We start from the raw sequence: 57671 nt of genomic DNA, 5'->3' as shown, positions 1-57671 counted from the left end.
TAGCCCCATTCCAGTTGATTCTTTAAAATCTCTACCATTTTCTCCTGTAAAGAAAGGTTTAAACACTCTTGGCAAATCTTGCTTCGGTATGCCTACACCATTATCAGCAATTTCAAGTATAACATTATTACCTTCCTTACAAGCTTTCACTTTAATCTTCTCTCGACTACCAGATGAATATTTAATCGCATTTGATAGTATTTGTCCAATTAAAAATTGTAACCATTTCGCATCACTTTCTACTGTAATGTCCTTATCAATTTTAAGCTCTGGATATACAAAATTCCGGATAAAGAAGCGTTTATGTTCATGCACAGAATCATTCACTATTTTATGTAATTGTACTCTTTCCACATAAAAATCTTGTGTAAATGCTTCTAAACGTGCGACATACAGTGCCATCTCTAACCCCTTTTTCAGCCTATCTGTTTCCTCATTTATACTTTCAAAACGCGAATCGACTTCATCCTGTGTAATTAATTCTATTACAGATAAAGGTGTTTTCATTTGATGAATCCACTGATTCATAAAAGTTAAATGATCATTATTTTTTCTTTCTTGTATGTGGAGCTGATTTTGATAATGGCGATATTGTACCTCAAGTAAGTCTTGAAGCGCAGCAGATATAGCTGCAAAATCAGATTTTTGAACCGATTCATCTAAAGATTGCATCGGGTTTGCTAATCGTTCATAGAAAGTACGATGAGTAAAGTAACGAAATACTAAATAGCCTACCATAAAAAAGGCACCTAAAAACATTGCATACAATGCCGTCGCGATATGCTTATGCCCATCAAACCAATATACGAGAAATATGGATAATAGTTGGATGACTGTAAAACAAATAAGAGGTATATGATCACGAATAAACAATCTTATCATTTTTCCATACCAGTATCCCAAGTAATATGCAATCTATATCCAACACTACGAATCGTTTCAATCGCACCCTCAATCTGTAACGTTTTTAACTTTTTTCTCACACGTGTTGTATTTACACTTAATGTATTATCATCAACATAGGATTCGCTATCCCATAATTTATTTAATAGCACTTCTCTACTCACAACACGCGGATAATTTTTCATTAACATTTCTAATAAAATAGCTTCATTTCTCGTTACATCAATTTCTTGATTCTTAAGCTTCAATACAAGCCTTTCAGGATATAAACAAAGACCATGTTGTTCAACCATCCGTTCTTCTATTTTCGGTGCATAATCTCCGTAAGCACGCCTTAAATGACTTCGAATTTTAGCCATTACAACTTCGTAATGGAATGGCTTTGAAATGAAATCATCGCCACCGTTTTCTAGCGCCATAACTTGATCCATCGTACCTTCACGAGCTGAAATAAATAATATCGGACATGTAGAAACTCCGCGAATTTGACGACACCAATAGTAACCATCAAAACTCGGTAAATTAATATCTAATAAAACTAACTCTGGTTGTTCTTCTAAAAAAATATTTAATACATTATGAAAATCCGATACAATAATCCCTTCATACCCATATTTCGCAACATGTGTTGATAATAGTTCTGCAATTTTCATATCGTCTTCTACAATCATAATTTTAACCATGTGTTTACTCCTTTTTCGATCCACAATCTTATATTCAATTATATAAAATAAATACTACCTTTTTTTATATAATCCGTAAATCAAAAAAGATACTTTTATACAAAATCATCCTTCTTCTATCATTTCTTATTTAATATGGAATTCACTCATAGTAAACCCCAATTTCTCCACATAATTCATCCCTAATTCCATTCGAGCAGTCTTCAGCGGGTCCACAACTTGACAAACTTTTAAATCGCCGGCTGCTGATAATAAAAGCGTGGCATCAGCTTTAGACATTTCTAATTCTTCATGTAAAAATGTCACCATATTACGTACAGCTCGATTCGCTGCATCATCTAGCAATTTTTCTGAAGCTATCGTCATTACTTTTTCTTTTTGAATAGCCATTGGCAATGGCCATTTCTTTCCTTTTATAATCTGAACTGTTACCGTCACCTCACCAGCAACCTCTACTCCACTAACCCCAATTTCACCATCGCCCATCGCTGCGTGTAAATCACCTAATGCTAATAGAGCACCAGGAACATTTACAGGTAATAATAATGTTGTCCCTTCTTTTATCTCTTTACAGTCCATATTCCCGCCGTGATCATGTGGTGTGCCACATGAAATGCTCGCTTCTTTCGGCGCTGTTCCAATTACACCGATCATTGGATTAATCGGGATTTGTAGTTCATTTGAAAACAAAACATGTTCATTATGTACTGAGACAATTTTCACTGTATTTTCATGTAGCTCTTCACCCATTACACCAAGATTTGCACCTGTAGTTAAAACGCCTTTCTCTGCAATTTTTATCTTTTCAATGGTAACAACTAATATATCACCAAGTTCTGCACCATTAATATATACCGGACCAGTCGCTGGATTAATCCGGTTCCAATCTAACTCTTGAAACACAACATCTTCAGAATCAATTTGATTTTCAAAGCAATCATATGTTTCGAATATAAGGCGACTCCCAATTTCCACTTCCATACATGGTTTATTTTCTGGTGACATTGCGTAAATGATATGTTCTTTCTGAATTCGATACATATTATCTCTCCTCTTTATATTTGTCTACAATTACTAATTAGCTTTTTTCATAAAAGCTCCTTTTAATAATTAATAAATTTACATATAGAAAAGCACTTAGCTTATTTTCATACATACACTCTTTACTATAACAGGTAAAGAAAGGTGGTATCACTATGCCCCTTATTCCATATAACGAAAGCGATGTTGATTTACTAGCTCGTTTAATGCGTGCTGAAGCTGAAGGCGAAGGTCGACAAGGTGAACAACTTGTTGGCTGCGTAGTAGTAAATCGTGTATTTTGTGATTGCTTAGATTTTAAACAACTCCGTACCGTACGTGATGCTGTATATCAAAGCCCTGGTGGATTCGAAGCAGTGCAATACGGATATTTTTATCAACGCGCTCGTGAATCAGAAAAAGAAATCGCACGAAAAGTTTTACAAGGTGAGTGGCGCTGGCCTGCACGATGGGCTCTTTGGTATTTCCGTCCAGTTGGAGCTTGTCCGCCCGAATGGTATAACCAGCCATTTGTAGGACAGTTTAAAAGTCATTGTTTTTATGAACCTAGTGGTGATGAATGTCCGAAATTGTATTCACGGTAGTAAAATTTGGAACGCAAGTACTTAGAATTTTGGGTACTTGCGTTACTTTTAACTTTGTTTTAGAAATCTAATAATGCAATGGTTTTTTCTATACCTACCACATGTATTAATAATGGTATACGAGGACCATTTGATTGATTCATAATGAGTTTATATATAATATTGAATAATTGTTTTTGATTTTCTTTCATTATTTTTTTATTTTCATGATGACAAATCGAATAAAATTGCTCCATTATGTTCGAATAATCTTTATTTGAACGCAGTATTTTACAAACTTCTACCAGCCATTTTTTTTGCCTTTCCTCTAATGTGTTATAAAACTCTGTATTTTTCTCCTGATTTACCGCCATTAATTTTTCAGATTGAAAGTTTCTTATCCAATGCTCTGCACGATTACTTATCGCTCTCATTTCATCTAACGCATAGCTCCTATCTATTTTCTCTAATATCTCCTGTAAAATAAATGAGTCAAAATTTAATAACGGCAACGTTCCTGCTACTTGATTAAATTTCGGATATTCTTTAAATCCGCTATCAACTCTAGAAAGTTTAATTGCATCAAATAAATCTTCATTTTTGAGCGTTTTATTTTTATAACTATCTTTTAATCGTTCATACTCTGTATAATTGCGAATCACATCTTCATCAAGACCGATATGAAAAGATGCGCTTGGTCTATATTTTACAAACATAAATAGAATCACTTCTGGTAAATACACTTTTAACAACTCGCTAGGTGTAATACTATTCCCTGAGGAACTAGACATTTTTTCATGATGCCCTTTAATTCCAATAAAATCGTAAGCAATGTAATGAGGCGCTTCACGATTGAATATTTTTCTCGCAATTTCTTTTGATACATTATAACTACCCGTTTCTGATGAATGATCTCTTCCGCCCGGCTCAAAAACAATATCCTCTATCATCCATCTCATCGGCCAATCGATTTTCCAATTCAGTTTCATTTCATTTGTATTTAATACCGATAATTCAGTTTGATTTCCGCATTCACATTCATACCGAACTGTTTTTAATACTTCATCAAAATGTGTAATCGTTGTCGCATCTTTCCCGCATTTCTCACAATATAATGTAACCGGATAAAAGCCCTCTCGCTCTTCTTCACTACACTCTCCCGTTTTAAAACTCATTAAAATATCATATATTTCTTTTCTTTTATATAAAGCCTCCAATATGTTTTTGTTATATCTTCCACTTCTATATTCAGCATGTTGATATATGAATTCCACTTCAATCCCAAATACTTGAAGCGATTCCTCAAACTCTTTTTCAAAATGCTCGGCATATGAATTATGACATCCATACGGATCTGGTATATCACAGTATGGCATTCCGATATACTTTACAAAAGATGAATCAACATTTTTAGGGACTTTTCTAAATCTGTCGTAATCATCCCATGAAAATATAAAACGAGTCTTTTTCCCTAAATCTTGAAGCGCCCTTACAACAAAATAAGTCGTTACGATTTCACGAAAGTTCCCAATATGAACAGAACCAGATGGACTAATTCCAGATGCGCAAACAAAAGTTTCTTTGTTTGGATGTTTTCTAATTAATTCGTGTGCTACTTCATACGCCCAATGCATATGTTACTCACCTCAATTGTTTTTTGTTTTCAGATTTTCAGTTTTATACAATAAAAAAACTCCCACCCCCAAGATTATTCATCTTGAGGACGAGAGTTATTAGCTTCGCGGTACCACCTCAGTTTGTCAATATGTCGCCATATTAACCTCTTCAGGTACGGCAAAATATGCTTATACCCTATCTCTATAACGGGAGATCCCGTCGCACCATCCCTAAATAAATTAGTTCCTTGCGCAGCTCCAAGTCTTTTTTCATTAAGATGTATACTGCTCTTTCTCAGCTACCAGAGCTCTCTGTACGTATTCTTTCTTAACTACTCTTCTCTTCCATGCCATTTTACATATTAGTTTTTTCATATGATAATTTAAAATAGTTTCATTGTCAAACTTTTCCGAAATAAAACAGTATAATTATCTAAAAAAATTCTTTATCGCTTCTAATTGAATTTTGTGGCTACACTCATCACAACAATATACCCCTTTTGGTTTCTCTTTAAATCGCTTATATTTTTCACTGCCTTCATAAACACGAAATATATTTTTACAAGAAAAACAAACAATTTCATAAAACATCATATGCATTTTCCTCTCAATATTTATACATTGTTTTAATCACTCGAGAAAATCAGTTTTTCCATGGTACAAATCTTAATATTTTCTGATTAAAAGGTTTGTCCCTATTCTTATCGAATTATATAAATATCTTATAAAGCGAGGTGAACATCTTGGACAGTAATATAGAATTAGTTTTAGATGCGAAAGCAAGTTTAGCTGAAGGACCATCTCGGAATGAAAAAAAGCAACTTTTATACTGGGTTGATATTGTGGAGAAACAATTATGCATATTTAGTCCTACCGCTAATACAAACCGAGTAATTGCTCTCAATCAACAAATTGGCTGTGTTGTTCCATATTTAGATGACGTACTACTCCTAGCTATGGAAAATGGCTTTTATTCTATTAATCTAGGAACAAAAAAACTGACACATATTTTTGACCCTGAACCACATTTATTTAAAAATCGTTTTAATGATGGAAAATGCGATCCGGCAGGACGTTTTTGGGCAGGTACTACAGATACATACGGTATTAATGCTGCTGGCTCCTTGTATTGTTTAAATAATAATTTAAAGGTAGAGAAAAAAGTTTCAAATGTAAATACATCAAATGGAATTGCTTGGTCACCTGATTATACATACCTTTACTTTATTGATACACCTACTAAAAAAGTAGTTCGTTTTCATTATGATATAAGTACTGGAGAAATTTGCAATCCAAGCGATGTAATCCTTTTCTCTGAGAATGAAGGTCTACCTGATGGTATGACAATTGACAAGGAAGGTTGCTTATGGATTGCTCATTGGGGAGGTTCAAAGATTACTAGATGGAACCCTTCAACTGGTGAACAAATATTAAGTATCCCGATTCCAGCGCTATATGTAACATCTTGTACATTTGGAGGGCCTAATTTAACCGACCTATATGTTACAACAGCCAGTACAAGAATGACGGATGACGAATTAAAGCAATATCCACATGCTGGTGGTATTTTTCGAATTCAAACAAATGTAAAAGGTTGTCCTACCCATTCATTTTGCAATAATAATATTGGAGCTGAAACACTATGAATCGCATTAATTATATAAGACAAGAAGAAAAGAAATATCACGACCTTTGCTATGAACAATATAAACTATTTGAAACTGGTTCTTGGCTGTACAAACCGGTTAAAACAGTTATGGATTTGATGGATTATTTTGAAGGAAAAAACAACTTGCAAGTACTTGATCTCGGCTCTGGCGTTGGAAGAAATAGTATTCCCATTGCCCAAAAGATTCAAAATGCGAGTGGTACTGTTACATGTGTGGATTTACTTGATTCTGCTTTAACAAAATTACAAACTTATAGTAAAGAATATGGTGTAATTAATAATATTAAAATAGAACAAGTAGCAATTGAAAACTACTACATTCAACGTAATACTTATGATTATATCGTTGCAGTATCCAGTTTAGAGCATGTTCAATCAGAAGAAGATTTAAAAAACGTGCTCCATTCTATGAAAGAAGGTACAAAAAGCAGCGGTATGAATTGTTTAATTATTAATTCGAACATACAAGAAATTGACTTACATACAAATGAAGAGTTAGATGCTTTAATTGAAATTAACCTTCCTACTGAAGATATGATATATCTATTAAAAAGCATTTATAAGGAATGGAAAGAAATTAAAGTTGAAATAAAAGAATTAGTCTATGATATTGTTCGCGATGAAAGGCATATTCAATTAAAAACAAATGCTATTACGTTTGTAGTTCAGAAATAATCGTATAATAAAGATATGATTATTTCTCTCAGATTTATTTTTATTGCACGAAATTTGCAACTTTAAATATTTATGAAACAAAAAATAAAAGAGCACTTGTTTCCGCAAGTGCTCTTTTGGGGATTTTGAGATACCCTATTAACGAAAGTTAAGGTTACTTAAAGTTAAAAGGTATTTCTATTATATGCTTGTCCTCTTTATTTGTGCATAATTAATATATAAACATATTCAATCATTCTTAATAACTTTTAGTTATAGTTCTTTCTTACATTTTATCGTTAAAAAGTTGATTGAAGGTTTATTTGCCATGTTCTTATTTGGTTCATCAATTTCCGAAACTTGTACTAGTCCATATTTTTTAAAATCCTGTTTTATAGATTCAGAATCATAGAAGAACATTTTTACACCTTCCATTATCTCATAATAATCTTTATCCAACTGTTTTCCTTTGCCATACATTGGAGCCTTTTTAGAAACAGTTGTAAAAACCATATATCCACCAGGTTTTAACTGATTATAACAATCTTTAATAAATTTCTCTCTTTCCTGTTCATTCAACAAATGAAGAAGTGCATGACTAAATATACCATCATACAGTTTATTATCAAAAGGCATTTCATTTACTGAACCGTGATAGATACTAACATCTTCTAGTCCGTTTTCTCTTGCTAAATCGATCGCTGTTTTCGAAATTTCAATACCTGTTACATTTATACTATTTTCGATAAATACCTTTGCGTTTCTTCCATAGCCAATACCCGGAACTAATATGTCTTTAACATTGTTTTCCACAAAAAAATCTTTTGTCAAAATTGCAGATTCTGTAGGTTCAAACCCCCACATCGTTTGTTTCTCAATAAAACTTGATTCCCAAAATTCCATTATGATTCTATCTCCTTGTTCTAATCCTATTTTTAATATCACATTAAAAACTTATAAATTTTAGTGCTGCGGTTACCTATGCCAAATTAATTTTTTACCACATTCACTATAGGTTCATTGAATATAGCATAATAATAAGCCTATATCTAATTTTAAGATTGGGTTATTATTTCCCCTATATTATTGTGTAAAAAAATAGAAAAACCAATACTTCCGTTGTAGTATTGATTTTTCTTAAGATAAATTATCTTTTTATATTGTACTGATCTATTACTTTTTCTAACATTTCTAAAGTTATCGGTTGAGCTTTCTCTATTAATTGGTAACCAATCCGCCCATTCGGTTCAGCTGTAACTTGCTGTAAACTCTTTAAATCATGAATCCCTTTTTCTCTTAATTGCATATATAGTTGTTGTTCCGACATTTTCGCCTTCATCAAATTCTCTTTTACAATCTCTCCATTTTCTACTACTATAATGCTACTGCCATTTAGGAATTGTTCCATCTTCTTTGATTTCAATTCAAAGAAATGAATGATAAGAAGGACGCCTGCAAATATTACAGCTGCAAATATAGATGGGCCTACTTTCCTACTTAATACAGGCTCCACAATAATACGTGCAATTGATACTACTATAATAATTTCAGCTCTTGTCATTTGGCTAACAGATTTACTACCTGTCATTTTTAATGCAATAATCCCAGTCAGAATTAAAATAATGCTTTCAAAAATCATATTCATAATAGCCCAATCCTTTAATGGTGAATGTTACTAGCATTCCCATTTCATATAGCATTCTAAATGTATTTTAATTAAACTTTTTTGTAAAAATCAAACTTACATATACTGAAAAAGAATCTATTTTGACCAACCTTTTTTCAATAAAGATTTGATAATCCATCTTCCATTATCAAAAAAATAAAAAGCACCCGAATGGATGCATATAGATTAAACTTATTCATTATTACTTTCTTCACTTTCATCATCAACTGATTTGGAGTCTAACATGCTGCCTATATCAGGCGGTAAAGCTAACTCTATTCCAGCTATTGGTTGATTATCTTCATTAAACCATTGTTTCTTAAATCTAATTAATTCTTCATTTTTCTTTTTTTCATCCATATTACCCCGCCTTTTATGTACATGATATGAAACATTTTACTTAATATGTACATTAAGAAAGATAATATACTATATATACTATTTGTACATATTGGAAAAGCAAAACCTCTTCTTTGTTTACACAACTCGTTATACCTGGTCATTTATCGATCTGTTTTGTGTTTGACATAATTATGAACGTATTCCCCACTCTTTTTGTAAAGACGTTATAAGTGATATTGTAATCGATTTAGATAACGGCTATATTTATTTACCTAATTGATAAGCCTATCCTTGTCCTTTGCCTTTATTTATTGTACATTTCTGCCCAGCATTTAATAAAACAATTAGCCCTACATTAACTATTCTGACAACATTTTAAGAAAAGTTGTTGCCGCCCAAATGAAATACGCAAGTTGCGTCATGATATACATCGTAATTTCAAAACCTGTAAGCTTTCTTTCCCTTTTGATTTTCTTTAAATATCTATAAAAACAAAATGAACATAGAAGTAATAAAACAATAGACATTTGAAATAGATTTTCCACTAAAAGAACTGCCATTTATTTCATCACCTTTCCAATAAAAAAGTATATAGTTCAAGCATATCATGTTAATGGAAGTAATTACCTTAATTTTCAAATTAAATAATCTTCCTAAGTAAAAGAAGTCACTTTTTTTTAATGTTTCAATACAATATTATGTAATTCACTACGCTCTATATAATATTAGATTACTTTTTCTTTTAATGTACATGCTTAGGAGGAAGTTTTACATGCAATTGATTCATAACATAAAAAAAGCGTTTCATAACTTATGTGACTACGATACGGCAAATCTAATATCCGCTATTCAATCATTAAATATTACACTTCATAAAATATCTCCTTTTATTACTTCACCACTTAACCTTGAATACGGAAGAAATGTTATCTATAAGTCTGAATTTGTGGAGATTTTAGTATTAAATTTCCCTAGCAAAGCAAAGACTCTTATTCATGATCACGGAATATCTATAGGATGTATATTAATAGTCAATGGTACGCTACAAAATATTACGTACGAAAAAAATAGAGAATGGATTGAAGAGTTTACAGAGGGAAATATTTTCACCGTAAAAAAAGATACTGTGCATAAAATGTATAATGCTACAGATTCAACAGCAATAACATTCCATGTATATTCACCACCATTAAAAGATGTACAAATATATGAGTAGTCTTTAAAAGGAGGAAATATGCAAAATTTAAAGGATCACTATATAAAGAGCTTACAAGATGGTCGAAATGTTTGGCTCTATGGAAAAAAAGTAGATGTAACTACAGACAACAATTTTTCGGGGACACTATGTACCATTTCTAATTTATTTTCGTTATTTGATGATCCCAAACAGAGAGATTCTATTGGATATGTGAGCCCAAAAACGAAAGACTTTGTTCATAAATCATTTTTAGTTCCGAATTCCTATAATGAATTATTAATGAGAAGAACTGCATTTGAAACATGGGGTTATGCTACAGACGGTGTAATGAGTAGACTATCTGATTACGCAAGATCGAGACTTACTGGCTGGTACGTATCAAGAGATTTTTATAAAAAGTTCGATGCACAGTTTCCAGATAAAATCGCATCTTATTACGAAAAAGCTAGGGATAATCACTTGTTTTTAAGTGTAGTCCAACGTGATCCACAAATAAATCGCTCAACAGAATCAATGTTAAATGCAAATGACTTAGGGTTGCTAAGAGTTACAAAGGAAACTTCTGATGGAATTTATTTAAGTGGTGCGAAAATGATAGGAACTGCTTCTCCTTATTCAAATGATTTATTAATCTACCCATTAACAAAACTGACTGACGCTCAAAAAGATTTAGCTCACTTTCTTATCGTGGCAGCCAATTCTCCAGGGTTACATATGGTTTGTAGAGAACCATATGCAAATACAACTTCAAGCACAGTTGATTCCCCTATTAGCTCACAGTATGATGAAATGGATGCACTATTAATCTTCGATAATGTATTTGTCCCTTGGGAACGTGTTTTACTTTATAACAATCCAGAAGCAATTTGGGCTATAAAATCAGATACAGCTTCTAGTAGTTTAGCTTATCATCAAGCTATAGTACGATTACTAATAAAGCTAGAATTTATAACTGCGATTGCTTTTGAAATTGCTGAAGCAATTGGAGCTCACACTTATTTGCATGTTCAAGAAAAACTTGGAGAATTAATTATGCAAATCGAAACAATTCGCGCACTTTTAATTGCTGCGGAAGTTGAAGGTACTACAAATGAAACAAAAACTTATTTACCAAACTTTAAATATATCGAAACTGCAAGGAATCTTGGTTCTAAATATTATCCCCGCGCAATAGAAATTTTACAATTAATTGGAGCAGGTGGCTTCATTCAACTTCCTTCAAGCTCGATTGATTTCCAGAGTCCAATAGCTGATTTATTAAAAAAGCACTTTAAAGGAACAAATATAGATGCCGAACAACGCACAAAATTATTTAAGTTAGCCTGGGATATTATTGGAAGCCCATTAGGATCAAGACACGAATTATACGAAAGATTTTACGCGGGAGATCCAATACGAAATACAGCTACACAATATGTAAATTATGATAAAAATCACTTTAAAAAGATGCTAAGTAAATATTTATGATGAAAAAGAGCACCCTTTGCTAAGAGTGCTCTTAAAAAATATATAATTATCCAGTTACATATATAGTTGCTCCGACCACAACTGCTACTTTTTCCGTAATGGTTTCATCTTATTCACCTTTATGTTTCTAATTAAGCTTTATAACTTTTGGTATATGCTTCCTATCATATTTCCTCATATAGATTTCTCCATCTGGAGTAACGAATTGTAAAACAATCTCACCACATACCCCATCTAGTATTTCAAATTCACCTTCTGCATTTGAAATACTGCGTTCCTTACCTTTAATAGAATCTTCATAAATTTTCACATTAAAATATAGGTTCGTTATTTTGACCTATGATAATACCTCTTGAATACTTACCAACGACAATGCATTTCTTTTTTATAATAATTAGTCACAACTATAGCTTAAATTATTACAACGGTACACACAAACAAGAGAATTATTTTACGCCTCACAACAAACCTCCTTATTCATTTTATTCTTTTTTTAAATTGAAAATTTAGACGTTCCACTTGTTTGATTTCTTCCACTACTTTACGAATTCCTTCCTCAATCCTATCTTCCTTTACATTCGATACGTTTAACTTTAATAGTCTTTGTTTCGAAAAACTTTTCACATAATTTTTATCAATCGCATCGATACTGATTTGCATTTCACTTAGTCTTTGTATCAACATGTCCGAAATACTTGTTTTATGTACTTCTAAACAAGTATGGATTCCAATTGTATTTTGCTTTTTATATGTGAATAGAAGCGGGTTTTCACTATGCATCCTTTCTAATGCTTCTGCTAGTTTTTTAGATCTATTATTATAGGAAGATTTAATTTTATTTTTATGGCGTTCGAACATGCCACTCTTTATATAAATTTCTAAAGCAGCTTGGGATATCATTGGGCTATCGATATCTAAAATCTTTTTATATGTATGGAAAGCACTCGAAATAATCGGTGGAATAACTGCTACACCAACTCGTAAACCTGGAAAAATAATTTTTGAATAACTCTTTAAATATATGACATGATTACCATGATCCAGGCTATATAATGGATCGGCTTTTGAATCTGTTTCTAAATCTGCTAAATAATCATCTTCCACTATAAATACATTATATTTCTTAGCCAATAACACGATCTTTTCTTTCTCGTCTTTAGAATAAGAAGTTCCAAGCGGATGATGATATCTTGGTATTGTATAAAAGAATTTTATTTTACCTGTTTGAAAAATACGTTCCAATTCATTTAAGTCAATACCTTCATTCGTACGTTTAATACCAATTACTGGAACTTTATTTATTTCTAGATATTCTATATATAAATGATACGTTGGCTGTTCAACTAATATTGTTTCATTTTCATTTGGAAATGAGATAGAAGTTAATATTGCAAGTGCCTGTTGCACGCCTGACGTTATAAAAATATTGTCTTCTTTCGTGAACACTTGATAATTTGCCAACTGTTTTTGAATGACTGGAATTAAAGATGGTAAGCCTTTCGGTGTTCCGTATACGAACAAATCATTTTTATAAGTATCAATAGCCTTATTAATGCAATGCTGAAAATCTAAATATGGGAAAACATCTGGATCTGGTGCTGAAGAAGCGAAATCAATTATCTCTTTATTTTCTATAGTACTCCCCGATTTTTTAACAACGTAGTATCCACTTTGAGGGACAGAATATATAATATGACGCTTTTCCAATTCATAAAGCGCACGTATAACTGTTGCCTTATTACATTCATATTGCGCAACGAGTGACCGTATTGATGGTAATTTCTGTCCTTCTTTTATCTCTCCATGTTGAATCATTTTTTCTATATCATTTAAAATATGTAAATACTTATACATTCTTTCACTCCCTTATAGAAGTATTTAAAAGGTCCCTCATTCTCACAGTCATTATAAAGTAAAAAGAAATACATCCTTTCTATCATTTTTAATTTTAACATTATTTCACATTTCCTCCTCTTAACAAGGAAATTACAATTAATAAATAGAATATCTCTATGAATAAATAAAAAGTGAGGGATATGTAATGCAACGTGTAAATACAATTGATATTAGTAATGTACTACAATTAGAAAAAACTCTTTCGTCTTTATTAAATAAAATGATTTCTTCAAAACTAGAACTAGAAAACTGGTTAAAAGAGCAGTCAAAAGTGATTTGGGAAATCGAAGAACAATTAAGATCACATTATATTGCCTTTCAATGTAATACGGATGATGAAGAAATAAAAGATACGTTTGAACATGATCAACAATTTGTAAAGCCACTTTTAAAGCGGTACCAAAATTTATTGGATAATAAATATTTAAAGTCACCTTTTCGAATGGAATTAGATTCTAACGTATATGGTTTGTTGGATGCAAAAATAAAAAATGCTCAAAAGTTATTTTGTGAGGAAAATATTGAATTAGAAGTAAAGGAAGACAAATTAGTCACAGAGTACTTTGAAATCACTGGAGGATTAATTGGAATTTGGGACGGAGAAGAAAAAACGATAACAGAATTACAATCCTATTTACAAGATTCGAATCGTGACATCCGTAAAAAGGCCAAAACCATTATTTCTGAACAATTTTTATCTGTTGAAAAAGAACTCCAAAACATATTAAATCAATTAATTGAAATTCGCCATCAAAAAGCCAAAAATATTCAACTAGAGAATTATCGCGATTATATGTTCAAAAAATACGAGCGTTTTGATTATTCAGCGAAAGATTGCTATGAACTAGCTGAATCCATACGTAAGTATGTTGTACCTCTTAAAGATAAAATATTACTAGAGAAAAAAGAGAAACTGCAAGTGGATACGCTTCGCCCGTGGGATGTATCAGCTGTAACTCCAGATCAAAAAGTACTTAAACCAATTGCAAATGAAAATGATTTAATTGAAAAGAGCACTCATATCTTTAATAAACTAGATCTTGAATTTTCAACACTATTAAACCGAATGTATAAACACGATTGTCTTGATTTAACAAGCCGCAAAGGAAAAGCATCTGGAGGCTTTTGTGAGTACTTACCAGCTTCACAATTATCATTTATTTTTATGAACTTAAATTATACACAAGATGATATTATCACTTTTATACATGAAATGGGTCATAGTATTCATAACGAACTTATAAAACCATTAAAATTACGACAGTATATAGAAATTCCAGCTGAAACAGCTGAACTAGCTAGTATGACAATGGAGTTATTCTCGCTTAATTATTGGGATACCTTCTATACAGACAAAAAAGATTTAAAACAAGCAAAAATTAACTTCTTTAAAGATGTTATTTCATATTTACCTATTATGCTTATTGTCGATCAATTTCAACACTGGCTGTATGAAAATCCAAGTCATACTTCTGAAGAAAGAAATGAAAAATACTTACAACTTCAAAAACATTATCAGTCTAGCGTCATACATATTGATGGCTACGAAAACTGGATAGCAACGAGTTGGTTACCTGTACTCCATATCTTTGAAGTACCATTTTATTATATTGAATATGCGATCGCCCAACTTGGTGCATTACAAATGTATAAACAATATAAAGAGGATCCCAAGCAAGCACTAGAAAATTATAAAAAGGCATTATCACTAGGAAGCTCGCAATCTATAAAAGAAGTGTATGAAGCAGCTGGAATTCGTTTTGATTTTTCTAGCGAAACAATTAAGGAACTAATGGCATTTGTAGAAAAAGAATTAGAATTACTTGAGCAATTATAAGAAGAAAGCTGCACCTATATTTTTGGTGTAGCTTTCTTCTTTATTTTATTAATCAGCTCTATATACTGAGAATCACCATATCCGATTGTTGGAAATAGTTGAAACAACTTTGTTAATAATTGTTGAGTTGATAAATCTTTATTTTTAGAGATAAATTTCATTACAGCATTATCTTCTTTTAGCATTTTTAAATATAGATCTATAGCCTGATACATTACAGGTGGTACCTTATAGAAAGTCTTTTTATGATTTACTAATACTTCATTGTATACCGAAGAATAATTTCCTAATTCAAGTTCAATTTGATTTACTTTAAATTCATCTTCTCTGAAGCTATTTAAGTATACCTTCCCCTCATAACGAGACTGTTCAAGGTATGAAAGTATTGTAAGTAAGTTCATTTGACAAAACATATCTTCACCAAACCATAAAACAATACATTTATACTCTTTCGTAAAAAGTTTCTTTAATGGATCTATAACCTTTTTTGTGTAACTTTCTACTGAACTGTTATGTCCTGCTGCCCTTGTCTTAATAAATTCTTTATCAAAAACTAGTGTAGTAACTTGGTTTACACACATCGCTTCATTAAATGGTGCGTAATCAGAATCACCCATTAGCTTTTCATTTTTAAATTCTTCATACATCATTTGACCATTCAATATGTTTAATACATCTTTATCAAACAGCTCGCTCTTCGCATTTCGTAATTGCTCAACCTCTATTTTTCTAGAAATATTCATATTAAACTCTCCTTCCTTATTTATATTGAGTTTAACAAATGATTGAATAGGCAATTGGTTAAGTTGAAATTCTCTTGGATTCATTCCAAAAACATTCTTGAAAGCTCTACTATAGGCCTCTTGCGAAGAATAATTATAATCCAATGCGATATCTATTATCTTCCTACCATTCTTTAAATCTTCTATAGATAAGTATAACCTTCTAAGAAGAATATAGCGTCTAATACTGAAACCCGTTACTTGGTGAAATTTAAAAGAACAATAATAAGGAGAATACCCCATATAACGGGACAATTCATCTAATGAAAATCCCTTTTTCAAATTGCGCTCAAACCAATCAATCATCTGCTGTATATGTTCATTCATTTCCTTCACTCCTTATATAAAAGTATAAGAGAAGTGCGTTTCATTCTTTTGATATTTCTTGTGTTTTAAAACATGAGCCATTCTATAAAATCTATATATGAGTATTAGTTTTATATTTTTTACCTATCTTATTTTGACATACCTTCTATTCATTTTTCAATTTAATGTTAATTCGTATGCTTGCAAGACCTAACTAATTATTAAAGGTCAATTTACATCATATTTCATTTTAAAGGATTTCAAAAATGAAACTAGAATTTTGTAAAATAAGATTCTTTTAATTCTCTAATTAAAAAATAAAAATTTAGAAAGGACGTTACAATGAACAAACTAGAAAAAGAAATACTTCAATTCATAAATGAACTATATCCGTTGAATTTTATTAACATTACACCAATAACAAATGAGATGTATGAATGTCTCACAGATCAAGGAACATACTTCATTAGAATTACAAACTACAAAACATATGAAGAACAATTAGAAGAAGTTACATATACGAATTTTCTATACGAAAACGGTTTAGATGTTCCACCAATACTCCCTTCTTTACAAGGGAATCTTGTAGAAAAATTAACATTAGACAAGGAGCTTTTTACAGTATTATATAAAGCTGCTCCTGGTATACATTTACCAAGATGCAAATGGAATTCTACTATATTTAAAAAGCTTGGTCAACAAATCGGAAAATTGCATCGTATATCTAAAACCTTTGAAAAAGCTAAACCGGTTAAATATATTAACGACTGGTATGAGAATGAGGAATATAATTTCCTTAAGTATATTCCTAAAGAAGAAACTACTATTAGGGAAATTGCATCTGAAGTTTTAAATTCTATAAAAGAGCTACAAAAATCCACTTCAAATTACGGCTTAATTCACGGAGATTTATGGTTAGAAAATATTTTAGTTGAAAATAATTCAAACTTAACAATGATTGATTTTCAAGACTGTGAAAAACATTTTTATATATTCGATTTAGCAGTTCCTATTTATAGTGCTTTAGAATATTCATTTGCTGGAAATGCAAATATCGTTGAGTATGAGCATTCCATTACAAAAGCACTATTTGAAGGGTACCAAGAAGAAAATGAACTACCTAAAGAAATGATAGACAAGTTTCCATTATTTATTAAATTAAAGGAGATTTTTGAATATAGCTTAATGCATATGTATTGGGATAAAGAAGAATTAACTGAGGAACAAGTACGGATAATGAACCTTTATAGGATGAAAATTGAAAATAAGTATACCTATATCAATGTTTAAAAATGCTGTTGTTTAACTACAAGGAAACTTTAGTTAAACAACAGCGTTTATTAATTAGCTGACAACCTTTTTTATGACTTATAAATACTGATTCAATAATCTTTTCAAATACACTTCATTTTGCGGTGATACTTTTTCAGAAAATCTAGCTGCAATAACAATAGGAGCCCATTGAAAAATCTCATCTCTTAACAAACTAGTATTTTTGCAATATAAGTGTAAATACATTTCAGCTAATTCTAAAGAAGTCTGAGCATACAATAAATATGTTCGAAATACATCTGCCCGAATATCACCAGAACTAGCATCTACCCAGTCTATAACTTTCACTTTCTCTTCCTTACTCAAAATCAAATTAAATGGATGAAAATCTCCATGACATAATCTAGGTTCAAATTTAATTGAATGTAACATATTCAATATATTTTCCTTTTGCTTTTCATCTAATTTATGTCCAGATTTAATTTGACGTTCTAACCTTTGCCTGATGAACTCCATTCCATCTGTATTCACACGTATAGCATGGATCTTTTTTTGCTCATTTACACAAAGGCCGATATAACGCTCTGCCTCATTCAAATTATTAAGCAGGAGATCACCAATGTTCTCCCCTTTTACATATTCCATAATAATTGCTTGTCTATTTTGTATCTTTGCCACTTCAAATACGTTTGGAACTGGCAGCCCGCATGAATAAGCATATTTTTGTTTTTTTGCTTCATTCATAGACTCTGTATCTGGAAGATATTCTTTAAATAATTTCACAATCTTATTATCATATAGATAAATTTCCGCTGTATTCCCTTTTGCAATTGGATTACCTAAAACCACTTCATTTCTCCCCTTAACATAAATTAGAATAACATCTTATACTTCTCTTTACATTCACTATAACCCTAGCTAAAACCTTCTTCACGACTATACAAAAAAACTTACCACTTTCCATCCTTAAATAGAAAGCGGTAAGTTTAATTTACTTGGAATATCAGCATGGAGATTTGGTGTATGCAAGATCGTAAATGAATATCCTTGCTGAATAAATGATACTTCATTATGTTTACATTCATATGGAACACTATTTTTCTTCAAGTTATTTTGTATGCGTTGTAAAAATGCTTGATCTGGTGTTCCAAAAGAAACATGTACTTTCGGTGGTAAAGCTTTCATCGCAATCGGAATCCATGGTCGCTGCCACCAAGTTGCGACAATGTATGCAGTGCCACCTATAACAAAGTTAAAAATATCCCCATCTTCCATCGTTTTCATATCTAGATTTGATTTTAACCATTTCGTAAATACAGGTACACTTTTAACGGGAAGACCGATTTCCCTTACATATAAAACGTTTAATGGTGAATGCGGTATTAATACATCTTCTTTAACATAACTATGTGCAATAATTTCGAGAAGATTTCCATCTCCGTCTTTAAAGTATAAATTGAATAGATTATTCTCCTCACCAATTATATTTCCATCTTTCCATTTCACAATGAGTAACCCAGACTTTTCAAGCCATTTTGCTGTTTCATGAAATTTTGAATATGAAATTTCAAAGGCGAAGTGCGCAGGTGCAATTGGCTCATACACTTCTTGAAAACTAATTGTTGTATATGGTGTTACTTCAAATTGAATGTAGGATGCTGTTTCTTTTTTTATTGGAAAAGATAATACGTCCCTATAAACTTGTTTTACCCCTTCTATGGAAACAGTTTGTAGTTTTATATCAGAAATATGTGTAATCATTTTACGTCCCCCTATTTCATACTATCTATTCGTATTGTATTACAATTATAAATAGATAAAATCAAACGGAAGGATGGATTTTTCATATAAAAACTACAACTTTAGTATGAATATGTTAGCTTCTTTCATTGCTAGTACAGTAACATTTCAACACCATTATCCTCCATATTTCATTTTTTTGATTAACACTTTACTTATTTTTATTTTTTCAAGTTTCCCCTGCATTGTTCCTATATAAAAAAGCTGCCTTTCCTTAAACGAAAAGCTGCTTTTACAATAAAATACATTAAGATTTTACAGCAATAATCATAAATCTTTTTGAATTCGTACGAATCCCTTTTTCAGAACTATTAACATCAATGAAACTTTGTAAAATAGTAAAATCTTCTGCCTCTTCTCCAAAATTAGGAATAATAGGCGTATGTTTTAATAAGAAAATAAGATCTTCAGGCGTTCTGTAATAATCAGTCACATCATATTCACGTACTTGCACGAGTTCAAATCCTGCACTAATAAGTTCACTCATATACTTTTCTTTTAATATGCCATCTCTTTCACCTAAGCATTGTCCTCGCCCAAATGCTTCCTTAAGATTTAATTTATCATGTTCGCTTACTTGTTGTGTTAAGAAAAAAGCACCTTGTTTCATTACTTTTGCTAACTCAGATGCTATAAACGGTGCGTGACAACTAGAAGCGATATCAAAATGGGCAGGCGGAAACGTTAACGCTTCAGAATTCATTTGAAAAAACTCAACATTTTGTACACCTGATTTTTTAAAATTGGAATGTGCCGTTTCAATCATGCCGTTAGAATTATCAATTCCAATTAACAGTTTAGCTGAAGATGCTATATTAAGTACATTTTCTCCTCCACCTGTACCAACATCAAGTAGGGTGTCTGAAAGTTTACATCTTTCTTTCACTTCCCCGTAAAAGTCCCATGAATCTCCTACAGTTTCACATTTTATTTTACTAAAATCCCATCCATTTACTCTTCCTACTTTATCATAAAAGTTTTTGTACTCTAATTCGTTCATTTTGTATTTTCCCCTCTATTAACGCTTATGCTATTGATTCTTTGTGAAAAAGATCCACCAATTTCCCCTATATATGCCAGCCAATCTTCATAAAACGCTTGAACAGTGCGATATCTTTTATTTTTTTCTTTATGTAGAGCTTTTTTACACATATTATATAATTCTAGTGTGCTCTCCCATTTCTCATAGCTTTTATCATTTTTCCCGCCAATAAAAGCAAAAGCAATTCCGGCTAACACATACACATTCGTTTCGCTTGTAATTTGTGCATGCAGTTCATATTCTTCAGGTGCTTTGAAACGACCTGCTCCCCAAAAATCCTCCCCAACTTTATTGAATACAGGTTTTTTTTGAAAGAAATCAATATCACAGATCGTAAGTTTTGATTGCTCAAAATTATATAAAATACTACCGTCATAAAAATCAACCATGACATATCCTAATGACTCCACATAGGCTGCAAACTCAAAAATTTGTGTCAATATGTTAAGTCTCTCCGTCACTGATAATTGTCTTAGCTTAACAAAAGGCGAATTTGGTGCATGGTGCTTTTCAAACGGTGTAAAGTCCCAATGATTGTGCATGCATTCCCCATCAATCCAATGAAACCTTAAACAAAATCCGTTTTGCATTTGAATAGGATTAATATATGGAACTAGTAAAGGATGTTGAATTTGTTCATACACTTCTTTTGCCTTCATTAATCGTTGGATCGCGTCCTCTATCTTGCCTTTGTATTCTAAATTGCGTGCACCTGCATACTTCAAAAAATAACGTTTTCCATTTTCAATAATACCAAAGCTAATATTTCCTGAATCTTGCTGATCAAACACAGTAAACACTTCTACATCCTTTAACCAATCAAAATTATGCTCCTCAGCCAATGTTAATGGGTATTGATTTTTTCCAATTTTAATATTTATCATGTGCTGCTCCTAGCTTTGAGCGAACGTAGTTGATAGAGGTATGATACGCATACTCAATTTATTTTTACCTCATGCTTGATTTTCTTCTGTTTGTTCATAAAACATCACTCCTTTCAAATAACCGCCCTTAATTACTTTCTATTATATATTATAAAATACAAATTATAAGGAAAATATATTCCATATGCACAAATAGTTTACATAACATTTTTATGGTTTATTTATGTGTGTAATCTACATCTCTCCCCAACCACACATACTATTTAAAACAGTACAGACTGCTTTTACATTCTTCATTTTTATTTCCTCCTTAAAATACATGTAAAAAGTAGGATTAACCAAAAAATTAAAGAATTCTATATATGACAAGTATTGGACGAATTATTTTCAAATTTCTCTATAATAAAGGTGGTATAAACAGTGTGAAACTTACGCAAGAACGTAGCCTTACCGTAAAGACAACTTTTACTAAAGAATACAAGATTTTTATTTTGGGTTTACTCATTTCACGAATTGGGGATTCACTATATACTTTTGCGTTACCTTGGATTGCCTATCAATTAACCGGTTCAGCTGTAATTATGAGTTCTTTATTTGCTATTAACGTATTGCCAATCGTTTTATTTGGCCCTTTAGTTGGTGTAATAATTGATCGTTATGATCGAAAAAAGTTACTTTTGGTAGCGGATATTACTAATATTATTTTAGTAAGTCTTGTTCCAATACTACATTCATTACATCTATTAGAAATCTGGCATTTATACATAATTACTTTTATGTTAGCAGTTATGTCCATGCTTTTTGATGTAACAACTGTTACAGTCATTCCGCAAATTGCTGGAGCATCCTTAACGAAGGCCAATTCTTTCTATCAAATGGTTAATCAATTGGCTAGTTTATTTGGTCCAATGATAGCTGGGGTTTTCATTTCTTTTATTGGCGGCTTTCAGATGCTTTGGATTAATGTTCTTTCATTTATTGCAACATTAATTGCTGTGATATTATTACCGTCTATGAAAACCGTAAACAAGAAATGCCAAGATAAAAATACACTTCAAAATGTACTAGCTGATTTGGTTAATGGATGTAAATGGCTCAAAAATGACCGTTTAAATTTAGCTTTATCTTTTCAAGCTATGATTGGAAACTTTGGAGCAAGTGCGGTTTTAGGTGTGTTCATGTATTATTTACTATCCACATTGCAACTTACGCCGGAACAAAGTGGCTTTAATTATTCACTAATTGGAATAGGCGGGCTCTTAGGAAGCTTGATTGCAGTTCCTTTAGAAAAGAGATTGCAACGTGGTCTTCTAATTCCATTACTCCTATTTGTTGGAGCAATTGGCTTAACTTTTGCGCTTTGGAGTACATATTGGCTTGCTCCCGGAATTGCTTTCGGTATTGCAATGACTTGCAATATTGCATGGAATACAATTGTAGCCACCGTTCGCCAGGAAACAGTTCCATCAAATATGCAAGGGAGAGTTTTAGGATTTTCACGTGTACTTACACGATTAGCTATGCCACTCGGAGCATTAGCGGGAGGCATTATTTCAGCTTATAATCCAGTGTTTATATTTGCTTTAGCTGCTTTTACTAAATTAATTGAAGTCTTTATTGCTTTATATAGTCCGATACGAAAACTATAATAGAAGGAAAGATAACTATGATTGGTTAATTGCAATTACGGATAAGTTTATAAAGAAAAAAGGCATTATAATATGCCTTTTTTCTTTATAATCATTTAACTGGATAACAAACTTCTGTAACCCACTTATTAGGATCCGACTCCATTCCCGGACTCACATGATAAATATTAAACATCGGGCCTGCTAATTCGTAACCTTCTGTCTCAATCCATTTTGCCGCTGCTTCATTTACGTTTGTCATTTGTTCATAACTTCCGCTTACTGTTACAGAAGCTACTTTGATCGGCTCTATTTTAGGATAAATTTAACAGAAATATATACTTCATTCAAGTATATATTTCTGTTAAATGCAAAAAAACAGACAATAAAACAAAAAAATTAACAAACAACAATACCACTCATCAACCGTTTTTAATCTCAACAATTATTTTTATAATATAATAATTACATAATTAATATAAGCTTTAACGTTATTATCCTCTTAATTCAAAAACCTTATCTTTATATATTTCAAACCATTGTTGCCATTTATCTTTAGAAAATTCTTTTTCTTCTCCTTCTAAAACGGCAGAAAAAAGATCTAAACAAATATGCCAACCTGCTATATCTTTCGGTGTATGATTAGTTAATTCATGAATGTATTCTTTGAGAAGTAAAAGGGTACCATTATCCTCTTTATGTATTTCAAATCGGACCCGATCTTTATCCCAAGTAAATTCAAGCACTGAGTTTTGTTGACACTCTATAATATCAATATTTATAAATGAACCATCCATCATGTCGAACTTTATTACACCATTTGTTTTAAGGCTTTCAATCTGCAAATTGGACATCCATTTTTTTAACTTACTATTTTCTGTTAAAACTGACCAAACTTCTTCTATTGAATATGAAAAATGACGTTCAAATTTTACAATATATCCATTAGTTAGTTTCCCGATTTCAGCTATCATATTGATTGCCTCCCTATATAGAATGTATGTTCTTAATTTATTTTACACGAATATAAATATAAAATAAATCTTTATATAAACGAAGTAGTAATTTAAAGTTAAACGTGATGAGAAAAACTTTAATCTTTTCTAAATCAATTTAAATAATCTTGAAAAATAAATATCATTTATGCACGTTTCTTCCCAAGATATAGACTTACGCTCAAATAAAAAGAGCCGCATTTGCGACTCATAAATTTATAGAATTACTCCTGTTTTTGTTGAATGATTTACCGCTTAATCGCATCAACAATTAACGATGGAAAACCAAGTTTATCACCTTTATTTCTAGAATCATACCTTTTCGAACGGAAAATAACACCGTCGCTTGCATCCCATTCATTATAATAAAACTGACCATTTTCATCACAATATTCAAGTAAAACTACCTCAAATCCAGCAGTTTCAAACATTTTCGTTAGTGTTTTATAGGTATGGACAATTTTATGACTTGCTGCTGGGTGATCTTTTGGGCCAGGTCCGCCTATTTGAACTATATTTTGGTACGCCTCATCTCGAAAAAATGCATCAGGAACACCGCACCAAATATGCCCCTCTTGCTTTAAAAATTCATAGCAAATTTCAGCAGCTCTTACACCTTCTTCAAACGAATAAGCTGTACTATCTACTTTTATATTTTTCTAAATTTGCGAACTAAAGTGAACACTATACCTGCAAAAACCATCCATAAGCCCATTGTTGTACTATTAGTTGTACTGCCCCCCGTGTTTGGAAGCTCTTTATATGTAGACTCTTTTTTATCGGAATTACTGTTGTTTTGGATATTACCGTTATTACTGTTATTAGTACTACCTTTAGCTTTGCTAGCGTCTGTATCCTTCACTAATACTTTTTGTATGGCATGTACCTTATTACCTACAGAATCTGTGACACTATATATTATTTCAAAAGTACCAACTTTAGTGGTATCTCCAATATCTTTATATACTACTTTAGAAGTAAGATCACCATCTTCTTTATCCGTAGCTGATACACCTACCATTGGATTGAATTCATCTCCCTTAGTAATTGTAGTTGTAGAAGGTACTTTTAGTATTGGTATGTCATTCTTAACTTCTTCTCTACCTGTGACTGTTACAGTTTGTTTCGCAATTTCTTCATGGCCTTTAGAATTTGTAACTGTATACGTTACTATGTAAGTACCGACTTTAGAGGTATCTACTTCCCCCTCAACTTTTACTTTAGAAGTAAGATCGCCGTCTTCTTTATCAATAGCTTTTACTTTTGCCATCGGATCGAATGATTCTCCTACAGTAATTGTCGTTGCAATAGGAACTGTTAATGTAGGTTTTAGATCTGATGTTTCTCCATCTCCCTCTACAATTACAGTCTGTGTTACCGTTGCTTTCCCACCTTGAGAATCAACGACAGAGTAATCCACAATGTATTTGCCTGGTTTAGAAGTGTCTACATCACCTTTATGTTCTACTCGATTTGTTAAATCACCATCTTCTTTATCAATAGCTTTTATATTGCTCATTGGGTCAAACTTATCACCGACACGTAGTGTAATTGTTGGCGGTACTGTTAGCTCTGGGACTTGGTTTGCCTCAGTTTTTTCGTTTTCTTTCACTGTTCCTTTAATTTTTGCTGCATCAAAAGCTTTTTGGACCGTTTCAACCTCAATGGAATTTGCCCCATATTTATTTGTTGCAACTTTAAGACACGCTAATCTTAATTCAGAGAAATTAGAAGTCATGTTCAATTCATCAGTATTTGCATAATAGAAAATATCAAACATTTTATCTTCACCAATACCATTTACAGTTACACCGTTATGAGTGCCACCTTGTGCAATTAAATACGCGACTTTATTAATAATACTTGAGTTGAAATGAACGCCCTCATTATCCTCTCCGTTTAAATCACTGTATTTGCTATAATCATCTGGATACGGTACTCCATTAAAAAATTTGACTGAAGATGGATTTTTCATATTACGGAGAACTGATCCACTTTGTTCTCCTATTGTCCAATTAAATTCCCCATTATTTATATATTTCTCAATAGCCGTTCCCATAATATCAGATAACGCCTCGTTAATTGCTCCAGATTCTCCAAAAAATTCAAGATTAGATTCACTAGATGTAACCGCATGTGTAAATTCGTGACCCGCTATGTCAAACGATCTAACCATTGGATCACCATATATAAGCATACTAACATTGTTAATATTAGCGCTAAATGCATTCCCCCAATTTTTAGGATCATTTGTTTCTCCAGAATCCCATGCATGTACAACTGAAACTACTTTTTTCCCTTTATTATCAAAACTATTACGCTTATATTTGTCTTTATAAAAATCATATACGTTTGTCGCTAAGAAATGAGCACTTACCGCTTTTGGGTCATTAAATGTTGTTGATGTGCTAGTTGTTAATATACCAGGATAATATTTTTCTTCAAAAGTAATATCTCTATAATTTACATCATACGTCTCAATTCCTTGCCCTCTTGTATAATCAGCAAGCGCATATTTCCCGTTACTTTGTTCAGAAATACCGAATGTACGAGTTATTCCTAAATCATCTTTTCCAGTCCCGGTTAATGATTTAAAATTACTTTTTTTACTCTCCTGAATAGCTTCAACACGCTCTTCATTTACTTTTAAATCTGACTCTTGCACCATATTTTTCAACATATCACCACTATGAGCATCCACTAAATAAGTTCCAGATACATAGTTTGGTGTGGCAGCTGCAAATGTAACTTGATATGCATTTGTAGCTTGCCCACGATTTTCATCAACAAAAATAACTTCCTTAACTTCTGCCTCAGAAATAAATTGAATATCATTTCCGTACTTCGTATAAATATATTGTTTTGCTTCTTCTTTTGATAAATTAATAGGATTCTTTAAATCTTCTTTTTCTAAGTTTTGTGCACTTTCCCCTGAAACACTTTTAATAATACCCTTTTTATCTACATGAGCAGTCAATTGGTGTCCGTATACTTCTTTACCTTCATATATTTGTTGCATACGAACAAGTGTAGTCCCATCATATGAACCACGTTTTTGAAGAACCTTGTAATCTACCCCTTTGTCTCCACTAACTTGTTTTGGAGACAAAGCATGTTCCGTCTTTTCCTTAAGTGCATCTTTCACTACGTTCTCTGGCGTTTTTTGTGATGGTTTTGTAAGTTCACCTGTACGGAACGAATCCTCTTGAATATCAACTTGCATTTGATCCGTTTCCTCCGCATAACCTATCTCGTATGGTACTATGCTTGTTAAAGCTAATCCTGTTGTTAATGCAACTATAGCTATTTCTTTTTTATTTTTCATGTTATTTTCCTCTTATGATTTCCTAAAATATGAAATTACTAAAATTTATACAATCTATTTCTAATTTAAAAAGATGACTTCTGTAATCAACAAAAGTCACCTCTTCAATATGTAATACCCCTAATATATTTTTAATGCATAATTTCTATATAAAACAGAAAAAGCATTCATTAACGAACATTTTGCATTACTTTTATTAGGTCATTTATATTTTCAACTTTCTGCTGAAACTGATCAAATCTACTATGTAACAATGAAGGATTCTTATCTTCAGTTGAAATAACTTTTTTTAACTCCTGTTCTAATATATCATATGTATCAAAGAAATTATCAAATTCTACACTTACAAGCTCTTCATTTTCACGATAAAATCTTTTTGTTTCTATATAAGTCATGTATGATTTATTTAAAAAACCTAATGAAATTAAATATTTAGAAGTGTTTTCTTGATAAATAGCAATATCACATGCTATTTTCATATCAGAATAAGTTCTTTGAACGAAAGAATGCAATTCAAAAATCTTAAACTTTAATCCATTATTCATTTCATCCCCTCCATCCTATCTATTCTACATAAAAAAAGAATATTATACAAAATATAATATCATCATAAAAGTAATAATTTAAAAATCAACTTAAGAATAAACAAAACCAAAGCTCTTTCATTAATAGAAAGTTCAATATGTCCACGAGAGGAAAACATATCAAACAAAACGGCAGTCTAGATGCATATACACTCCTTTCAAATTTGATAGGTATTTTACTTTTTATACATAAAAAAGAACGAATCTACATTCGCTCTTCTCCACATATTTATGGTGCAAAGTTTATCATCCGACTTAACATAAATCTCAATATAGTAAACAGTAGTATAAAAATAAATAAACTGCATGCCTACGACTAAGCAGAATACTTCATCCTCAACTATTTATAAAAAACTTCCTCCATAGTTAAAATATTTAAGATATACAATAATAGTAAATTGTTTATTTTTTCCTTTTAGTTTTCATTCGATGCTGGAACGACAGAGTCGCCATAAATACAGTTATCCCCCACAAGAATAATCCGCCATATGTCACCACATATACCCAAATAGCCAATCCTTCGGTGTATCCTTTAGGAAGTATTCCTAAAAATTGAAACACTGTTAAGAAACTAACTATAACTGTGAATACTCCAACTGCCCATCCTGATATGATTAATAACCATCTTGGTAGCTTCTCTCCCCATGAAGTAACGAGCGCTACAGAAAATAAAGATGCAAGTACTGCTAAGAGAGCTGTGAAGTCTATTCCAATGGTATATAACGTATATAAAAAGGAGGATCCTTCCTGTAATGTTTCACCAAATCCTGTCACACTTTGAACAGCTTGCTTTGTTGTAAGTCCTACCGTCGATCCCCATGCCCAAAGAGATTTTAAAATTGCATATGGTAACAGGGAAACAGCTGCAACATAACCCCATCCTTTACTCAAATAAGCTTTATCATTTATTTCTGAGCCCATACGCTTCTCATATTTTAAGTTCAAAATTCCCTCTCCCTTCTCATATAAGAAATGAATCTCCTTTTAAAAACTATACAACGATTGTACATTTCAGAAGTTATTTATTTTCTTCTTTATTCAAGAATATGGTCCTTTCTTTCAATAAAGCAAGTTGCATTTTTTACGATTTTATTTTACTTTAAAAAATTTATTATCTTTGCACACATTTTTAATGTGATTCTTATATTATTTAAAGTAAAAAAATAATAAGCGAAAAGAGTATCTCCTTTCGCTTATTATAATAAAAAATACATTTCATATTGTTCTAATGAACTCTTTTCGAAATCCATTTTTTTTAAATATCCTTCTAGCAAACTATTATTAGGAAAGCCAATAGTTAACGTGGACAACTTCAATTCTTCAATTGCTACTTGTAATAAATTCGTCCCAACACCAATATTTCTATAATCTTTGTCTACAAAAATAAAACTAATTTTACCTTGTTCATTTATACATATAGCACCTTTTAACTCATTATTGACATATGCGCCGTAAAATGAATTATTTGTTTTTTCAATATAGTCCATATCATTTTGCCAATTTATATGGAAGTGTAACCATTTCTGAATTTCAACTTTAAAAGCAGGGAATTCTAATTGTTTTACTTCAATTCCTTTACATTCTTTATGTATTATTTTAGTCATATCTTTTAAATTATAATAAGATAGATCGTACACTTTTTCATAGCCTAATTTATTATAAAAACGAATCGCTCGGTCATTACCTACAATGACTTCAAGAAAAAGTTGCTTACACTCATTTTGAAGCGCCTCTTCTTTATGCAGTTCAAATAACTTTTGACTCACACCAACACCACGATAATTCGGATGAACCGCTAATGTACCGCAGCGCATTGTTTTTATATTTTCATAATCCTTTATCCCACCAAGTATTACACCAACTGGCTTGTCACCGTCTAAAGAAAGAAACGAGTGTTCTAACGAATTCCCTTCTGCTCCAAAAAATCTTTTTATAAAATTTTCTTTTGAAACTTCCATCTTAATAATATAATCTGAAAACCCATCCCTAAAAGCTTCATACACTAAATCTATATTTACTTCACTGCATCTTTTGTATTGAATCATATAAAATTATCCCCCACTTACTCGTGTTAAACTTAACATACAAATACATAAAATGTACTAGCTCCACTCTACCCATCATTCTTTAATTTTTAATCCTACCATTTAATTTGAAATAAACGGGCACTTCCCTACATATCTGTCACTATTAATTTGTTTTATAACAAATGGTGCAATATCACTATTTTGAATTTTGATTCCTGGCATATCTACTAAACTCTCGTTTATACGTCCAATACCATTTCCCTCTATAACAAATGGTAATCTAACAATTGTCCAATCTACTTTACTACTTTGGATAATTTGTAATTCTTTATATTTATCTTGCATCATTTTTGATAAAAAAACTTTAAATAAGGTAGCTCCAATTTTATTTACAATTCCCTTTTGATCTCCTGTAACATTTAAAGAGCCTCCGGAAATTACAATATATCTTTTTATTTCAAACTCCTTCATTGCTTCTAAAATATGCTTCGTTACTGTGCTAAAAATATAAGATTCATTTTTGGGTTGACCTACTGCATTAATTACAGCTCCACACCCTTTAAGTAATTTGCGTATTGAAGCAAAATCACGTGCATCTCCATTAATGATCTCTATATTTTCATTTGTTATTTTGATATTATTAGAATTTCTTGTTAATATTTTTACTTGATACCCCTTATCTAGCGCTTCTTTTACAAGGAATTTCCCCGCTTTTCCGTTTGCACCCAAAATAGCTATTTTATTTGTACTTTCCAATATTAACCCCTCTTACTATCTATGATTTACTACATTAATCTCATATACACGTAAAAAAGCAATTAAATGCTCACAAGCTCGTTCACATGCTAACATTTTAAATATTTTTTGTTCCTCTTTCGTTTTATCATTTGCTTGATCTGAAGCAGCTTTTAAACATAAAAAAGGCTTCTTATTGATTTGACATACATAAGCAAATGCTGCGACCTCTTGATCAACCGCCAATGCTCCATATACAGTATGCAGTAAATATCTCATTTCTGAACTACGGATACGTTGATCTCCAGATAAAAATGTACCGAAATGAATCGGATCATAAGATCGTATTTTTTTTATTCTTCTTACAAGCGATTTTGTTGTTTCAATAGGTGCTGTTCTACCATTATATAAGTTAAAAACATCTTCACCCGAACCAGCAGCAGTGACATCGTGTTGTATTGCGTTCAGTGCCACTACAATATGACCATTTTTCACCTTATTTGATAAACTCCCGCATATCCCTGTCATAAACAACTCATCCGGCTGAAACTCACTAATTAATAATTGTACACAACTAGCACAACTTACCTTCCCAACACCAGTTATAACTGAAATAATTTCCAGATCATTTATAGTATGAAAATGAAATTCCCAAGCGGCTCTTTTTTCAATGCGTTCACTTGGATAAGATTGATGCAAATACGTAAGTTCAGGTTCCCAAGCGGCTACGATTGCAATACGTTTCATTACAAACTTCACTTCCCTCACTGTCATTTAAATAATTTATCTATGCTTTCTCTTTTATAATCTGGAATCCACTCTTTATATTTCTCATATAAATTTCGTATTGTTTCTTTATTCTTCGGAATTACTTCACTTCCTCTATCATCATGCATAAACATGATAATATCTTTTGTTGCATTTATGAGAAATACATCTGGATAAGAAATTTCTTTTTTTGCGTCCTAAACGAGGATAAAGATCTGGTAAATCTTCATGATTCGCCGCTTTAATAAGTCGTTTATACTTTATATCACCAGCGAAATATTTTAATGAAAATTGATATGTACAATACAAGTCAGTTTCTTCATCTTCAAATAAAAAAGTATTGTTTCTTGTCTTGTATGATATTTTAAATCTCTTTTTGAATAAATAGACTATATATTTATTTTCTGTGGATTTTTTATATTTCCCTTTTTAAGTCAATAAACATTTGCTATTAAAAACACTTTACCTTCTTTTGAAAATATATCTTCAAATAAGTGTTTATTATATGTATGGTACTAATGTAACCCCAGTAAATATTTCATTCATATATTCTTTTAACTGTATTTTATATTCTTTCTATTCTACAATTTCTTTTAACTGCCAATATGCATCTTCTAGCCAAGGGTGTAAAACTTTCAACGTATCTTTTCTATCCCACAAATATGAAATATATGCAAAAGCTGCATGTTCTAAAGATTTTTCTAACCCCTTTTTTACTTCTACTAAGTATGGTGGTGTCCCATTTTGATCCCATTCTATTTTATCAGCAACAAATAACACTAAATCCATCTTCGTTGCATGTTTACGCAGTGTGGTATGGCAACAAATTGCATCTAAAGTCTCTTCATCATGCACTTTAAATATCTCTTTTGCGATTACTCTCGAAAGTTTTTGATGAATAATCATTGGGAATTTTCGTTCTTCTTCTAATATCTCTATTCCAAATTCTTCAGCAACTACAATCCGTACTTCATTTGGAAAAATTGCACTAATATCATGTAAATATCCCGCAATCGCTGCTTTTTCTTCATCTTCATAAAACATTTTTGCAATTTTCCTCGCCTCATTTGCTACACGAATTGAATGTTTATATGTAGGCTTCTGATTATATTTTAATAAAAAATCTTTAATATCATTTTCTATTTTTCCAGTTGGAGAAAATGAATATATCTCCTTATATAACATAGTAAATCCTCCTTAAAACTAACTTTCAATATAATATATAATCTTAATATCCTTGTGTTTTGTATTCGTTATAAATGTTGTAATCCCTTTTTTAATACGTTACATGAAATTTTATACAGAATCATCGCTACAAGTACATAAATGTTTGATATTATAGTAATGTTAATGATTTGTAAGGAAAGGAACTACATAATGAATAAAAATATATTAATTATTGATGACGATAAAGAAATTGTTGAATTACTTGCTGTTTATTTGCGAAATGAAGGCTATAACATTTATAAAGCATATGATGGCGATGAAGCATTACAAATGATTTCTACATATGAAGTTGACCTTATGATTTTAGATATTATGATGCCAAAACGAAATGGATTAGAAGTTTGCCAAGAAGTTCGTGAAAATAATACTGTACCTATTCTTATGCTGAGTGCAAAAGCAGAAGATATGGATAAAATATTAGGACTTATGACAGGCGCTGATGATTATATGATTAAACCATTTAATCCATTAGAATTAGTAGCTAGAGTGAAAGCTTTGCTACGACGATCATCTTTCCAAAATGCCACTTCCCAAAAGAATGAAGATGGTATGATTCGCATTCGTTCTGCTGAAATACACAAACATAATCATACCGTGAAAGTAAATGGCGAATATATTAAGCTTACATCTATTGAATTTGATATTTTATATTTACTTGCGAGTAATACAGGAAGAGTATTTAGTTCTGAAGAAATATTTGAACGTGTTTGGAATGAAGATGGTTATGGTTCAAATAAAACTGTAATGGTCCACATTAGTAATTTACGAGATAAGCTTGAAACAGGAATGAACGGAGAAAAATTTATTCATACCGTTTGGGGAGTAGGCTATAAAATTGAGAAATGAAGCATTTGATATATTAAAAGATATCCCGAAATGGAAACTTATTTTTTGGCTCTTATTAGCTATTACACTCACTCCTATTACTGAATTAATTATATATCGCCTCGTTACGAGTGTAATTGAGAGTTCGCTTACGTTAAGCGAACTTGGTAAAGAATTCATTAGAATTTTTGGTTATGAAAAATATAAAGGAATAAAAGAATCTCTATGGATGATGATTGTCTCTTATTTATTTTTATTTTCTATTTTCTCATCCTACCTATACATTTTTTATCGTCATGAAAGAAAGCTTTACTATGAAACTTGTATAAAAAAAATGATAGAAGAGATTCGCTATATTGCAAATGGAAACTTCAATCATAAAGTTTCTATCGTAAACCATAATTATCTAGAAGAGTTAGCAAGCGGGGTTAATCAAATTGTTGAACAATTGAAAGTCTCGATTGATGAAGAAAGACAGGCAGAACAAGCAAAAAGCGAACTTATTACAAATGTATCGCATGATTTACGTACTCCACTTACCTCCATAGTTGGATACGTGAATTTAATCCACCATGATAATTATAGAGATGAAGTAGAATTACGTCATTATATACAAGTCATTTACGATAAAGTAACTCGTCTTAACGCATTAATGAATGATTTGTTTGAATATACACGTGTTCAAAATAAAGAATTAAGTTTATATTCTGTCCCTATTGATATTGTAGAACTTCTCGGACAATTAACAGTTCAATTTCGAATACAGCTGCAAGAGGCTAATATTGATTGTCGCCCCTTTTTCCCATCAAAGAAGTTAATGGTATTAGCTGATGGAGACAAATTAGTACGCGTATTTGAAAATCTAATTATTAATGCTATCGCTTACGGTAACGATGGTGATTATATTGATATTACTGCTTATGAAAGTAATAATATGATCGCAATCGATATAACCAATTACGGCCAACCTATTCCAAGTACCGATTTACCTCATATTTTTGAACGTTTTTATCGCGTTGAGAAATCGCGCTCTACAAACACTGGTGGATCTGGACTCGGATTGGCAATTGCAAAAAGTATTGTAGAATTGCATAAAGGAACAATCGAAGTGTATAGTGATGACAAAAAAACAACATTCACTGTAAAACTACAACCATATAAATGTTAATACAGCTTAATTTTAGGTCCAATTTCTTACGATATAAGAAATTGGACCTTTTATTTTCCAGTAACATCCAAAATTTAATAATCCTTTATAATTCTTTAGAAATTCTTTACCTTTTCTTTCTTCCTAATTAAGCATTCCTTTTTACAATATTATTATCGATGTCATAATAGGAGGATCGCTTATGCAATTCTTAAAAAAATTCACAATTTTATTATTATCTTTTGTTATTACTGCACTTATCGTTTTATATTTTTATCTTTATGTAAATGGCCCAATTATTCAAGCTAAATCAGCTATTTTAATAGATGCTCATTCAGGTGAAGTTGTTTATACAAAAAATGAAGAAACTCCTATACAATCGGCTACTTTATCTAAATTAATGACTGAATATATCACACTAGAACAACTGAATGAAGGAAATATACAGTTAGATGAAGTAGTAAAAATAAGTAACGAAGTTTTCCGAGCAGAAACGAGTCCTATACAAGTAACTTCGAAAGATAAAACGACGGTTCGTGATTTACTACATGCATTGTTACTAACAGGCAATAATCGTTCCGCACTTGCCCTTGCAGAACATATCGCTGGAAACGAAGATAAATTCACACAGTTAATGAATGAAAAAGCAAAACACCTAAAGTTATCACAATCATCTCCGTTTCTAAACGCTACTGGAATGAATAACGATACAAATAAACTTTCAACTACAACAGCAATTGAAGTTGCTAAACTAGCAACACAATTAGTAACAGACTTTCCAGATGTACTGAACGTTACAAAACTAACCTCTTACCAGTTCACCTTCAAAGATACGAAAGTTTTCAACACCAATAAAATGATATATTCCCTTAATAAAAACATTAAACACCAAGGTGTTGATGGCTTACAAACTAGTTTTTCAACTAATGGTAATTATAGTTTTGTCAGTACAGCAAAACGAGGAGATACTAGACTTATTTCAGTAATATTAGACGCCGAAAATGAAAACAGCACTTTTATTGAAACAAAAAAGTTACTTCAGTACGGCTTTGATCCTTCTTCATACTCTGCACTCCAAGCTTTTAAAGATGCTGTTACATCTTGGGCAGTTTTGCTTCAGTTTAAAAATTTGATTATACAAACATTGTTGATTTTCTTCATTATAACAATTTTAATGTTCTTACATATACGTCAAAGAAAATCCGAGGATTTCAACTAGGAAATCTTCTTATATATAAAAAACGGCTTGCATTTACAGTGCAAGCCGTTTTCTAAATCTATAGTCCTCTCCCAATTAAATTCGCTGAAACAGGCTACAACTTCTTTCCTTGAAATACTTTTGAATACATTTTAAAATCATCAACTTGTACATATTCCTCTATACATTTAACCATGAACGATCACTTCTCTCCGATAAAGTTCTTCTTCAATTTGATTAATTATTTCATCTATAGATAAAGCTCCATCCAAAACAATATCTGAATTTGGCTTTACAGTATGAAGCGCCTCCAAATAGGCTTTTCTAGCATATGTTATATAATGCTTTAAATCATTATGTATTTCACTCATTGCATCTTCTTTAAAATCTCGCAAAATTCTTCTAGCCATCGCAATATCTAAAGGTGTATCGATAAATATGGTTACATCAATGAATTGTCGCATTTCACTATTTAAGTATGCAAAAGGATAATCTAAAATAATATAATCTACATTACTATCTCGTATAAGATGCTGAATATCCTTAATTAATGGTGTGAGTACCCATTCATTATAATTTGCTCCATCATCAATCCATTTACAAATATCTGCAGGACAATTATCAAAGGTGTAGCTATCAAAATATAGTGCTTTTGAATTCATTAACTTATGAGTTAACCCTTCTGTAACAGTAGTTTTACCTCCTCCTGAAACAGCTGCAATTGTAATGATTTTCGTCTTTTTATTCATCATTTTCCCCCAATCCCCTTTTAATTAACATAATTATAGAAAACAATTATATTTTAGCTCTCCATTCATATTCTAACATACTCATTTCCCATAAATTCCAATACGTTTCCCCTACTTTTTTTGAATCCCTTAATAAACCTTCTTTTACAAATCCTATTTTTTCATAACAAGAAATGGCGGACGTATTAAAATCATAAACACCAAGCGTTACTCTATGTAGTTTTAATTCTTCAAATGCAATATGAAGTACTGCTTTCATCATATGTTTCCCTATAGAACGTCCTCGCATTTTCGTATCACCAACTAGTACTTTTCCAATTCTTGCAGATTTATTTATATTGTCTATTTGTCCAAGTGAAATATGACCAATTACTTCTTTGCTCTCTTCATCTATTACTTTGAATGCAAGTGTATTTGTACTTTCTATATATTGTTCTAATTGCTGATCATTTAAAGGATATGTAAATGCATTTCCTGACCATTGTATTAAAAATTCTTCGGAATCAATCCAATTTATTAATTGTTTGAAATCGGATCTTTTTAAGGATTCTAATTTAATCAACTCCATTCTCCTTTCATACACCATTCTATATATCCTCAAACTTATTTCTATATATAGAATATATTCTCCTTTTATACGAAATGAAAATAAAGCCATTCATAAGAATGGCTTTACAAAAAACATAACCTAATTATGCTATGTTTCCTATGTTAACAATGGTTCAATCGCTTCAATTTTACAAACTGAAATAATTACTGTAACTACGCCAGCACTATTAGCAAGCTTTACAACATCACAAGTAACTGAAGAAACAGTTCCTGCATAATTATTAGTTCCTGTTGTAATACGCACTGATCTGTTTACTAACTTTCTCAGCTCATCTCTAATTCCTTGTACACAGCAACAGTCACATGCCTTATTTTGCTCTTCATGTTCTTTTTTACACTCTTCAAAAACATCCCAACAATCATCCTGTTTGCCTGAACACTGTTTACATGAACACTTTTTTCTAGAATTACTATAACGAGATCCCAAAATCTCACCCCCTAGTCATTTCTATTAATATAGTATGTCCACTAGCTTCAAAGTGTATGAGGCAAAAACATAGAAAAGAAAAAACAAACTTTTGTACTAAATCTTTTTATTTTAATTAAAAACTAATCCATTACCGTTTCTACCTTTAATTTAAACCCTTCATTTATGTACAATTCCCAAAAAAATCTCTTTAGTAATTGTATTTAAAAATTTTAAACTGGCCTCCAATAATTTGACGCCAGTATGTATCTATAGAAAATATGAGTTAAAGCTATTTTTTAGAAAGATCTATCAAATTACTATTTAAATCTACTTCAAAACTTTCTTTCTATTACCAAAAAATATTCTATCTATTTGTTGTAATTTTTCCGCATTTACCGTTTCAAAAGTTATCCTATTTACATTTACTATTATTAATAAGTAGCATAGGAGGTGTAAATAGAATGTCTTGTATTGTTACAGGTTTAACACAGCCTCTTTGTTTAACGCTTGTTTATAATGTTTCATCGGGTATACTAATATCTTCTACTGTTGATTGTGGAAGTTGTACTCTAGAAACGGAATTCGATTATACTAGTAAGAATCTAGTTATTAGAGTGCCATTTACTGGTGAAGGTACTCTTATATTCAATGACAAATTCCAGGCAAGTTGCGTTACAACGAATTTAACTCAACCTTAGTCCAAGTAATTTTTCAGAGGAAATAGAAGTATAACTTCTACTTCCTCTCTCACCCTCCTAAATTAATAAACAAAACCTAAACTTTTTTCCCATATTAAATTTACAATTTAAAACATGTTGTACAATATTTTTTATTTCTACACTTTAACCTAATTTATTAACTCTTCCCCAAAATCGAACCCCCCTACATTTCATTTCCTATTAATAGAAAAGGAGGTTAAAATACAATGCCTTGTGTTTTACCAGGATTAACTCAGCCAGTTTGCTTAACCATTGTTTACAATATTTTATCTGGCACACTAATATCTTCTTCGATCAATTGCGGCGAATGTGAACAGGAAATTGGATTTGATTATATGAGTAAGAACCTAACAATTAAAATGCCATTCACCGTTGAAGGCTCAATTACATTTAATGATAAGTTTTTAGCTAGTTGCATTACAACGAACATAACTCAACCTTAATTAGATTTATAAATTTTTAAGAGAAGTGGAATTCCCTTTATATTAGTCATTTTAGACATACAAAATACTTAAAAAGTTAGATATATAAACCGTCTCATTGTTTAACTTCCATCTTCCGTTTCCTCACTTTTCTACCTTAATATTTCCACTCTTCTTTTTATCTTCTACTCTTCACTTATATTAGTAAATACAAAAATGAGCTCTAATTAAATAGAGCTCATTCCGAGTTTTATAATTTACTAGACTGCAACCCCTGAATAAACGGAACTACCTCAGGATTCACAAGTGACGATAAATCGCCTAATTCTTTTCCTAAATAAGCAGCTTTAATGACGCGTCGCATTACTTTAGAATTACGTGTTTTCGGTAAATCTTCTACAACGTGAATATCTTTTGGACATAATGCTTTTCCAATATGAGAGTTTACTAAACTCATTAATTCTTTCTTTAATTCTCCTGAGAATGTTACATTGTCTCTTAATACTACAAAACAATGACAAACTTCACCTTTTACATCATCTGGTACACCAATCGCGGCAGCTTCTATGACATCATTATGCTTCACAAGAATAGATTCATATTCAGCAGGTCCAATGCGTTTTCCAGCAATGTTTAGCGTATCATCTGAGCGTCCTGTAATAATATATTGTTCACCATCATAAACAACCCAGTCACCATGAACCCACTTATTTTCAAAACGTGACCAATATGTGTTCACATAACGCTCATCATCTTCCCAGAAACTTTTCGTCATACCAACCCAAGGTTTCTCTAAACATAATTCTCCAACTTCATCACGAATCGGATTGCCCTGATCATCGAGCACAACCGCTGCCATTCCTGGTAAAGAAGCGTTAAAGCTAATCGGTGCAATTGGTTTAATAAGGACGTTTCCGAAAATCCCACCAGAAATTTCAGTCCCGCCTGAATAGTTACAAATTGGTACATTACTTTTTCCAACCGTTTCAAATAGCCACATCCAAGGATCTGGATTCCAAGGCTCACCTGTTGAGGCGAATACTTCTAAACTCTTAAGTGAATGTTTATTTACATACTCATCACCTTTTGCCATTAACGCACGAATTAATGTTGGTGATATACCGAGATGTGTAATTTTATATTTATCAACTGTCTCCCATAAACGATCTGCCTCTGGGAAGTCCGGAACACCTTCATACATAACCATCGTTGCTCCATTAATAAGAGAACCGAATAGTAAAAATGGTCCCATCATCCATCCCATATCTGTTACCCATAATACGCGGTCACCTTGTTTAATATTCATTCCGAACCCCGCATCAAAAGCTGCCTTTAAGGGAAATCCAGCATGAGTATGTACTGTCCCTTTCGGTTTTCCAGTTGTACCTGATGTATAAATGAGCATTAATGGATCATCACTATGCATTTCTTCAGCATGTACAAATGGCTTTTCTTTTTCTAACGTACTCCATGAGAAATCATAATTATGCGGTGTAAAATCATTTCCTGCATGACGCACGATAACAACTTTTTCAACAGTTGGACAATGCTCACAAGCCTTATCTACTTCGTCTTTTAATGAAACAACTTTACCTCGGCGTGAAAAACCATCTGCAGTAATAATCATTTTAGATCCTGCCGCTTGCACGCGTGTCATGACTGCATCAGACGCAAATCCTGAGAATATTGGTGAAATAATTGCTCCGATTTTCATTACAGCTAGCATCGCAACAACTGTTTCTGGAATCATCGGCATATAAATTGTGACACGGTCACCTTTTTCAATACCCGCATGTTTCAAACCGTTTGCAACGCGACTTACCCAGCTATCAAGCTCTTCATATGTAAATGATTTTGAAGTTCCATTTTCCCCTTCATACTGAAGTGCTGGTTGTGTTCTTGTTTCATCGTCTGCAAGCCAGCGTGATAAAACCGATTCTACAACATTACATGTTCCGCCATTATACCACTGTGCAAACGGCGTACCATTTTCTAAATCTAGCACTTCTGTATAAGGTTTCATCCATTGATAGCCAACTGCTTTCTCAGCTTCTCCCCAAAACCAAGCTGTTTCTTCGATTGACTTTTTATAAAACGTTTCATAATCTTCATAGCCCAATGATTTCATCCAACCATATAAACGCGTTTTTTCTTTATACTCTTCTGTTGGAAACCAAACTGCTTGTTTCAATGTTTTCCCCTCCTTGACTTTTTGAGCAAGAAAGCCCTAAATAGGGCTTTTAAACTGGATAAACCGGATGTTTACGATCCGTAAATACTTGATATTTACTCATATACATTTCGAATCGTCCTTTTAACTCTTCTCTTAAATTGTTTGGATGAACAATACCATCAATGACCATCTCTGATGCTAAATGGTAAATATCAATATCCTTCTTATACTCTTCGCGTTTTTCAGCAATGAAGCTATCACGCTCTTCTTCTGGTAAAGCTGCAATCTTATTTGCATATACAGCATTGACCGCGGCTTCTGGACCCATTACCGCAATAGAAGCTGTCGGTAATGCTAGGCAGCAATCTGGCTCAAAGGCTGGACCTGCCATCGCATATAAACCAGCACCATATGCTTTACGAACAACGATAGAAATTTTCGGTACAGTTGCTTCACTCATTGCGGAAATCATTTTTGCACCGTGACGAATAATACCAGCACGTTCTACTTTTGTACCAATCATAAATCCAGGTACATCTGCAAGGAACAATAACGGAATATGATATGCATCGCATAAATTAATAAACTTCGCTGCTTTATCAGCTGAATCGTGGAATAATACGCCGCCTTTCATTCGCGGTTGATTTGCAATAATACCTACTGGCTTACCATCAATACGTGCTAAACCTGTAATGAGTTCTTGAGCAAATAATTTTTTCACTTCATAGAAAGAACCTTCATCAATAACTCTATTAATAAGATCTTTCATATTGAAAGGAGCATTTTGATTTTCTGGAATGATTTCTTCTAACGTTTTATCGAATTGTTTCGGTTCTTGAGGTGTAACCAATGGAGTCTTTTCTAAGTAGTTATTTGGAAAATATGAAATGTATTGTCTTGCTTGTGTAATCGCATCTTCTTCTGTCTTACATAAAACATCTCCGCATCCTGATACAGAGCAATGCATACGAGCTCCGCCCATCTCTTCTAAAGTTACCTTCTCACCGATAACCATCTCAGCCATACGAGGAGATCCTAAATACATAGATGCATTTCCTTCTACCATCATTACAACGTCACAAAAGGCTGGAATATAAGCACCACCAGCTGCAGAAGGTCCAAATAATAAGCATACTTGCGGGACTTTACCTGATAATTTCACTTGATTATAGAAGATTCTTCCTGCCCCGCGGCGCCCTGGGAACATTTCAACTTGATCAGTAATACGCGCCCCAGCAGAGTCAACTAAATAAAATAACGGAACACGTAATTTTTCTGCCGTTTCTTGAATACGTAAAATCTTTTCAACTGTACGTGCGCCCCATGAACCAGCCTTTACCGTAGAATCATTTGCCATTACGCATGCAGTACGACCATGTATTTTACCCGTTGCAGTTATAACACCATCAGCAGGTAATCCTGTTTGTTCACAATTTGCAAATAATGCATCTTCTACATATTCACCATTATCAAATAAAAGAGCTAAGCGATCTCGAACGAATAGTTTACCTTTCGCTTTGTTTTGTTCATGATATTTTGGTGCGCCGCCTTGTTTAATCGTTTCAACTCGTTCTTCAAATGTATTCGATTGTTCTTTTTGATCTATCATATTTACTCCCCCTTATACATTGGTGTGCGTTTTTCCTTGAATGCCTGTAATCCTTCTAATCTATCTTTCGTATGGATTACACCTTCATACGCTTGTTTTTCCATTTGTAATCCGGTATGTAAATCAACTTGAATACCGTTTGAAATTGCTTCTTTCGCTAATCGAACAGCAATAGGACCATTACTAGCAATTTTCTCTGCTATTTCAATCGCTTTCTCTTCAAGTAAATGAGGTGGTACAACAAATTCTACTAGACCATATTCTTTTGCTTCTTGTGCTGAAATACGTCTACCTGTATAAATTAATTCTTTCGCTCTACCAACACCAATTAATCTTGGCAAACGCTGCGTGCCACCTGCTCCTGGTATAATTGCAAGTGTAGTTTCAGTAAGACCAAGACTTGCAGATTCAGCCGCAAGTCTAAAATCACAAGCTAAACTTAATTCCGTACCACCACCAAGTGCGATTCCATTTATAGCAGCAATAACTGGCTGTGGTAATTGTTCAACCATTTCCATAGTAGTGCGAATCATACTAACAGCATGGCGAACTTGTTCTTCATTCATGCCAGCACGTTCTTTTAAATCAGCACCAGCACAAAACGCTTTTTCACCAGCACCTGTTAGAATAACTACACGAGTATTTGACTCTTCATTTATTTGAGTTAAAATGTTTTGTAACTCTTCTAATAAAGCTAAAGATAATGAGTTTGCTTGTCTTTCACGATCTAAGGAAATCTTTACAACGTGCGGTGTTACATAATCAACTGAAATGTTTTGTAATTGTAGCATCTTCTCACCTACTTATCGTTTTATGTTGAAGCGCTCTATACACATGACTCGGTAATTGGATATTTAATTTACTCTGAATAAATTGACTCGCTCTCAATAACTTCTCTTCATCAATATTCGTTTGGACCCCTAACTTATGGAGCATATGAACTAAGTCATCAGTTGCAACATTACCTGATGCTCCTGGTGCATATGGACATCCCCCAAGGCCACCACAAGAACTATCAAATGTTGTAATACCATATTCTAAAGACTTTACTACATTCGCAAGAGCCATTCCGTACGTATTATGGAAGTGCATTGCAAACTGCGAAGCATCATATTTCTTTAATAAATGCTCTAATACTCGCTCTACTTGTAGTGGATTTGCTACTCCGATTGTGTCACCAAGAGACACTTCATAAATGCCGTATGAAAATAGTTGATCACATAATTCGTCAACTGCTATGACGCTTATATCCCCTTCATAAGGACATCCAAATACAGTAGAAACATAGCCTCTTACTTTTTTCCCTTCGAATAATGCCTGTTTTGTTATATCTTCAATTACAACTAATGCTTCTTTAATTGATTTATTAATATTACTTTTATTATGAGATTCACTTGCTGATAAAAAAACATTCACCTCATCTACATTTTGCAAAAAAGCTCGTTCCAAACCATTTTGATTTGGAACAAGCGCTGCATATGTAACATTTGGGTCCCTTTTCAGCTCTGAAAACACATCATTTGCATCTGCTAATGCAGGGACCCATTTAGGGTGAACGAATGAGGAAACTTCAACGTACGATAATCCCGCCTCTGTAAGTAGTTGGATCCATTTTACTTTATCTTTTGTGCCAACAATCTTTTTTTCATTTTGTAAGCCATCACGTGGCCCGACTTCTTTAATGACAGCAAAATTAGGTAGTTTCAATTCGCTTCCCCCTATATCTCCCTATTCAATTTCTAGTAATACATCTCCTTCATTTACAAAATCGCCTTCTTGCACATTAATTTTCATAACTGTGCCAGCTTCTTCTGAAACGATTGGAATTTCCATTTTCATAGATTCCAAAATGACGACATCTTGCTCTTCCTCTACTGTATCTCCTACTCCTACAACAATCTTCCATACATTTCCTGCCATCGATGCATATACTTTCGTCATCATTTTTTCCCCCTTAGTATTGTTAAATCTTATTTTTTAACAAGTTGTTTCGTTACAAAACCCGTTGTATAAATACCACTTTTGAACACATCATCTTCCAATACTTGAAGCAGCATTGGCGTGTTCGTTTTAATACCTTCTACTTTTAATTCTTCTAGAGCATCATGTAATTTCGAAATTGCTTCTTCACGCGTTTCACCATGAGCAATGACTTTCGCAATCATTGGATCATAGAAAGGTGTAATCGTTACTTGATTCTCCAAAAAGTGATCAATACGTACATTTGTCGGAAGCGTTAAATTTGTAATTTTCCCAGGTGATGGGAAGAAAGTTTTCGGATCTTCTGCATAAATACGTGCCTCAATGGCATGACCACTACGTTTTACATCATCTTGTGTAAACGATAATTTTTCACCACATGCAATTAGAAGTTGTTGTTCTACAAGATCTAAACCAGTAATTTCTTCTGTAACTGGATGCTCTACTTGTAATCTCGTATTCATCTCTAAGAAATAGAAGTTCTTCTGATCATCTACTAGAAACTCAACTGTACCAGCATTTGTATACCCTAGAGCTTTGGCAGCTTGTACAGCAACTTCACCCATCGCTTTTCGTGTACCTTCATCTAAAAATGGTGAAGGTGCTTCTTCAATTACTTTCTGATTTCGGCGCTGTACTGAACATTCACGCTCCCATAAATACACTGTGTTACCATGTGTATCTGCTAAAAGCTGAATTTCAATATGATGTGCATCTGCAATATAGCGCTCTAAATACATTTCTCCGTTACCGAAGAAGTTTTGTGCTCTCGTTTTGTTGCTTTCAAATGCTTTGGTGAGCGTTTGCTCAGTTTCCATCAACTGCATTCCAATGCCTCCGCCGCCTGCGGATGCCTTCAACATTAATGGGTAACCAATTTGTTTAGCAATTTCAATTGCTTCTTCAGCAGTTTCAATATTTGTAGTAATACCCGGAACTACTGGCACATCTGCAGCTTGCATCGCAATACGTGATTCGATTTTACTTCCCATCTTCGTAATGATTTCTTCTGATGGACCGATAAATACGATTCCTTCTTCTTTACAACGAACCGGAAAAGATGGATTCTCAGATAATAATCCATACCCCGGGTGGATTGCTTCAGCATTTGTCTTCTTAGCTATTTCAATAATTTTTTCAAGGTTTAAATAGCTTTCTTGGACACGTGGCCCACCTACTAAGTAAGCTTCATTTGCCATTTTTACATGCAAGGCATTTTCATCTGCCTCAGAATAAATAGCAACAGTGCGAATGCCAAGTTTTTGACAAGTTTTCATAATACGAACTGCGATTTCCCCGCGATTAGCAATTAATATTTTTTGAAACATAGTGATTCCTCCTTTTTATCTACATCCTAAATGTCTAGCAATTACGAGACGTTGAATTTCAGAAGTTCCTTCACCAATTTCTAATAGTTTTGCATCACGAATATGTCGTTCTACTTCATATTCACGCATATAGCCGTATCCACCGTGAATTTGTACCGCTTGATTTGCAATACGACTAGCAGCCTCAGATGCGAAAAGTTTTGCCATAGCCGCTTCTTTACCGAAAGGTTTATCGTTATCTTTTAACCAAGCTGCTTTATGTACTAAATTACGCGCTAGCTCTACTTCAGTTGCCATATCAGCTAATTTAAATTGAATCGCTTGGAAATTAGAAATTGATTTTCCAAATTGTTGACGTTCTTTCGCATATTGCAATGCACGTTCAAATGCAGATTGTGCAATACCAACAGCTAATGCTGCAATTGAAATACGTCCTCCATCAAGTGTATATAAGAATTGTTTAAATCCTTTATTTACATCACCAAGAATATTTTCTTTCGGTACACGTACACCATCAAGTACGATTTCACAAGTATTAGAAGCACGTACGCCCATCTTATCGTAAGGGCTTGAGATCGTTAACCCTTCACTAGTAGTCGGTACGATAAATGCAGAAATACGTTTTCTACCATTCTCTTCAACACCGTTGACAGCGGTTACAATAATTGTATTTGCATACTCTGCATTTGTAATCCAACACTTCTCACCACTAATAACATACTCGTCTCCGTCTAATATAGCTTTCGTTTGTGTGCCACCTGCATCAGATCCAGCATTCGGCTCAGTTAGTCCGAAAGCACCTAAAGTTTTGCCTGATGCCATTGGAACTAAATATTTCTGTTTTTGTTCTTCTGTACCGAAATAATAAATTGGAGAAGCACCTAATGAAATTGTTGCAGCGTAACTTAATCCTGTCCCACCACAAGCACGACCAATTTCTTCAACTGCTAACGCGTACGATACTGTATCGCCACCTGAACCTCCATACTCTTCTGGGAATGGGATGCCTAATAATCCTAGTTCGCCCATTTTTTGAAATGTTTCATATGGAAACTCTGCAGTTTTGTCATAATACACAGCTTTCGGTGCGATTTCCTTTTCAGCAAAGTCACGTACCATTTCTTTAATCATTTGTTTTTCGCGAGTTAGAGTAAATTCCATTCCGCTACACACCCCTTATCGAATATTGAGTTTCGACAGCGTGCGAGTTTCTACTACAAACATTACGAATGAAAAGACAAGAACATTAGTTAGATAATTGTTATAATTCTGTCATAATTTAATTTTAAAACAGATTCTGTACTAATGCACAAAAAAATTCCTACATTGTTCTACAACAACATAGGAGTTTTCTTGTCGAATTATGTAATTTTATGTTTAATAATCTCTACCTTTACCTGAATCTGAAATCTCTACTAAAGCTTCAGGATATGGTTCGAAATATGTTTGTCTTAATAAATACTTTTCATCAAATCGAAGAGCCCATGATTTTAAAATTGCAAGTAAGCTACTAAGCGGAATTTTCTTTTCTATATACTTTTGTATTAAATTTAAAAAATGATCTTTTTCTTGTTTTTTCAGCTTTGTTTTAAAGTATCCAAAAATATGCTCACATACATTTACATTTGATGTATAGCGGGGTGTGCGCATAAATAATTCATATAAAGTCTTCTCATAATTTTCAAATACAACTTCAATCTTTTCATTTTTGTGATTTGCAATTATACGCCCTAATTCCTTTTGTTTCACCTGATTATATGCCATAAATAAATATTTATTATCCGACTGAAACGATACAAGATCTTTCATATTTTTATTATGTTTAATCATCTTGTAATATGCGATTGTAAATAGCCTTGTAAAGAAATGCTCTCTAATAATAAAATTCGACAATCTGCCTTCCTCTTCAATAGGAAGATGCGAAAATTTTTTTATTACTGCTCCGCCAAATAAGCCTGGTCCCTTTCCTTTTGCTGGCGCTTTTTCAAAACTAGAATAAATTTTCACATCACGCGTACCACAACTTGGTGAACGATTCTTTAAAATAAAACCATCCACATCCGATATCATTTGTAAAAAGTCATTTGAAAACTGCTCCATTTTTTCAGTTACATCTTCTCGTGTTGACGGTTGCACAAGTCTATTCTCACCATTTTCTTCTACAATTCGTATCGTTTCACGAGGAGTCCCTAATCCAATCTCGACTTCTGGACAAACAGGTATAAATGTAACAAATGGCTGCAAATTTCGTATTGTTACATCCGGAATCATCTCTCCATTATAACGACAAGCATCAAACTCTAAACATTTACTTACAACGATTGTAGGTTTTGCAAATTGTCGCATTTCATTACCTCCTTAATGCTAGTCCGTATAATATAAATTGTACTAAGATTAACATTTTAAGCAAAGTTTGATTCCTTTAATTTTATAATTGCAAATATAGCAAATGATATATTTGCAATCATTCAACTCTATTTTCTATAAATGCGCCCTCTATAATGACGGTTTAAATACTGTGAAACGAATAATATACACATACTCTGGAGAAATTAACACGTAAGAAAGGAGGGATCGTTATGAAGAAGAAATTATCATCTATTGTAAGTGTTTTAGCACTTTCTATTATGTTTTTAGGTACATCTGCCCATGCTGAATACGATGGAACTAATATGAATAGAGTTCATAACACTGACATTTCAACTCGAGTGAATGACAATAACTTAGACAGAGTTAATAATGATGTAAGAACTCGAAATGTAAATACAACAAATGATTTAAATGATAATCGTGATAGAAATAATAATTGGGCTTGGCTCGGTTTATTAGGACTAGCAGGATTATTAGGTCTTAGAAGAAGAGACAAAGAAGTACGTTAATTTAGAATGTTTTTAGTAAACAAGTACTTATTTATCAAAAATATAACAAATATAAATCGCCTTTTTAAAGGCGATTTATTATTTTACTTAAATGTAACATATGTAATTCATACTTCGACGATTAATTTCGTGGCGTTAATCCGTACAATATAAACTGAATCGTATTTTCAATTTCAGTTTCATCATCCCATTTTTCTTCAGGCAATAATAAAAACCGTGTTAATAATAAACCTAATACAGCTGATAAAGTAAGTCGTAAAACAGAAGATGGGGGCATTTCAATAATCTCCCCTTCTACTTGAAACTTTGCAATTAACTTTTTAAAATGGGAAAGCAACTCTGTTTCTACTAGTTGTTGTATCTCATTTTTCAGTTCTGGCTGAAATGGCACTTCTTGAATTAATATTTTTATCATTGGAAAATGCTTTTTTGCAAATTCAAATCTATTATGAATAATAACTCTTAGAAGCCCTTCATACGATTCATACTCCGATTTAAATATTTCCTTTGCGAAGGCTTGTACGAAAAATGGTGCAGCAAACTTTGTTAATGTCGGCATGACGACTGCTAATAATAAATCTTTTTTCGTTTTATAGTAGCGGAAGATTGTTCCTTCCGCTACACCAGCACGCTTTGCAATTTCACTTGTTGAAGTTGAAGCATATCCTTTTTCTCCAAACATATCAACAGCCGCCTCTAATATACGCATTTGACGTTCATTTCGTTTATCTGTGTTAGTTGCAGCTATTAATTCCTCCAGCCAATCTTTCTGCATTTATAAAGCCCCTTTTTGTCATTTTTATATTTTGCGATGTTTCTTTAAAGCAAATACATTTCCTACTGCAAATAATATTGAAAAAAGTAATAATACGGTAAGATCTAATGCAATCTCTGTAAATCCTTGATTTCGAATCATCACCTGTCTCATTGCGTCAGCGCCATATGTGAGTGGAAATAATTTCCCTAACATTTGAAGCCACTTATTCATCGATTCAATTGGAAACAAACCCGAAAAGAAAATTTGTGGCACAATGACAAGCGGTATAAACTGGATCATTTGAAATTCATTATTTGCGTATGCCGATAAAAACGTCCCTAAAGTTAATGCCGTTAAAGAAAGCATACATGTAATAAGTAGCGTTAGCCATATGGAGCCAGCTACATACAAGTCTAAAATGTAAACTGAAAAACTTACGATAATAATGGATTGTATAAATGCAAAGATCCCAAAACCAATAATATATCCTACAACTATTTCCCATCTTTTAATTGGAGTTGATAATAACCTTTCTAAAGTACCACTTAAACGTTCTCTTACGAAAGATACCCCTGATAAAATGAATACAAAGAAAAAGGTAAAGAAACCGATTAATACAGGACCAAGTCCATCAAACATTGTAAAGTTTTTAGAGCCATGTAAATAATTCACTTCAGGTTTCATAATCGATATATCGTTCTTCTCTGTACTTTTTTGTAATATTTGAAGTACAGCACGATTTTTTGACGAATCGCTACCTTCTAATACAATATTCATTTTTCCATTTTCTAAACGAATGACTGCATCTACCTTTTGATTTTCCAGCTCAGACATTGCCTTTTCTATATTATATTCATAAATTGACGCTTCCTGATTTTTCATCACTTTTACTAACTGAGCGGGCATATCAACAACAGCAATATGCGGTACATAGTCTTTTTGTGTAAACACTAGCGACAATAACCAAAGTAATAACATAGGTGCCCCAAACATCATCGCTAACGAACGTTTATCTCGAAAAAATTGGCGAATAATACGAATGATTACACCGGTAACTCTCATAATTCAGCCACCTCTTCCAACAAAAAGACATCTTCAATCCTTCCTGATGATACCCGCTTTTTCAATTCTTCAGTTATACCAGTCGCAACTAGCTTTCCTTCTCTAATTAACCCTAGGCGTTCACAAAATTCAGCTTCGTCCATAATGTGTGTCGTTACAATTATCGTTGTGCCTTTCTTTTTCAAATCATAAAATTTTGCCCAGATTGTTTTTCTAAGAAGCGGATCTATCCCCACTGTTGGCTCATCTAAAATTAATATTTCTGGTTCATGAAGGAGTGCTATTGCTAATGATAAACGCTTCTTCATCCCGCCTGAAAAATGCTGCACTTGCTTTTTCATATGTTGTGATAATTGTACAAGGTCAAAAACTTCTTCAATTCTTTCTTTTTTATGCTTTCCCTTTAATCCGTACATCGTTGCCATAAAATCTGCATTTTCATATGCTGATAGTTCTTCGTATAATGCATCAGCTTGAGCCATATAACCAATTCTTTTCATTTCATTTAAATTAGGCATGTTCGTGTTGTAAACAAGCACTTCACCTTCCGTTGCTTCGTTAATACCTGCAATCAATTTAATAAGAGTCGTTTTCCCAGAACCTGAAGGCCCAACTAAACCAAATATCTCTGCTTTTTCAACTTGTAATGAAAGATTGTGTAAAACTTCTTTTTTCCCAAAACTTTTTGATACAGTCCGTAAAATAATGGCAGGCTGCTTCACGTATTCTTCCCCCTTCTCTAAAATGAGTGAGTACTCACTTTTATTTTACTCTTGCGTAATTATATGTCAAACTTCATTGATTAGTATGGTTTTCCGTCAATAATATTAAACAATGAAACAGAGTCGACATTAGAATATCCTTTCTTAAAGTCGACTCTGTTTCATTTAAATTATATAATTTGCTTTACGTTTTTAAATTCATATATTTCCTAATTCTAGCAACATCTAAAGAATATTCGATAACTAATTGCTGTAACGGTAATATAACTGTGTCGGGATATAAATGTGCATATTGTAATGTTTCTGCATATTTTTCTAATCTTTTTTCTAAATACTTTATAATTTGATCAGGATGAGTTACTAATAAACATTTACAATAATAATGTATTTGTTCCTCAATCGCCGTATACTCTTCAATTTCGTATTCTTTATGCATGTGTACACCCCTTTAAGTTTTTTACATGAATTACTTATCACACTTTTCACTCGACAAATTTTAAGTTTTTTGATTATTTACACTATAACAAACACTGAGGGTCAAATTTTGTTACTTTATGTAACGTAGAAAATTTTTAACAAAATTGTAATGTTTACTCCTGCAAAATACAGAAAGCCCCTTTACTCATTTTTGTATAAAAAAAATCGTACAGCTTAATTTAGCTGCACGACTACAATTTCTGGCCTATTCAAAATCCTTTGCGGAATGATACTATTTCCTAATCCTCTACTCACTACCATTGATGTATTTTGTTCTACATATAAACCCGCTGTATATTTAGGTAAAACACCTTGATTTGGCGCAACTAATCCTCCGATAAATGGCAATCTAACTTGCCCTCCATGAGCATGACCCGATAATACTAAATCTAGTTGCTCATCAGCGTATTCTGTCAAAAATTCAGGCCTATGGGATAATAATACATCAAATGTATTTGGAGGCATTTCAAATTTCGCTTTTAAAATTGCATCTTTTACAATATTTCCTTCATCACGGTTTCCAGTTACAAACTCCGGATCATCAATACCTAGCAAATTTATTTCTTGCTCCCCCTTTCGAATGCCTACATGTTCATTCCTTAAAACATTGACATCATATTTCTTCAACTCTTTTTCTAAACGGTTATACTTTCCAGACCATTGTTCATGGTTTCCTGTCACAAAATATACAGGATACTCCTTTACAATTTCTCGTATTAATTGCATACTAACTTCTGCATCGTATGATTTACTGTCAATTAAATCACCCGTAATCGCAATAATATCTGGGTCTATGCTTTCAATTTTTTGAATTAATACACCTTGCTTATTGCCAAATTGTTTATTGTGTAAGTCTGAAATTTGTAGAATTTTATACCCTTTAAAAGAGGAGGGTATTTTACTAGAGGTTATTTTAACCTCAGTTATACCTATTAAATTGTTCTGTAAATATAAAAAAGTAATAAAAGCTACTAATATGCCAATAAACAATATGATTCTATTAATATTTCTCTTCATATTCTCTCCTTTTATTTTTATAAAACACTTATTTTATGTTAACAGAATTATATGATACATTTTTGATTTTTTATTGAATATAGTACAGTACATGAAATTTCATATCGGATACGTCATATATATTTATTTTACCGTCATCCTCTTAATAATAAAAATACAAAAACGATTCTTTTCATACGAAAAAGAATCGTTTTCTAATTTTATATACCCAACAACATATGGTAAAAAACTGAAATAACTAAGAGATTATTATTTAATAGCATCGATTACAACTTCAGCCGCCTCTTTAATTAGTTGATTATCATAGGTAGCCTCTTTCTCATATTTACTAGATAAAATTGCGATAATAATAGGTGATCTATTTGGTGGCCAAACGATAGCAATATCATTTCTTGTCCCGTAACTTCCTGCACCTGATTTATCTCCAACTACCCAGTCAGTTGGTACACCTGCACGAATAAGTTTGTCTCCTGTCGCATTTCCTTTCATCCACTCTGTAAGTATCTTACGTTTTTCAGCAGGAAGTGCATTTCCGACCGTAAAAGCTTTAAGATTCGTAGCAATTGCTTTTGCTGTACTAGTATCACGAATGTCTCCTGGAATAGCCTCGTTTAACTCTGTTTCAAAGCGATCAGACATAGTAACCCGATCCCCCATCTTTCTAAGCGCTTTTTCATATCCTTTCGGTCCGCCTATTTTATGAAATAAAATGTTCCCTGCAGTATTATCACTATAACGAACAGCAGCCTCCGCAATTTCTCCTAGTGTCATTCCAGTATCTACATGTTTCTCTGTAACAGGTGAATAATCCACTAAGTCTTCTTTCGTATAAGTAATAACTTCATCTAATTTCTTAGTAGAGTTCTGTTGCAGTAATACCCCTGCCGCTAAAGCCTTGTAAGTTGATGCAAAGGCAAACCTTTCGTTAGGTCGATAAGCGATTGTTTGATTTGTACCAGTATCAATCGCATATACACCTAATCGAGCATCAAATTTTTTCTCAAGTTGAGAGAACTCTTTATGCGTCGCCTGATTTTTATGTTTCACTTGTCCAGTCTTTTCTTTCGCTTCAACTTGCAATGGTCCTCCTGTAAAAGCTTCTAGGCTTGTAAGACTTAAACCTAATATACCAACGCATATTCCTATTTTTAGCAGCCTCTTGTTTTTCAAAATCATCATTCCTTTCAAATTCTTAACACTTTTTTTACTTACATATAATAGACAATCACCAAAATAAATTTGTTCCATAATCTAAAAAAATTTTATAACTAATATCGGTGTTATTAACAAAATAAAGAGTAGCAACTATGATCGACGCTACCCCTTATTTCACACCTCATCTTTTTACTTATAAATGCTTTATATAAAATAGGGTCTCTTCCCCTGAGAAAAGTACACAAATTTTACTAATTTTGATTAGGACTATCTGTACTAGCACCCTCACCATGTATACGTTGCTGTTTTAAATCAAAATATGCATCTAAAACTTCCTTTCCAATTATAGAATTAATTCCACTTTTATCATTATGAAGCCACGGAACTACTACTGAGAATGCTACTTCTGGATTATCATATGGAGCATATCCAACTAACGTTAAGTTGTAACATTCCATACGTTCTCCTTTTGCATTTCTACCAATTGGATCATCTCCACCATACACAGTTTGAGCTGTCCCTGTCTTTCCTGCTGGTTTATATGGAGCATTTTTGAAATGCTTTACGCCAGTTCCATCCCCTTCTTGGAATACCCATCTAAACCCTTCTTTTATTCGATCAATATATTCTGTCTTCATATCAATCCGATTTAATACGACAGGCTCTATAGAGCGAATAACTTTACCAACCTCTTCTTTAATTGATTGTTCTCGTATTTCTTGTACAATTTGAGGTTGCATTCTATAACCACCATTCGCAATCGTTGAAATATATTGAACTAATTGCAACGGCGTATACGTATCATACTGACCGATGGAAAAGTCTAGTAAAAATCCAGGTTGACTATCTACTTTTCTCGTTTGTCCAATTATTTCATTCGGTAAATCGATACCTGTTGGGACGCCTAAACCAAATTGCTTGAAATAATAGCGCATCGTATCAAATGCTCCTTGTTTAATATCCAATGAGCCATTTGGTACGTAATTAACTCCCGCAATTTTTAAAGCTGTCTGGAACATGTATACATTCGAAGATACTTGTAAAGCTCGTAAATCATTAATATTACCAAATCCAGATACATTCCACGATTTCTTAGCTTGTGTACCTTTAAATTTCATCGGTGCATCATAAAATTGATCTCCTGGATGTATTGCTCCTGTCTCATATCCAGTTAATAAAGTAGCACCTTTTACAGCAGAGCCTAGCTCATACGAAGTTGTCATATTGCCTAATGCCAAATCCTCAATCTCTAGTACTCCTTCTTTTTCTACAATCTTTTTGCCTGCCATAGATAAAATCTGTCCGTTATTTGGATTCGTCATGACGACAAAAGCTCGATCGAGTAGCGGCTCTGAACTCTTAAAAGCTCTCAAGTTTTTCTCTATACTTTCTTCCACTTTCTTTTGTAATTCCATATCAATCGTTAATGTTAAACTTTTACCACTTTTTCCTTTAGCGATTACTTCTGTATTCATAATGTTTCCTGATTTATCAGTAATGTTTTTCACTTCTTCTTTTGTGCCATGTAATACATCTTCATATCGTTGTTCAATATAACTTTTTCCGACACGGTCATTACGGTTATATCCGCGTACCAAATAAGAATCTAAGTTTTCTTTCGGCAGACCTTCTTCACTACTCGTAATATTACCTAATACGGAACGAAACAAATTACCATTTACATAATTACGTTCCCAATCAACCGTTGCATCTACTCCTGGAAAATCCGCAAGATTTTCACTTATCCGCGCATACTCCTCATCTGTTACATCTTTTTTAATAATTTGTGGTGTTAGTTGATAACCTGAACTCATTTTACTTTTAATAGCTAACACCTTTAAATCTTGTTCTGTTAACTCACCCAATTCTACTTCTGTAACGCGACTTCGTCTTAAATCTTCTATTTTTTTATCTAACTCTTTTCCCTCTATTCCCTCTTCTTTAAACTTTTCTATATCTTTTTTAGCAATCTTTGTATCCGCACGTTTCGTATTCAACTGCATCCAAAAATCTTTTTTGTCGATATCAGTTAATTTATTAATATCTTGTTCAGACATTTCAAGTACTTTCGCCAAGTCTTTTGCTGTTTTTAAAATATCGTCACTCGTAATCCCCTTCACCCTGGTATACGTAATTGTACGAAGAGACTTATTATTAACGACCGTTTTCCCTTCTCGATCTAAAATCTGTCCACGCGGAACTGGAATGCTAGTTGTTGCATTTTGACTGTTTTCCACTTGATTCTTATAAGCCTCTCCCTCAACGATTTGTACTTTTCCTAGCTGCATAATAATAGCTGAGAATAGTAAAAATATGCAAAGGAACATGATATTTAATCGAATAGATATATATGTCTTCTGCTTCTTTCCTTTTTGTTCTTTCATAAATCCTCCATATAATTCTTCTGGAACTTCTCACTAATACTTAAACGTTCCCTATATATTACAAACCATTATTCGGTTATAAATAATGTCTTATCTTTTTTTCTAAATCCTTGTAAGTATCAATTTCTTTTGGTATAGCCGCGTAATTGATAAATCTCCCTTCCTTTTTTTTCTCTAGTTTTTTGTCGCTTGCAATGTGACTCATACTATATTTACACATAGGCTGGCTAGTAACTTTTCATACTGATTATTCCTTTCTTCATGCTGTAGTACTTAATAGACAATCTAAATAATAAAGTTGTTCCACATTTACAAAAAAAATAATTAACTATAAGATGAAGTAGGCTACAAAAGGGAGGATTTTATGTTACATACAAAAATAAAAAAATGGGGATTTTTTGCGGTTCTTTCTATTGTAGGTTTGATTTTACTAATTTTATTTAAAATCAACTTCATTTCAGTTACTATCGCAACTTCTTCAGCCGAAAGAGGAAAAATCTTTGATCAAAATGGTGTAATACTAGCTACAAATAAGAAAGTTAAGTCTCTATATTGTACTTCTAATGATGAAAAGTTATCGAAACAAGATACATCAAATACATTAGCTTTTTTCGATCAATTTTCAAGTAAGTTTCAACATGATATTTCTTCAGAGAGCATAAAATCTCAATTACAACAATCTTGTAAAAAACAGACTATGCATGATATACCGTTATACTCTGATATAGCTGAGAATGAACTTGCATTCATAAACAAAAACAAACCGAATAATGTAATAATTAAAGATGAATGGATTCGATATTATCCTAAACATGAAATTGGTTCACAGGTAATTGGGTATGTAGAAAATAACCTTAATTCAAAGCATATGCCAGTTGGAAAAAGTGGGATTGAGTTGCAATATGAAGATGATTTAAAAGGAAAACCGGGTAAAACTCTTATTTTTAAAATGAATAACAAAGAGTTCTTATGGAACATTCAAAAAGTACAAAAAGGTAAGGATATCAGGCTAGCTTTAGATTCTAAATTGCAACAAAAATCAGAGGAAGCATTACGATCGCAAATTAAGAAATTACCTGATGCTAAAGCTGGTTATGCTGTAGTGAGTGATGCAAAAACTGGCGCAATTTTAACTATGGC

55 protein-coding genes, 5 pseudogenes and 1 other annotated feature (2 of these 61 cut by a window edge) are annotated in these 57671 nt (G+C 32.5%); of the genes and pseudogenes, 14 read left to right on the top strand and 46 right to left on the bottom strand.

The window, feature by feature from the left end; all coding sequences use genetic code 11:
* The 3 genes from NST14_RS13180 to NST14_RS13170 all read right to left on the bottom strand — a co-directional run.
* Positions 1–882, bottom strand: partial view of a sensor histidine kinase gene (locus tag NST14_RS13180; protein WP_002163637.1) — the 5' portion only. The gene continues 102 nt to the left of window position 1, outside the view; the window shows 882 of its 984 coding nt (coding positions 1–882); it begins with the start codon at positions 880–882; the stop codon falls past the left edge of the window.
* Positions 879–1586: a response regulator transcription factor gene (locus tag NST14_RS13175; protein ID WP_000238970.1), complete on the bottom strand. Its 708-nt coding sequence runs from the start codon at positions 1584–1586 to the stop codon at positions 879–881. The genes NST14_RS13180 and NST14_RS13175 overlap by 4 nt, the downstream gene beginning before the upstream one ends.
* A 126-nt stretch (positions 1587–1712) precedes the next feature.
* Positions 1713–2627, bottom strand: a complete 915-nt coding sequence (locus tag NST14_RS13170; protein ID WP_229142738.1) for an acetamidase/formamidase family protein — start codon at positions 2625–2627, stop codon at positions 1713–1715.
* Positions 2628–2782: 155 nt separating this feature from the next.
* On the opposite strand from NST14_RS13170, the gene NST14_RS13165 reads away from it, so the two are divergent.
* Positions 2783–3211 (top strand): cell wall hydrolase, encoded by a 429-nt coding sequence (locus NST14_RS13165; protein WP_001128419.1) that lies wholly within the window; start codon positions 2783–2785, stop codon positions 3209–3211.
* Between the two features lie 59 nt (positions 3212–3270).
* Here NST14_RS13165 and lysS read toward each other — a convergent pair whose 3' ends face one another.
* A complete protein-coding gene (lysS, locus tag NST14_RS13160; protein ID WP_229142737.1) occupies positions 3271–4824 on the bottom strand; it encodes a lysine--tRNA ligase in 1554 nt (517 codons plus the stop codon).
* A gap of 82 nt (positions 4825–4906) precedes the next feature.
* Positions 4907–5163 (bottom strand) — a binding site (T-box leader).
* A 72-nt stretch (positions 5164–5235) separates the two neighbouring features.
* Positions 5236–5406, bottom strand: a complete 171-nt coding sequence (locus NST14_RS13155; RefSeq protein ID WP_000551046.1) for a DUF2197 domain-containing protein — start codon at positions 5404–5406, stop codon at positions 5236–5238.
* 143 nt (positions 5407–5549) lie between these two features.
* Here NST14_RS13155 and NST14_RS13150 point away from each other — a divergent pair, with 143 nt between their 5' ends.
* Together NST14_RS13150 and NST14_RS13145 are read left to right on the top strand one after the other, a co-directional pair.
* On the top strand, positions 5550–6452 hold the full coding sequence (locus NST14_RS13150) for an SMP-30/gluconolactonase/LRE family protein (protein WP_229142736.1): 903 nt from the start codon (positions 5550–5552) through the stop codon (positions 6450–6452).
* Entirely contained in the window at positions 6449–7150 is a 702-nt protein-coding gene (locus NST14_RS13145; RefSeq protein ID WP_095842910.1) for a class I SAM-dependent methyltransferase, read from the top strand. Before NST14_RS13150 ends, NST14_RS13145 begins: the two co-directional genes overlap by 4 nt.
* A gap of 252 nt (positions 7151–7402) precedes the next feature.
* Here the strand turns inward: NST14_RS13145 and NST14_RS13140 are convergent, their stop codons facing one another.
* The 4 genes from NST14_RS13140 to NST14_RS13125 all read right to left on the bottom strand — a co-directional run bounded on the left by NST14_RS13140 (position 7403) and on the right by NST14_RS13125 (position 9697).
* A complete protein-coding gene (locus tag NST14_RS13140; RefSeq protein ID WP_000397616.1) occupies positions 7403–8032 on the bottom strand; it encodes a class I SAM-dependent methyltransferase in 630 nt (209 codons plus the stop codon).
* Between the two features lie 244 nt (positions 8033–8276).
* Positions 8277–8774 (bottom strand): DUF421 domain-containing protein, encoded by a 498-nt coding sequence (locus NST14_RS13135; protein ID WP_001055958.1) that lies wholly within the window; start codon positions 8772–8774, stop codon positions 8277–8279.
* A 213-nt stretch (positions 8775–8987) separates the two neighbouring features.
* A complete protein-coding gene (locus tag NST14_RS13130) occupies positions 8988–9155 on the bottom strand; it encodes a hypothetical protein (protein WP_000343608.1) in 168 nt (55 codons plus the stop codon).
* Between the two features lie 341 nt (positions 9156–9496).
* Positions 9497–9697: a hypothetical protein gene (locus tag NST14_RS13125; protein WP_000279690.1), complete on the bottom strand. Its 201-nt coding sequence runs from the start codon at positions 9695–9697 to the stop codon at positions 9497–9499.
* A gap of 212 nt (positions 9698–9909) precedes the next feature.
* On the opposite strand from NST14_RS13125, the gene NST14_RS13120 reads away from it, so the two are divergent.
* Positions 9910–10353 carry a cysteine dioxygenase gene (locus NST14_RS13120; protein WP_061535665.1) on the top strand — a complete coding sequence of 148 codons (444 nt, stop codon included), beginning with the start codon at positions 9910–9912 and terminating at the stop codon, positions 10351–10353.
* 18 nt (positions 10354–10371) lie between these two features.
* Positions 10372–11802, top strand: a complete 1431-nt coding sequence (locus NST14_RS13115) for a 4-hydroxyphenylacetate 3-hydroxylase family protein (RefSeq protein ID WP_001180373.1) — start codon at positions 10372–10374, stop codon at positions 11800–11802.
* Positions 11803–11929: 127 nt separating this feature from the next.
* Here NST14_RS13115 and NST14_RS13110 read toward each other — a convergent pair.
* Positions 11930–12210, bottom strand: a pseudogene (locus NST14_RS13110) (carboxypeptidase regulatory-like domain-containing protein).
* Between the two features lie 69 nt (positions 12211–12279).
* A complete protein-coding gene (locus tag NST14_RS13105) occupies positions 12280–13656 on the bottom strand; it encodes an aminotransferase-like domain-containing protein (RefSeq protein ID WP_163258286.1) in 1377 nt (458 codons plus the stop codon).
* 187 nt (positions 13657–13843) lie between these two features.
* Between NST14_RS13105 and NST14_RS13100 the strand changes: the two genes are divergently transcribed.
* Complete coding sequence (locus NST14_RS13100; RefSeq protein ID WP_048557849.1) at positions 13844–15535, top strand: M3 family oligoendopeptidase; 1692 nt, start codon at positions 13844–13846, stop codon at positions 15533–15535.
* 14 nt (positions 15536–15549) lie between these two features.
* On the opposite strand, the gene NST14_RS13095 is transcribed toward NST14_RS13100, so the two are convergent.
* Positions 15550–16644, bottom strand: coding sequence for a helix-turn-helix domain-containing protein (locus NST14_RS13095; protein ID WP_001002087.1), 1095 nt, complete (start codon positions 16642–16644; stop codon positions 15550–15552).
* 321 nt (positions 16645–16965) lie between these two features.
* Here NST14_RS13095 and NST14_RS13090 point away from each other — a divergent pair, with 321 nt between their 5' ends.
* The gene (locus tag NST14_RS13090; RefSeq protein WP_048557848.1) at positions 16966–17913 is read left to right on the top strand and encodes a phosphotransferase enzyme family protein; all 948 of its coding nucleotides are present in this window, start codon (positions 16966–16968) and stop codon (positions 17911–17913) included.
* Positions 17914–17991: 78 nt separating this feature from the next.
* Here the strand turns inward: NST14_RS13090 and NST14_RS13085 are convergent, their stop codons facing one another.
* The 4 genes from NST14_RS13085 to NST14_RS13070 all read right to left on the bottom strand — a co-directional run bounded on the left by NST14_RS13085 (position 17992) and on the right by NST14_RS13070 (position 21621).
* Positions 17992–18744 (bottom strand): aminoglycoside phosphotransferase family protein, encoded by a 753-nt coding sequence (locus tag NST14_RS13085; protein ID WP_000242847.1) that lies wholly within the window; start codon positions 18742–18744, stop codon positions 17992–17994.
* A gap of 117 nt (positions 18745–18861) precedes the next feature.
* Positions 18862–19656, bottom strand: coding sequence for a VOC family protein (locus NST14_RS13080; protein WP_000627958.1), 795 nt, complete (start codon positions 19654–19656; stop codon positions 18862–18864).
* 286 nt (positions 19657–19942) lie between these two features.
* Positions 19943–20695 carry a class I SAM-dependent methyltransferase gene (locus tag NST14_RS13075; protein WP_071741692.1) on the bottom strand — a complete coding sequence of 251 codons (753 nt, stop codon included), beginning with the start codon at positions 20693–20695 and terminating at the stop codon, positions 19943–19945.
* Positions 20692–21621, bottom strand: a complete 930-nt coding sequence (locus NST14_RS13070; protein WP_048557845.1) for a serine/threonine protein kinase — start codon at positions 21619–21621, stop codon at positions 20692–20694. Before NST14_RS13070 ends, NST14_RS13075 begins: the two co-directional genes overlap by 4 nt.
* A gap of 422 nt (positions 21622–22043) precedes the next feature.
* On the opposite strand from NST14_RS13070, the gene NST14_RS13065 reads away from it, so the two are divergent.
* Positions 22044–23270 carry an MFS transporter gene (locus tag NST14_RS13065; protein WP_048557844.1) on the top strand — a complete coding sequence of 409 codons (1227 nt, stop codon included), beginning with the start codon at positions 22044–22046 and terminating at the stop codon, positions 23268–23270.
* Between the two features lie 91 nt (positions 23271–23361).
* On the opposite strand, the pseudogene NST14_RS13060 reads toward NST14_RS13065, so the two are convergent.
* The 11 genes and pseudogenes from NST14_RS13060 to yqeK all read right to left on the bottom strand — a co-directional run.
* A pseudogene (locus tag NST14_RS13060) lies at positions 23362–23571 on the bottom strand (GyrI-like domain-containing protein); the annotation flags it as partial.
* A gap of 172 nt (positions 23572–23743) precedes the next feature.
* Complete coding sequence (locus NST14_RS13055) at positions 23744–24223, bottom strand: SRPBCC family protein (protein ID WP_048557843.1); 480 nt, start codon at positions 24221–24223, stop codon at positions 23744–23746.
* A gap of 269 nt (positions 24224–24492) precedes the next feature.
* Positions 24493–24873, bottom strand: a pseudogene (locus NST14_RS13050) (class I SAM-dependent methyltransferase); the annotation flags it as partial.
* Between the two features lie 20 nt (positions 24874–24893).
* Positions 24894–27569, bottom strand: a complete 2676-nt coding sequence (locus NST14_RS13045) for a M4 family metallopeptidase (protein WP_163258288.1) — start codon at positions 27567–27569, stop codon at positions 24894–24896.
* Positions 27570–27739: 170 nt separating this feature from the next.
* On the bottom strand, positions 27740–28114 hold the full coding sequence (locus tag NST14_RS13040; RefSeq protein WP_001059030.1) for a hypothetical protein: 375 nt from the start codon (positions 28112–28114) through the stop codon (positions 27740–27742).
* Between the two features lie 441 nt (positions 28115–28555).
* Positions 28556–29098, bottom strand: a complete 543-nt coding sequence (locus NST14_RS13035; RefSeq protein WP_002193840.1) for a hypothetical protein — start codon at positions 29096–29098, stop codon at positions 28556–28558.
* Between the two features lie 251 nt (positions 29099–29349).
* A complete protein-coding gene (locus NST14_RS13030; protein WP_229142735.1) occupies positions 29350–30198 on the bottom strand; it encodes a GNAT family N-acetyltransferase in 849 nt (282 codons plus the stop codon).
* Positions 30199–30300: 102 nt separating this feature from the next.
* A complete protein-coding gene (locus NST14_RS13025; RefSeq protein WP_000446311.1) occupies positions 30301–30936 on the bottom strand; it encodes an SDR family oxidoreductase in 636 nt (211 codons plus the stop codon).
* A gap of 15 nt (positions 30937–30951) precedes the next feature.
* A complete protein-coding gene (locus NST14_RS13020) occupies positions 30952–31689 on the bottom strand; it encodes a phosphorylase family protein (RefSeq protein ID WP_000218303.1) in 738 nt (245 codons plus the stop codon).
* Positions 31686–32247, bottom strand: a pseudogene (locus tag NST14_RS13015) (DUF3885 domain-containing protein). Before NST14_RS13015 ends, NST14_RS13020 begins: the two are co-directional and overlap by 4 nt.
* Positions 32248–32259: 12 nt before the next feature.
* On the bottom strand, positions 32260–32868 hold the full coding sequence (gene yqeK / locus NST14_RS13010) for a bis(5'-nucleosyl)-tetraphosphatase (symmetrical) YqeK (RefSeq protein ID WP_000965880.1): 609 nt from the start codon (positions 32866–32868) through the stop codon (positions 32260–32262).
* Positions 32869–33060: 192 nt separating this feature from the next.
* Between yqeK and NST14_RS13005 the strand changes: the two genes are divergently transcribed.
* From NST14_RS13005 to NST14_RS12995, 3 genes are all read left to right on the top strand, one after another.
* Positions 33061–33756, top strand: a complete 696-nt coding sequence (locus NST14_RS13005; RefSeq protein ID WP_001038815.1) for a response regulator transcription factor — start codon at positions 33061–33063, stop codon at positions 33754–33756.
* Positions 33746–34903, top strand: coding sequence for a sensor histidine kinase (locus NST14_RS13000; protein ID WP_001243301.1), 1158 nt, complete (start codon positions 33746–33748; stop codon positions 34901–34903). Before NST14_RS13005 ends, NST14_RS13000 begins: the two co-directional genes overlap by 11 nt.
* Before the next feature lie 181 nt (positions 34904–35084).
* A complete protein-coding gene (locus tag NST14_RS12995) occupies positions 35085–36101 on the top strand; it encodes a D-alanyl-D-alanine carboxypeptidase family protein (RefSeq protein WP_001160076.1) in 1017 nt (338 codons plus the stop codon).
* 100 nt (positions 36102–36201) lie between these two features.
* Here NST14_RS12995 and NST14_RS12990 read toward each other — a convergent pair.
* The 4 genes and pseudogenes from NST14_RS12990 to exsK all read right to left on the bottom strand — a co-directional run.
* Positions 36202–36276, bottom strand: a pseudogene (locus NST14_RS12990) (alpha/beta hydrolase); the annotation flags it as partial.
* Positions 36269–36829 carry a hypothetical protein gene (locus tag NST14_RS12985; protein ID WP_002163645.1) on the bottom strand — a complete coding sequence of 187 codons (561 nt, stop codon included), beginning with the start codon at positions 36827–36829 and terminating at the stop codon, positions 36269–36271. The pseudogene NST14_RS12990 and the gene NST14_RS12985, both read right to left, overlap by 8 nt.
* 46 nt (positions 36830–36875) lie before the next feature.
* Complete coding sequence (locus NST14_RS12980; protein WP_002163646.1) at positions 36876–37415, bottom strand: GNAT family N-acetyltransferase; 540 nt, start codon at positions 37413–37415, stop codon at positions 36876–36878.
* Between the two features lie 120 nt (positions 37416–37535).
* The gene (gene exsK, locus NST14_RS12975) at positions 37536–37865 is read right to left on the bottom strand and encodes an exosporium protein ExsK (RefSeq protein ID WP_000535712.1); all 330 of its coding nucleotides are present in this window, start codon (positions 37863–37865) and stop codon (positions 37536–37538) included.
* Positions 37866–38772: 907 nt separating this feature from the next.
* On the opposite strand from exsK, the gene NST14_RS12970 reads away from it, so the two are divergent.
* Positions 38773–39009 (top strand): hypothetical protein, encoded by a 237-nt coding sequence (locus NST14_RS12970; protein ID WP_001112247.1) that lies wholly within the window; start codon positions 38773–38775, stop codon positions 39007–39009.
* A gap of 229 nt (positions 39010–39238) precedes the next feature.
* Here NST14_RS12970 and NST14_RS12965 read toward each other — a convergent pair whose 3' ends face one another.
* The 8 genes from NST14_RS12965 to NST14_RS12930 form a co-directional block, all read right to left on the bottom strand.
* Positions 39239–41179, bottom strand: a complete 1941-nt coding sequence (locus NST14_RS12965) for an AMP-binding protein (RefSeq protein WP_000806466.1) — start codon at positions 41177–41179, stop codon at positions 39239–39241.
* Positions 41180–41228: 49 nt separating this feature from the next.
* Positions 41229–42770, bottom strand: coding sequence for an acyl-CoA carboxylase subunit beta (locus NST14_RS12960; RefSeq protein WP_000566937.1), 1542 nt, complete (start codon positions 42768–42770; stop codon positions 41229–41231).
* Between the two features lie 2 nt (positions 42771–42772).
* Positions 42773–43561, bottom strand: coding sequence for an enoyl-CoA hydratase (locus NST14_RS12955; protein WP_048557840.1), 789 nt, complete (start codon positions 43559–43561; stop codon positions 42773–42775).
* A gap of 4 nt (positions 43562–43565) precedes the next feature.
* Positions 43566–44477, bottom strand: coding sequence for a hydroxymethylglutaryl-CoA lyase (gene mvaB, locus NST14_RS12950; protein ID WP_000775434.1), 912 nt, complete (start codon positions 44475–44477; stop codon positions 43566–43568).
* 21 nt (positions 44478–44498) lie between these two features.
* Complete coding sequence (locus NST14_RS12945) at positions 44499–44714, bottom strand: acetyl-CoA carboxylase biotin carboxyl carrier protein subunit (RefSeq protein WP_001985297.1); 216 nt, start codon at positions 44712–44714, stop codon at positions 44499–44501.
* Between the two features lie 26 nt (positions 44715–44740).
* Positions 44741–46078 (bottom strand): acetyl-CoA carboxylase biotin carboxylase subunit, encoded by a 1338-nt coding sequence (locus NST14_RS12940; protein WP_000486740.1) that lies wholly within the window; start codon positions 46076–46078, stop codon positions 44741–44743.
* A 15-nt stretch (positions 46079–46093) separates the two neighbouring features.
* Positions 46094–47239: an acyl-CoA dehydrogenase gene (locus NST14_RS12935; protein WP_000397274.1), complete on the bottom strand. Its 1146-nt coding sequence runs from the start codon at positions 47237–47239 to the stop codon at positions 46094–46096.
* Positions 47240–47455: 216 nt separating this feature from the next.
* Complete coding sequence (locus tag NST14_RS12930; RefSeq protein WP_001248634.1) at positions 47456–48424, bottom strand: YbgA family protein; 969 nt, start codon at positions 48422–48424, stop codon at positions 47456–47458.
* A gap of 233 nt (positions 48425–48657) precedes the next feature.
* On the opposite strand from NST14_RS12930, the gene NST14_RS12925 reads away from it, so the two are divergent.
* Positions 48658–48957, top strand: a complete 300-nt coding sequence (locus NST14_RS12925; protein ID WP_000728161.1) for a WGxxGxxG family protein — start codon at positions 48658–48660, stop codon at positions 48955–48957.
* A 121-nt stretch (positions 48958–49078) separates the two neighbouring features.
* Here the strand turns inward: NST14_RS12925 and NST14_RS12920 are convergent, their stop codons facing one another.
* From NST14_RS12920 to NST14_RS12890, 7 genes are all read right to left on the bottom strand, one after another.
* Positions 49079–49732 (bottom strand): TetR/AcrR family transcriptional regulator, encoded by a 654-nt coding sequence (locus NST14_RS12920; protein WP_001168182.1) that lies wholly within the window; start codon positions 49730–49732, stop codon positions 49079–49081.
* A gap of 24 nt (positions 49733–49756) precedes the next feature.
* Positions 49757–50776 (bottom strand): ABC transporter permease, encoded by a 1020-nt coding sequence (locus NST14_RS12915; protein WP_001266741.1) that lies wholly within the window; start codon positions 50774–50776, stop codon positions 49757–49759.
* Positions 50773–51498 (bottom strand): ABC transporter ATP-binding protein, encoded by a 726-nt coding sequence (locus NST14_RS12910; RefSeq protein WP_214328867.1) that lies wholly within the window; start codon positions 51496–51498, stop codon positions 50773–50775. Before NST14_RS12910 ends, NST14_RS12915 begins: the two co-directional genes overlap by 4 nt.
* 184 nt (positions 51499–51682) lie before the next feature.
* Complete coding sequence (locus NST14_RS12905) at positions 51683–51934, bottom strand: hypothetical protein (protein ID WP_000548624.1); 252 nt, start codon at positions 51932–51934, stop codon at positions 51683–51685.
* Positions 51935–52149: 215 nt separating this feature from the next.
* Positions 52150–52992, bottom strand: a complete 843-nt coding sequence (locus NST14_RS12900; RefSeq protein ID WP_000827830.1) for a metallophosphoesterase — start codon at positions 52990–52992, stop codon at positions 52150–52152.
* Positions 52993–53241: 249 nt separating this feature from the next.
* The gene (gene bla, locus NST14_RS12895; RefSeq protein ID WP_445662296.1) at positions 53242–54168 is read right to left on the bottom strand and encodes a class A beta-lactamase Bla1; all 927 of its coding nucleotides are present in this window, start codon (positions 54166–54168) and stop codon (positions 53242–53244) included.
* A 230-nt stretch (positions 54169–54398) separates the two neighbouring features.
* Positions 54399–56531 carry a peptidoglycan D,D-transpeptidase FtsI family protein gene (locus NST14_RS12890; RefSeq protein ID WP_048557839.1) on the bottom strand — a complete coding sequence of 711 codons (2133 nt, stop codon included), beginning with the start codon at positions 56529–56531 and terminating at the stop codon, positions 54399–54401.
* A 364-nt stretch (positions 56532–56895) separates the two neighbouring features.
* Between NST14_RS12890 and NST14_RS12885 the strand changes: the two genes are divergently transcribed.
* On the top strand, positions 56896–57671 hold the 5' end (the start) of the coding sequence (locus tag NST14_RS12885; protein ID WP_000903322.1) for a peptidoglycan D,D-transpeptidase FtsI family protein. Its footprint extends 991 nt past the window's final position; only the first 776 of its 1767 coding nucleotides appear in the window; the start codon lies at positions 56896–56898; the stop codon falls past the right edge of the window.

The sequence above is a fragment of the Bacillus sp. FSL W8-0519 genome (assembly GCF_038005585.1).
Taxonomy (GTDB): Bacteria; Bacillota; Bacilli; order Bacillales; family Bacillaceae_G; genus Bacillus_A; species Bacillus_A paranthracis.
This window is presented reverse-complemented; position numbering and strand designations above follow the sequence as displayed.

Bases quoted from the DNA above. Each gene is read 5' to 3' on its own strand.
- NST14_RS13175 (WP_000238970.1), bottom strand. From the start codon at position 1,586: ATGGTTAAAATTATGATTGTAGAAGACGATATGAAAATTGCAGAACTA.
- NST14_RS13170 (WP_229142738.1), bottom strand. From the start codon at position 2,627: ATGTATCGAATTCAGAAAGAACATATCATTTACGCAATGTCACCAGAA.
- NST14_RS13165 (WP_001128419.1), top strand. From the start codon at position 2,783: ATGCCCCTTATTCCATATAACGAAAGCGATGTTGATTTACTAGCTCGT.
- lysS (WP_229142737.1), bottom strand. From the start codon at position 4,824: ATGCATTGGGCGTATGAAGTAGCACACGAATTAATTAGAAAACATCCA.
- NST14_RS13155 (WP_000551046.1), bottom strand. From the start codon at position 5,406: ATGCATATGATGTTTTATGAAATTGTTTGTTTTTCTTGTAAAAATATA.
- NST14_RS13145 (WP_095842910.1), top strand. From the start codon at position 6,449: ATGAATCGCATTAATTATATAAGACAAGAAGAAAAGAAATATCACGAC.
- NST14_RS13140 (WP_000397616.1), bottom strand. From the start codon at position 8,032: ATGGAATTTTGGGAATCAAGTTTTATTGAGAAACAAACGATGTGGGGG.
- NST14_RS13135 (WP_001055958.1), bottom strand. From the start codon at position 8,774: ATGAATATGATTTTTGAAAGCATTATTTTAATTCTGACTGGGATTATT.
- NST14_RS13130 (WP_000343608.1), bottom strand. From the start codon at position 9,155: ATGGATGAAAAAAAGAAAAATGAAGAATTAATTAGATTTAAGAAACAA.
- NST14_RS13125 (WP_000279690.1), bottom strand. From the start codon at position 9,697: ATGGCAGTTCTTTTAGTGGAAAATCTATTTCAAATGTCTATTGTTTTA.
- NST14_RS13120 (WP_061535665.1), top strand. From the start codon at position 9,910: ATGCAATTGATTCATAACATAAAAAAAGCGTTTCATAACTTATGTGAC.
- NST14_RS13115 (WP_001180373.1), top strand. From the start codon at position 10,372: ATGCAAAATTTAAAGGATCACTATATAAAGAGCTTACAAGATGGTCGA.
- NST14_RS13105 (WP_163258286.1), bottom strand. From the start codon at position 13,656: ATGTATAAGTATTTACATATTTTAAATGATATAGAAAAAATGATTCAA.
- NST14_RS13100 (WP_048557849.1), top strand. From the start codon at position 13,844: ATGCAACGTGTAAATACAATTGATATTAGTAATGTACTACAATTAGAA.
- NST14_RS13095 (WP_001002087.1), bottom strand. From the start codon at position 16,644: ATGAATGAACATATACAGCAGATGATTGATTGGTTTGAGCGCAATTTG.
- NST14_RS13090 (WP_048557848.1), top strand. From the start codon at position 16,966: ATGAACAAACTAGAAAAAGAAATACTTCAATTCATAAATGAACTATAT.
- NST14_RS13080 (WP_000627958.1), bottom strand. From the start codon at position 19,656: ATGATTACACATATTTCTGATATAAAACTACAAACTGTTTCCATAGAA.
- NST14_RS13075 (WP_071741692.1), bottom strand. From the start codon at position 20,695: ATGAACGAATTAGAGTACAAAAACTTTTATGATAAAGTAGGAAGAGTA.
- NST14_RS13070 (WP_048557845.1), bottom strand. From the start codon at position 21,621: ATGATAAATATTAAAATTGGAAAAAATCAATACCCATTAACATTGGCT.
- NST14_RS13055 (WP_048557843.1), bottom strand. From the start codon at position 24,223: ATGATAGCTGAAATCGGGAAACTAACTAATGGATATATTGTAAAATTT.
- NST14_RS13045 (WP_163258288.1), bottom strand. From the start codon at position 27,569: ATGAAAAATAAAAAAGAAATAGCTATAGTTGCATTAACAACAGGATTA.
- NST14_RS13040 (WP_001059030.1), bottom strand. From the start codon at position 28,114: ATGAATAATGGATTAAAGTTTAAGATTTTTGAATTGCATTCTTTCGTT.
- NST14_RS13030 (WP_229142735.1), bottom strand. From the start codon at position 30,198: ATGATTCAATACAAAAGATGCAGTGAAGTAAATATAGATTTAGTGTAT.
- NST14_RS13020 (WP_000218303.1), bottom strand. From the start codon at position 31,689: ATGACAGTGAGGGAAGTGAAGTTTGTAATGAAACGTATTGCAATCGTA.
- yqeK (WP_000965880.1), bottom strand. From the start codon at position 32,868: ATGTTATATAAGGAGATATATTCATTTTCTCCAACTGGAAAAATAGAA.
- NST14_RS13005 (WP_001038815.1), top strand. From the start codon at position 33,061: ATGAATAAAAATATATTAATTATTGATGACGATAAAGAAATTGTTGAA.
- NST14_RS12995 (WP_001160076.1), top strand. From the start codon at position 35,085: ATGCAATTCTTAAAAAAATTCACAATTTTATTATTATCTTTTGTTATT.
- NST14_RS12985 (WP_002163645.1), bottom strand. From the start codon at position 36,829: ATGAATAAAAAGACGAAAATCATTACAATTGCAGCTGTTTCAGGAGGA.
- NST14_RS12980 (WP_002163646.1), bottom strand. From the start codon at position 37,415: ATGGTGTATGAAAGGAGAATGGAGTTGATTAAATTAGAATCCTTAAAA.
- NST14_RS12970 (WP_001112247.1), top strand. From the start codon at position 38,773: ATGCCTTGTGTTTTACCAGGATTAACTCAGCCAGTTTGCTTAACCATT.
- NST14_RS12960 (WP_000566937.1), bottom strand. From the start codon at position 42,770: ATGATAGATCAAAAAGAACAATCGAATACATTTGAAGAACGAGTTGAA.
- NST14_RS12955 (WP_048557840.1), bottom strand. From the start codon at position 43,561: ATGCTACAATTACAAAACATTTCAGTTGATTATGTAACACCGCACGTT.
- NST14_RS12945 (WP_001985297.1), bottom strand. From the start codon at position 44,714: ATGATGACGAAAGTATATGCATCGATGGCAGGAAATGTATGGAAGATT.
- NST14_RS12940 (WP_000486740.1), bottom strand. From the start codon at position 46,078: ATGTTTCAAAAAATATTAATTGCTAATCGCGGGGAAATCGCAGTTCGT.
- NST14_RS12935 (WP_000397274.1), bottom strand. From the start codon at position 47,239: ATGGAATTTACTCTAACTCGCGAAAAACAAATGATTAAAGAAATGGTA.
- NST14_RS12930 (WP_001248634.1), bottom strand. From the start codon at position 48,424: ATGCGACAATTTGCAAAACCTACAATCGTTGTAAGTAAATGTTTAGAG.
- NST14_RS12925 (WP_000728161.1), top strand. From the start codon at position 48,658: ATGAAGAAGAAATTATCATCTATTGTAAGTGTTTTAGCACTTTCTATT.
- NST14_RS12920 (WP_001168182.1), bottom strand. From the start codon at position 49,732: ATGCAGAAAGATTGGCTGGAGGAATTAATAGCTGCAACTAACACAGAT.
- NST14_RS12915 (WP_001266741.1), bottom strand. From the start codon at position 50,776: ATGAGAGTTACCGGTGTAATCATTCGTATTATTCGCCAATTTTTTCGA.
- NST14_RS12905 (WP_000548624.1), bottom strand. From the start codon at position 51,934: ATGCATAAAGAATACGAAATTGAAGAGTATACGGCGATTGAGGAACAA.
- NST14_RS12900 (WP_000827830.1), bottom strand. From the start codon at position 52,992: ATGAAGAGAAATATTAATAGAATCATATTGTTTATTGGCATATTAGTA.
- bla (WP_445662296.1), bottom strand. From the start codon at position 54,168: ATGATTTTGAAAAACAAGAGGCTGCTAAAAATAGGAATATGCGTTGGT.
- NST14_RS12890 (WP_048557839.1), bottom strand. From the start codon at position 56,531: ATGAAAGAACAAAAAGGAAAGAAGCAGAAGACATATATATCTATTCGA.